This window comes from Pedobacter psychrotolerans (assembly GCF_004340665.1).
GTDB classification, from domain to species: Bacteria; Bacteroidota; Bacteroidia; order Sphingobacteriales; family Sphingobacteriaceae; genus Pedobacter; species Pedobacter psychrotolerans.
In genome coordinates, this window is record NZ_SLWO01000002.1 from 1 (window position 1) to 57,489 (window position 57,489).

At 35.9% G+C, this 57,489-nt stretch carries 47 protein-coding genes; 21 read left to right on the forward strand and 26 right to left on the reverse strand.

From position 1 onward, the window contains the following. The first annotated feature begins 732 nt into the window (after positions 1-732). The 10 genes from EV200_RS03925 (at position 733) to EV200_RS03970 (ending at position 11,884) form a co-directional block, all read left to right on the forward strand. Positions 733-1,677 (forward strand): outer membrane protein assembly factor BamD, encoded by a 945-nt coding sequence (locus tag EV200_RS03925; protein ID WP_132529520.1) that lies wholly within the window; start codon positions 733-735, stop codon positions 1,675-1,677. Positions 1,678-1,684: 7 nt separating this feature from the next. Beyond that, a complete protein-coding gene (locus EV200_RS03930; RefSeq protein WP_132529521.1) occupies positions 1,685-2,011 on the forward strand; it encodes a DNA-directed RNA polymerase subunit omega in 327 nt (108 codons plus the stop codon). A gap of 64 nt (positions 2,012-2,075) precedes the next feature. Next, a complete protein-coding gene (coaBC, locus tag EV200_RS03935; RefSeq protein WP_132529522.1) occupies positions 2,076-3,272 on the forward strand; it encodes a bifunctional phosphopantothenoylcysteine decarboxylase/phosphopantothenate--cysteine ligase CoaBC in 1,197 nt (398 codons plus the stop codon). Continuing rightward, positions 3,272-4,159, forward strand: coding sequence for a type IX secretion system protein PorD (gene porD, locus EV200_RS03940; RefSeq protein WP_229676760.1), 888 nt, complete (start codon positions 3,272-3,274; stop codon positions 4,157-4,159). The genes coaBC and porD overlap by 1 nt, the downstream gene beginning before the upstream one ends. A 293-nt stretch (positions 4,160-4,452) precedes the next feature. Continuing rightward, the gene (locus EV200_RS03945) at positions 4,453-4,824 is read left to right on the forward strand and encodes a BlaI/MecI/CopY family transcriptional regulator (RefSeq protein ID WP_132529523.1); all 372 of its coding nucleotides are present in this window, start codon (positions 4,453-4,455) and stop codon (positions 4,822-4,824) included. Positions 4,825-4,914: 90 nt separating this feature from the next. After that, positions 4,915-6,774 (forward strand): M56 family metallopeptidase, encoded by a 1,860-nt coding sequence (locus EV200_RS03950; RefSeq protein ID WP_132529524.1) that lies wholly within the window; start codon positions 4,915-4,917, stop codon positions 6,772-6,774. Between the two features lie 96 nt (positions 6,775-6,870). Continuing rightward, a complete protein-coding gene (gene recN / locus EV200_RS03955; RefSeq protein ID WP_132529525.1) occupies positions 6,871-8,523 on the forward strand; it encodes a DNA repair protein RecN in 1,653 nt (550 codons plus the stop codon). Between the two features lie 81 nt (positions 8,524-8,604). After that, positions 8,605-9,837 carry a carboxypeptidase-like regulatory domain-containing protein gene (locus tag EV200_RS03960; RefSeq protein WP_132529526.1) on the forward strand — a complete coding sequence of 411 codons (1,233 nt, stop codon included), beginning with the start codon at positions 8,605-8,607 and terminating at the stop codon, positions 9,835-9,837. A gap of 68 nt (positions 9,838-9,905) precedes the next feature. Continuing rightward, a complete protein-coding gene (locus EV200_RS03965) occupies positions 9,906-10,973 on the forward strand; it encodes a PA0069 family radical SAM protein (RefSeq protein WP_132529527.1) in 1,068 nt (355 codons plus the stop codon). Positions 10,974-11,011: 38 nt separating this feature from the next. Beyond that, the gene (locus EV200_RS03970; protein ID WP_132529528.1) at positions 11,012-11,884 is read left to right on the forward strand and encodes an ATP-grasp domain-containing protein; all 873 of its coding nucleotides are present in this window, start codon (positions 11,012-11,014) and stop codon (positions 11,882-11,884) included. 74 nt (positions 11,885-11,958) lie between these two features. Here EV200_RS03970 and EV200_RS03975 read toward each other — a convergent pair whose 3' ends face one another. Further along, positions 11,959-12,564, reverse strand: a complete 606-nt coding sequence (locus EV200_RS03975; RefSeq protein WP_132529529.1) for a hypothetical protein — start codon at positions 12,562-12,564, stop codon at positions 11,959-11,961. A 368-nt stretch (positions 12,565-12,932) separates the two neighbouring features. Then, positions 12,933-15,485, reverse strand: a complete 2,553-nt coding sequence (locus tag EV200_RS03980; RefSeq protein WP_132529530.1) for an ATP-dependent Clp protease ATP-binding subunit — start codon at positions 15,483-15,485, stop codon at positions 12,933-12,935. A 633-nt stretch (positions 15,486-16,118) separates the two neighbouring features. Here EV200_RS03980 and EV200_RS03985 point away from each other — a divergent pair. From EV200_RS03985 to ettA, 3 genes are all read left to right on the forward strand, one after another. Beyond that, complete coding sequence (locus tag EV200_RS03985; RefSeq protein WP_132529531.1) at positions 16,119-16,439, forward strand: hypothetical protein; 321 nt, start codon at positions 16,119-16,121, stop codon at positions 16,437-16,439. A gap of 54 nt (positions 16,440-16,493) precedes the next feature. Continuing rightward, a complete protein-coding gene (locus EV200_RS03990; protein WP_132529532.1) occupies positions 16,494-18,017 on the forward strand; it encodes a DUF4394 domain-containing protein in 1,524 nt (507 codons plus the stop codon). Positions 18,018-18,134: 117 nt separating this feature from the next. Continuing rightward, on the forward strand, positions 18,135-19,814 hold the full coding sequence (gene ettA / locus EV200_RS03995) for an energy-dependent translational throttle protein EttA (protein WP_132529533.1): 1,680 nt from the start codon (positions 18,135-18,137) through the stop codon (positions 19,812-19,814). 98 nt (positions 19,815-19,912) lie between these two features. Here the strand turns inward: ettA and EV200_RS04000 are convergent, their stop codons facing one another. The 6 genes from EV200_RS04000 to EV200_RS04025 all read right to left on the reverse strand — a co-directional run bounded on the left by EV200_RS04000 (position 19,913) and on the right by EV200_RS04025 (position 25,964). Beyond that, positions 19,913-20,308, reverse strand: a complete 396-nt coding sequence (locus EV200_RS04000) for a hypothetical protein (protein WP_132529534.1) — start codon at positions 20,306-20,308, stop codon at positions 19,913-19,915. Positions 20,309-20,326: 18 nt separating this feature from the next. Continuing rightward, a complete protein-coding gene (locus tag EV200_RS04005; protein ID WP_132529535.1) occupies positions 20,327-20,674 on the reverse strand; it encodes a hypothetical protein in 348 nt (115 codons plus the stop codon). A gap of 203 nt (positions 20,675-20,877) precedes the next feature. Next, a complete protein-coding gene (locus EV200_RS04010) occupies positions 20,878-21,612 on the reverse strand; it encodes a GDSL-type esterase/lipase family protein (protein ID WP_132529536.1) in 735 nt (244 codons plus the stop codon). A gap of 50 nt (positions 21,613-21,662) precedes the next feature. Further along, the gene (locus EV200_RS04015) at positions 21,663-24,365 is read right to left on the reverse strand and encodes a TonB-dependent receptor (protein WP_132529537.1); all 2,703 of its coding nucleotides are present in this window, start codon (positions 24,363-24,365) and stop codon (positions 21,663-21,665) included. Then, on the reverse strand, positions 24,349-24,582 hold the full coding sequence (locus EV200_RS04020) for a DUF1456 family protein (protein WP_029287857.1): 234 nt from the start codon (positions 24,580-24,582) through the stop codon (positions 24,349-24,351). The genes EV200_RS04015 and EV200_RS04020 overlap by 17 nt, the downstream gene beginning before the upstream one ends. 77 nt (positions 24,583-24,659) lie before the next feature. Continuing rightward, positions 24,660-25,964 (reverse strand): DEAD/DEAH box helicase, encoded by a 1,305-nt coding sequence (locus EV200_RS04025; protein ID WP_132529538.1) that lies wholly within the window; start codon positions 25,962-25,964, stop codon positions 24,660-24,662. 479 nt (positions 25,965-26,443) lie between these two features. Between EV200_RS04025 and EV200_RS04030 the strand changes: the two genes are divergently transcribed. Beyond that, positions 26,444-26,917, forward strand: a complete 474-nt coding sequence (locus tag EV200_RS04030; protein ID WP_132529539.1) for a ribonuclease H-like YkuK family protein — start codon at positions 26,444-26,446, stop codon at positions 26,915-26,917. Between the two features lie 588 nt (positions 26,918-27,505). Next, the gene (locus EV200_RS04035; protein ID WP_132529540.1) at positions 27,506-27,973 is read left to right on the forward strand and encodes an SRPBCC family protein; all 468 of its coding nucleotides are present in this window, start codon (positions 27,506-27,508) and stop codon (positions 27,971-27,973) included. 12 nt (positions 27,974-27,985) lie between these two features. Here the strand turns inward: EV200_RS04035 and EV200_RS04040 are convergent, their stop codons facing one another. From EV200_RS04040 to EV200_RS04095, 12 genes are all read right to left on the reverse strand, one after another. Then, positions 27,986-28,564, reverse strand: a complete 579-nt coding sequence (locus EV200_RS04040; protein ID WP_132529541.1) for a DUF4468 domain-containing protein — start codon at positions 28,562-28,564, stop codon at positions 27,986-27,988. A gap of 86 nt (positions 28,565-28,650) precedes the next feature. Next, a complete protein-coding gene (locus EV200_RS04045) occupies positions 28,651-29,667 on the reverse strand; it encodes a porin (protein ID WP_132529542.1) in 1,017 nt (338 codons plus the stop codon). A gap of 38 nt (positions 29,668-29,705) precedes the next feature. Then, positions 29,706-31,112 (reverse strand): ammonium transporter, encoded by a 1,407-nt coding sequence (locus EV200_RS04050; protein WP_132529543.1) that lies wholly within the window; start codon positions 31,110-31,112, stop codon positions 29,706-29,708. 342 nt (positions 31,113-31,454) lie between these two features. Beyond that, positions 31,455-32,405, reverse strand: a complete 951-nt coding sequence (locus tag EV200_RS04055) for a TIGR01212 family radical SAM protein (RefSeq protein ID WP_132529544.1) — start codon at positions 32,403-32,405, stop codon at positions 31,455-31,457. Positions 32,406-32,676: 271 nt separating this feature from the next. Beyond that, positions 32,677-33,255: a hypothetical protein gene (locus EV200_RS04060; RefSeq protein ID WP_132529545.1), complete on the reverse strand. Its 579-nt coding sequence runs from the start codon at positions 33,253-33,255 to the stop codon at positions 32,677-32,679. A 17-nt stretch (positions 33,256-33,272) separates the two neighbouring features. Next, a complete protein-coding gene (locus tag EV200_RS04065) occupies positions 33,273-33,593 on the reverse strand; it encodes a hypothetical protein (protein ID WP_132529546.1) in 321 nt (106 codons plus the stop codon). Between the two features lie 349 nt (positions 33,594-33,942). Then, a complete protein-coding gene (locus tag EV200_RS04070) occupies positions 33,943-34,389 on the reverse strand; it encodes a tetratricopeptide repeat protein (RefSeq protein WP_132529547.1) in 447 nt (148 codons plus the stop codon). A 538-nt stretch (positions 34,390-34,927) separates the two neighbouring features. Further along, the gene (locus tag EV200_RS04075) at positions 34,928-36,268 is read right to left on the reverse strand and encodes a PAAR-like protein (protein WP_132529548.1); all 1,341 of its coding nucleotides are present in this window, start codon (positions 36,266-36,268) and stop codon (positions 34,928-34,930) included. 7 nt (positions 36,269-36,275) lie between these two features. Beyond that, complete coding sequence (locus EV200_RS04080) at positions 36,276-37,163, reverse strand: hypothetical protein (RefSeq protein ID WP_132529549.1); 888 nt, start codon at positions 37,161-37,163, stop codon at positions 36,276-36,278. A 2-nt stretch (positions 37,164-37,165) separates the two neighbouring features. Further along, a complete protein-coding gene (locus EV200_RS04085; RefSeq protein ID WP_132529550.1) occupies positions 37,166-38,971 on the reverse strand; it encodes a type VI secretion system Vgr family protein in 1,806 nt (601 codons plus the stop codon). A 32-nt stretch (positions 38,972-39,003) separates the two neighbouring features. Beyond that, on the reverse strand, positions 39,004-39,720 hold the full coding sequence (locus EV200_RS04090) for a L,D-transpeptidase family protein (RefSeq protein WP_132529551.1): 717 nt from the start codon (positions 39,718-39,720) through the stop codon (positions 39,004-39,006). A 6-nt stretch (positions 39,721-39,726) separates the two neighbouring features. Continuing rightward, positions 39,727-40,308 carry a hypothetical protein gene (locus EV200_RS04095; protein WP_132529552.1) on the reverse strand — a complete coding sequence of 194 codons (582 nt, stop codon included), beginning with the start codon at positions 40,306-40,308 and terminating at the stop codon, positions 39,727-39,729. A gap of 470 nt (positions 40,309-40,778) precedes the next feature. On the opposite strand from EV200_RS04095, the gene EV200_RS21710 reads away from it, so the two are divergent. After that, positions 40,779-40,925, forward strand: coding sequence for a hypothetical protein (locus EV200_RS21710; RefSeq protein ID WP_165877852.1), 147 nt, complete (start codon positions 40,779-40,781; stop codon positions 40,923-40,925). Positions 40,926-41,041: 116 nt separating this feature from the next. Here the strand turns inward: EV200_RS21710 and EV200_RS04100 are convergent, their stop codons facing one another. Then, positions 41,042-42,484, reverse strand: a complete 1,443-nt coding sequence (locus EV200_RS04100; RefSeq protein ID WP_132529553.1) for an APC family permease — start codon at positions 42,482-42,484, stop codon at positions 41,042-41,044. A gap of 903 nt (positions 42,485-43,387) precedes the next feature. Here EV200_RS04100 and EV200_RS04105 point away from each other — a divergent pair. The 4 genes from EV200_RS04105 (at position 43,388) to EV200_RS04120 (ending at position 49,300) form a co-directional block, all read left to right on the forward strand. Further along, a complete protein-coding gene (locus tag EV200_RS04105; RefSeq protein ID WP_132529554.1) occupies positions 43,388-45,634 on the forward strand; it encodes a sodium-translocating pyrophosphatase in 2,247 nt (748 codons plus the stop codon). A 130-nt stretch (positions 45,635-45,764) separates the two neighbouring features. Further along, the gene (locus EV200_RS04110) at positions 45,765-47,222 is read left to right on the forward strand and encodes an amino acid permease (protein ID WP_132529555.1); all 1,458 of its coding nucleotides are present in this window, start codon (positions 45,765-45,767) and stop codon (positions 47,220-47,222) included. A 199-nt stretch (positions 47,223-47,421) separates the two neighbouring features. Beyond that, positions 47,422-48,654 carry a porin gene (locus EV200_RS04115; RefSeq protein WP_229676761.1) on the forward strand — a complete coding sequence of 411 codons (1,233 nt, stop codon included), beginning with the start codon at positions 47,422-47,424 and terminating at the stop codon, positions 48,652-48,654. 79 nt (positions 48,655-48,733) lie between these two features. Further along, positions 48,734-49,300 carry a MarC family protein gene (locus EV200_RS04120; protein ID WP_029287908.1) on the forward strand — a complete coding sequence of 189 codons (567 nt, stop codon included), beginning with the start codon at positions 48,734-48,736 and terminating at the stop codon, positions 49,298-49,300. Between the two features lie 344 nt (positions 49,301-49,644). Here EV200_RS04120 and EV200_RS04125 read toward each other — a convergent pair whose 3' ends face one another. From EV200_RS04125 to EV200_RS04145, 5 genes are all read right to left on the reverse strand, one after another. Beyond that, the gene (locus tag EV200_RS04125) at positions 49,645-50,805 is read right to left on the reverse strand and encodes an RsmB/NOP family class I SAM-dependent RNA methyltransferase (protein WP_132529557.1); all 1,161 of its coding nucleotides are present in this window, start codon (positions 50,803-50,805) and stop codon (positions 49,645-49,647) included. Positions 50,806-50,819: 14 nt separating this feature from the next. Further along, complete coding sequence (locus tag EV200_RS04130) at positions 50,820-52,031, reverse strand: ABC transporter substrate-binding protein (protein ID WP_132529558.1); 1,212 nt, start codon at positions 52,029-52,031, stop codon at positions 50,820-50,822. Positions 52,032-52,136: 105 nt separating this feature from the next. Next, a complete protein-coding gene (gene guaA, locus EV200_RS04135; protein WP_132529559.1) occupies positions 52,137-53,666 on the reverse strand; it encodes a glutamine-hydrolyzing GMP synthase in 1,530 nt (509 codons plus the stop codon). A 397-nt stretch (positions 53,667-54,063) separates the two neighbouring features. After that, on the reverse strand, positions 54,064-54,528 hold the full coding sequence (locus EV200_RS04140; RefSeq protein ID WP_132529560.1) for a deoxycytidylate deaminase: 465 nt from the start codon (positions 54,526-54,528) through the stop codon (positions 54,064-54,066). A gap of 64 nt (positions 54,529-54,592) precedes the next feature. Beyond that, positions 54,593-56,200 (reverse strand): MFS transporter, encoded by a 1,608-nt coding sequence (locus tag EV200_RS04145; RefSeq protein WP_132529561.1) that lies wholly within the window; start codon positions 56,198-56,200, stop codon positions 54,593-54,595. Positions 56,201-56,351: 151 nt separating this feature from the next. Here EV200_RS04145 and EV200_RS04150 point away from each other — a divergent pair, with 151 nt between their 5' ends. After that, on the forward strand, positions 56,352-56,978 hold the full coding sequence (locus EV200_RS04150; RefSeq protein ID WP_132529562.1) for a LysE family translocator: 627 nt from the start codon (positions 56,352-56,354) through the stop codon (positions 56,976-56,978). Positions 56,979-57,489: the final 511 nt, after the last annotated feature.

Here is a 57,489-nt window from a genome sequence, read left to right on the forward strand (position 1 = left end):
CCAGCCTTTAAAACCAGCTCCCCGTTCTTTCCTAACCGGGATGCAAAGGTAATGATCTTTTTCATTTGAGCAAATTTTATTTGAAATAAATTTCAACCCTTTTATCCCCTCTCACCATCATTAACCCAGCTTTTCAATACATCCGTTTCCTCCGAAGCGGGATGCAAAGGTAGCAAAAATTAATACCTCTGCAAACCTATCAATACTCTTTTATCACCCAAAAGCATAAACCCCTGTCAATCATCACGAAAAAATCAAAATAAATAAAACATTTCAAAGCAAAAGGTGTTTGCGGGAGTTGTTAAGGGTATTGGGTAAATTGGTTTTCGACCATATAGGCATAGAGAACATATAGGCTATAGAGATAATATTAACCTTATTGGTGTAAAGAGGGATTATCAAAAATTTACAAAATATTCTGTCAAGTGATTTTAACCTTTACTTAAATAAATACTATACTATATATATATAAAGGTAGTCATTTAAACAAGGTTGAGTAGCATCCAGACATAATGACTTAATTGAGCATTTTTAAAATAGCAGGGCAATAATGCTGATTTAGGCTATAGAAGAAAATACTATTCTAATGTTACCTATTCCTATATATGTATAACTAATAACTTTATGTAATGTTAAAATTTGTTAACTATATATATGTACTGATTTGCTTTGCATAGCTTAGCGGCGAATTGTTTTTATTGATCTTATCGTATTATTAATTATCTTTGCAGAATGTTTAAAGTTAAACACTTAATTATTTTAGTATTTGTTGCCGCACTAGGCTTTGCTGGCTGTAAAAGTCGTTTCGAGAAATTGAGGGCAAGTAACGATGTAGCCAAAAAGTACCAGGAGGCACTTCGTTTATATAATAAAAGGGATTACAGTAAGGCATTGGTGCTTTTTGAAGATCTTTCTCAAAAATATCGCGGTCGTGCAGAAGCTGAAGATCTGAACTATTATTATGCTTATACTTTATATAGATTAAGTGATTACACCACTGCTAGATATCAATTTAAGAGTTTTGCAGATACCTATCCGGCAAGTAAAAACGCAGAGGAGGCCCGATATATGGGTGCCTATTGCTACTACCTGGAATCGCCAAGTTTTTCTTTAGACCAGGAAAACACTTATAAGGCAATTGATGCGCTTCAATTATTTATCAATTTATACCCTTCCAGCGACAGAGCTGCAGCCGCAGGAAAATACATTACAGATCTAAGAGGAAAACTTGAAGACAAAGCTTTTGAAAATGCTAAAATGTATTTAACTACAGGACCAAGTAATGTTGACAATTATAGGGCAGCAGTTATTGCTTTGAGAAATGCTCAACGCGATTATCCAGATATTAAATATGCTGAAGAAATGGATTACCTAATGATCAAGGCACAATACCTTTATGCTAAAAACAGTTATGTTATTCGTCAGCAAGATCGTTACAATGAAGCTTTAGCTTTATATACTGAATTTACAGAGAATCATCCTGATAGTAAATTTACAAAAGATGCTAAACTTGTAAAATCAGATGTTGAAGCAGGAATTGTAGCAACAAAACAGGAACTTGCATTATATGCAGCCGATCAGGAAAAATACAAGCAGATGCTGATCAGAACCGGTAAAGTTAAAGATACCGTTTCTACTAAACCAACTAACGCAGACATTACAGATATTAAAAATTAAGTAACACATGAATACTAACAAACCTGCTGTACCAAATACTACAGTTACCAGAAACGTACACGATTTAGATAAAACCACAGATAACTTATACGAATCTTTAGTGGTGATTGCTAAAAGAGCGAATCAAATCTCGAATAACGTGAAAGAAGAGTTACACGGTAAATTAGCAGAATTTGCATCAAGCAATGATAACCTGGAAGAGATTTTTGAAAATCGTGAGCAAATAGAGATCAGCAAGCATTATGAACGCATGCCTAAACCTGTTTTAGTTGCGATTGATGAATTTTTAAACCATAAAATTTATCACAGAAATCCTGCTAAAGAACAAAAGTAATATTAGCATAGTGCATGGAGTTTGTGCATATTGTACTTTGACTATGCTTTAAACGATTTGCTCGATGCTTAAAAATAAAAATATAATCCTTGGCGTTTGTGGGAGCATTGCTGCTTATAAATCGGCTTTTTTAGTCCGGTTATTAGTTAAAGCTGGTGCAAACGTTAAGGTTATTCTTACTCCTGATGGCGCAAATTTTATTACGCCCCTTACCCTTGCTACGCTTTCTAAAAATCCAGTTTATACGCAGTATTTCGAAAAAGAAACCGGCGTTTGGAGCAATCATGTAGAATTAGGCCTCTGGGCAGATTTAATCATCATTGCCCCTATCAGTGCAAATACCCTAGCCAAACTGGCGAACGGAAATTGCGATAACCTCCTCACTGCAGTATATCTTTCCGCAAAATGCCCTGTTTATGTAGCTCCCGCAATGGATTTAGATATGTGGAAACATGAAACTACACAAAACAATATTCAAAAAATTAAAACCATTGGCAATGCAGTAATTGAGCCAGGTAATGGAGAATTGGCTAGTGGGCTTTATGGTGCAGGCAGGATGGCTGAACCTGAAGAAATTGTTTCCTTCCTAAATAATGCCATTAAATATACCCTGCCTTTATTTGGTAAAAAAGTTATGGTTACCGCCGGTCCTACTTATGAGGCTATTGATCCAGTACGTTTTATAGGCAATCATTCTTCTGGCAAAATGGGCTTCGCAATGGCGGATGAACTCGCTAAATTAGGCGCAGACGTAACGCTAATTACAGGGCCTACAGCTCAAAAAGAAAACCAGACCTTATTGAGAATTGATGTTGTAAGTGCACAACAAATGCTGGAGGCCTGCACTTCGGTATTTTTCGAAGCAGATATTACAATCATGTGTGCAGCAGTTGCAGACTACCGTCCCAAAGAGATCGCCAATCAGAAAATCAAAAAACAAGCAGATAGCCTGGTTCTGGAATTAGAAAAAACCGTTGATATTTTAGCAACATTGGGAAGAAATAAAAAAGAGAATCAAATTTTGGTTGGTTTTGCTTTGGAAACCCATGATGAAGAAAATTATGCCAAAGGAAAGTTAGAGAAAAAAAACCTTGATTTAGTAGTGTTAAATTCGCTTAATGATAATGGTGCTGGTTTTAAATCAGATACCAATAAAATTACTATTTTTAACAAGGCATTAGAACGGACCGTTTTTGAAATGAAATCTAAAACGGAAGTGGCTAAAGATATTTGTATGGCTATTTTAAAAATCTCAAAATAATGAAAAGAATTCTGTGGATATTGTTATTGGCTGGCTTTGGTAAATTACAAGCCCAGGAATTAAATGCCAGAGTGACTATTTTAGCTCCACAGGTTTCTAACATCAGCAAGCCAACTATAGATGCACTCCAAAGAACCATCCGTGATTTTCTAAATAATAATAAATTCAGCACGGAGAGTTATAAGCCAACTGAAAGGATTGACTGCAGTTTCATCATCACCATAAATTCATGGGATGGCGGATCAGGGTATACTGCTGAGGCACAAATTCAAAGTAGCCGACCAGTTTTTAATAGCTCATACAATAGCACTTTATTAAATATGAGCGATAAAAACTTCGACTTTAGTTATAATGATGGTGCTACGATTGATTTTTCAGACCAGAACTATATCTCCAATATTAGTGCCCTCCTATCCTATTATGCGTACACGATTATTGGTTTGGATAAAGATAGTTTTGCCCGAACGGGTGGAACCACCTATTTTAAGAAAGCTCAAAACATTATTAACCTGGCACAAGCTTCGGGCAATGCCGGATGGAAAGCAGCAGATGGTTTAAGAAACAGGTTTTGGTTTAACGAAAACGTACTCAATCCAGTTTTCAGTGAACTTCGTGCTTTTATCTACAGTTATCACCTGAATGGTTTGGACCAATTAACCGATAATGACAGAGGCCTAACTGCGATTGTTGCGGCCTTGCCTGCCTTGCAGCAAATGGATAAACAGAAGTTAGGTTCAATTTTCCCCAATGTATACTTTGCTTCCAAAGCAGAGGAAGTTACAAATGTACTGGCCAAATTAAACATGCAAGAGCGCTTGAAGGCCTATAATATGCTAGCTGAGATAGATCCGGCAAACATTGGAAAATACGAAGGCTTAAAACAATAAGATAAGATGGCCATCTTGGATTGAACCAAAATACAACCATTCTTTAGAACGGGTGATAAAACTGTAACAATTCGTAAAACATCTTTCACTTTCATAACTCGTTTAATCATAATTAAGATCTACAAACGAATTTATTCTTTAGCTCTATACGTTTGGCTTTTATATTAAATAGTATTCTCCATTCATTAATGCACGTTTTTAAGATAAATTTCATCAATAATTAAAAAAACATTTTGTTAATACGAATATATTCGTAGATTTGAATACGAAATAGTTCGTACATCTTGTAACATATGATTAATAATAATATCAAACCAACTGAAGGCGAAATGGAAATTCTTCAAGTGCTGTGGCAAAATGGCCGGGCAACAGTAAGAGAGGTACATGAAGCGCTAAATAAAAAAGATTCTGGCTATACAACTACTTTGAAGTTGATGCAGATCATGCATGAAAAAGGATTAGTAGAAAGAGATACGAACCAGAAGACACACATTTATAAAGCTTTGGTTAATCAAGATAAAACAGAAAAGCATTTAGTAAATAAAATGATTAATAATGTTTTTAATGGATCAGCTGCACGCCTCGTTATGCAGGCATTGGGCAATCATAAAGCAAGCGCTGATGAAATTGAGGAGATTAAGAAATATTTAGATAGCCTTAAGTAAGCATTAGTCATTAGTCATTAGTCATTAGTCATTAGTGACAACAACTAGGTTATAAATTAAGATCATAATTTGTTTAAATAAACCATTGATATGGAACCTTTAGTACAACAATTTATCAAAGCATTTGGCTGGAGCATTTTAAACTCACTTTGGCAAAGTGCCATCATCTATGGTATTCTATTCGTAGTGATGTTAACTTTACCAAAATTGGCTTCGAAACACAAGCATAATATTGCTTTTTTTTCTGTGGTTTTAATGTTTATTTCGTTTAGCTATAATTTGGGCGAACAACTCATGCTCAATAAACCAAATCATCATGCTGTTGGTCAGATTCAACAAATGCAATTCAATCAATATTTAAATGATTTGCCACAATCCTTCAGTAGTAAAGCAGAACACTACTTTCCGATAATCGTTGTCCTTTACATTATCGGCATCTTATTTCAGTTATTCATAATCGCAAAAGGATACTATAGGCTTTCTATACTTAAAAAGGAAAGTTTAAGCGTTATTCCTGAAGATTGGAAGTTAATATTTCAACATATCAAATCTTCATTAGGAATTCAAAAAGAGATCCGATTTGATTTATCCTCGATAGTAAATGTTCCTCTAGTGATTGGCTATTTAAAACCAGTAGTATTATTCCCAATCGCATTGGTTAATCAATTGGATCATGATCAGGTAGAGGCGATTTTAATTCATGAACTGTCTCATATCAGAAGAAATGATTTTTTGCTGAATCTAATCAAAACGGCAATTGAAACGCTCCTCTTTTACAATCCTTTTGTTTGGATGGCAGGAAAGTTTATTCATATTGAACGTGAACATGCCTGCGACGATTTAGTCGTAAAAATAACGGGCAAGCCTTTAAATTATGCTCATGCCTTACTCAAACTTGAATTACTTAAAGATAATAAAAGCCCGGCTTATGCTTTAGCAGCCACTGGTCAAAATCAAAATTTGTATCAACGCATAAAAAGAATCACCAACATGAAAACAAATTATTTAAATGCCAAACAACAAATGGCGGCTTTAACGCTGGGTGTAGCCTGCCTATTTTCCATTGCATGGATTAATCCAAGTGAAAAAAAGAAAGAAATTAATAAAGTGCTGAAGACGCAAATGGCTAGCCTAAGCCAGGCTATCGAAAACCTTACGATGCCTCAGGATACCACGAAAAAGCGTAAAATGAAAATTGTAACCGTTGATGCAAATGGGAAAAGAACTGAATATAATTCAATTAAAGAGATACCTGATAGTCTGAAAAAAAGCATCTATGCCGATGAATTTGCAGGTGTTAGAAATATACTCAGCTTAAATAGAGATAGTGCATTTACTTATGGAGATTCTACTTTTAGAGTTAAACTATATAAAGAATTCCAATCACCTGAAGCACAAGCGAAGTGGAGAAAATTTGGAGATGATATAGCTCATGAATATAGCTCGCCACAGGCAAAAGCAAAATGGAAAAAGATGGGTGAAGAAATGCAAAAGAAAATGAATTCTCCGGAACAACAGGCAAAATGGAAAAAATTTGCTGAGGATACACAAAGAGAATATGGATCGCCTGAAGCCCAAGCGAAGTGGAAAAAAATGGGCGAAGATATAGCCCTTAAAATGAACTCTCCTGAAGAGCAAGCCAAATGGAAAAAATTTGGTGAAGATATAGCTAAAGAATATGGATCACCAGAAGCACAGGAAAAGTGGCGAAAAATGGGTGAAGAAATGGTTTCAAAAATGAATATCAATGTATTTAATGCCGATTCATTAACCAAAGGCAGAAGTATGGTTTTTACTAATGGTTCATTATTTTATTTAGACGATCAAACCAATGGTAAAGTAAAGCAAACTGAAGAATATAAAAAGCTGAAAGAAAAGTTCGATAAAGAGGTTAAAGATTTAAAGGATAAAATAGAAAAGGAAAAATCAGAAAAACCTAAAACAAACTAACCAAACAAACAATGGCAAAACAGCGAAGAATAATCTTCGCTGTTTTTGTTTTGAATGGCTTGCTTGAAATAACTTTTTAGTATTTTCGCTGTAGTTATGCTACAAAAAATTTCTATACGTAATTACGCATTAATTGATAGTCTTGACATTGAATTTGATAAAGGCTTAAACATTATCACAGGAGAAACAGGTGCCGGAAAATCAATTATATTAGGTGCTCTTTCACTCATTTTAGGGCAAAGGGCAGAAAGTAAGTACTTTTTCAGTCAAGATAAAAAGTGTGTGATAGAAGGTAATTTTGTACTGGCAGATCAAAAATTATTGGAAATCTTCGAAGAGAATGATCTTGATTTTTCAAATGAGACAATTCTTCGCCGTGAAATATCAATTGATGGGAAGACACGATCATTCATCAATGATACACCTGTCAATCTTTCCATATTAAAACAAATCGGTGAGAGGCTAATTGATATTCACTCTCAGCATGCTACACAAGAAATTAATGATGCCGATTTTCAACTCCTTACTGTAGATGCACTTGCCAACCATCAATCTCTACTATTCGACTATAGAAATGGCTTTAAGCGACTGAAACAGGAAAGTAATCGATTAAAAAACTTGATTAATAATGCCGCTGAAGCACGAAGCAAACAAGATTACGAACAATTCTTATTTAACGAACTGGAGCAGGCGAATTTAAAAGAAGGGGAACAGGAAGAACTGGAATTAGAGTTGGAGCGCCTAACGCATGCAGAAACGATTAAAAGAGCTTTACTTACCTCTGCCGGACTATTGAATGAAGGTGAGCCTTCAGGTTTGCAAATGCTGAAAGAAGCTTCTTTGCAATTACAGGGTATTGAGAAATTCGACCCCGCCATTAATATCCTATTCGAGCGTCTGCGATCTTCTATTATTGAAATTAAAGATATTGCAGATGAACTCTCTACCATGGAAGAGAATACTTTGCACAGTGCAGATCGTTTAGAAATCATTAATCAGCGGTTAGATTTATTTTATTCTTTACAGCAGAAACACCGGGTAGCCAGTAATACCGAATTATTGGAAATGCAAATGCAGCTGGAGAAAAACCTTAATCAGCTTCTATCATCTGATGAAAACATTGAAAGTTTACAAAAAGAAATTGACGGGCTAAAAAAAGAGCTGAACAAACAAGCTGATCAATTAAGTGCCAATCGCAAAAAAGCAATTAAAATAGTAGAACTGGAAACGGGCAATACTTTAAGAAAAGTGGGCATGCCTAATGCAAAATTAGTGCTTGATCAAAAGAAATTGACTGAATTAAATAAGGATGGCCTGGATGAAATCAATTTATTATTTAGTGCCAACGCCGGACAATCACCTGCACCTGTTAACAAAGTAGCTTCCGGAGGAGAACTTTCACGGCTTATGCTGGCTATAAAAGCCTTATTGGCTAAACATACCTCCTTGCCCACCATTATTTTTGATGAGATTGATACTGGGATTTCAGGTGAAACAGCTTTAAAAGTTGGTGAAGTAATATCAGCATTAGGTGAGAATATGCAAGTGATTTCTATTACCCACTTACCACAAATTGCAGCGAAAGGTCAATCCCATTATTTCGTTTATAAAAACGATGAAAAAGGAAAAACCACAACCGGAATCAGAAAACTGAAACAGGAAGAAAGAGTAGGCATTATTGCCGAAATGTTAAGTGGTAAAAATCCTGGATCTTCAGCAATAGAAAATGCAAAAGAATTGTTGGGATAGTTCCGGGTTGTAAATCGTTAAAAATGTTAAAATAGTGTTCTGATATAGGCAATATTATTGCTTTTGTTTACATTCGCTTCTATGATCAAAAGCTTGTTGGCAACGCTTATATTCTTATTTGCCTGTACTCACGTCATCGCTCAAAATACTTTTACGATTAGTGGTATTGTTAGAGATCATAAAGATGGTTTACCAGGTGCTAGTATTTATTTAAGTGGCTATAAAATTGCAACTGTTGCAGATAATAACGGGAGGTTTAAACTTTCTAATTTAAAACCAGGTAGTTATGATTTGTTGGTTCAGATTGTAGGCTACCTCCCCTACTCCAAAAGCGTGATTATCTCTGATCAATCTGTCCAGGTTGACCTGGTTTTAAAAGAAAATGTGGCTCAACTTGATGAAGTAACTGTTCGTGCTGATCCTAACCGTCAAAAATACATTAACCAGTTTAAAGAATTTTTCATCGGGAAAACGCCAAATGCTTTACAATGCAAAATACTGAATCCACAAGTTTTAAATGTTGATTTCGACATCACCAAGAGTACACTTACCGTATCTACAACCGAATTTCTGGTGGTAGAAAATAAGGCATTAGGCTATCGTTTAAAGTATATGCTGGATCATTTTGAATATAATTCTAGGACGCATATTATTTATTATTCAGGTCATCCTTTTTTTGAAGAACTGAAAGCTTCTGCAGCTAAAAAGAAAAAATACATCGCCGCCAGAGAAATTGCCTATTATGGATCATCGCAACATTTCTTTAGATCGCTCTATGCAAATAAAACTAAGGAAGAAGGTTTTATCATCAATAAAATGATTAAAATACCCAACCCGAATCGTTATCCTGAATACGTAATTAATACCAATCTTGAAAAGATAAAAATACTTGCCGAAAAAACGGGTATTAGAAAAAATGCCGGCAAAATAGATACCGCCTTATTATCCTTTTGGACTAAGCAGAGGGAAATGCCGAGAACTATCGATAAATTTTCGAGAGCCGAAGTGCTAACAGATACTTTGGTGCATCCTTTTAATGAAAACCTGAAATACATCAGCTATACTGATGCACTGCTCATTCAATACACCAAAGAAAAAGAATCATTAGCCTATTCCAAAACAGGCTTCTGGATTTTTAGACCGCTTGATGTTCCTGAAAATGAGATTTCTGTAGCTAACTTAATGGGCGAAGGCGTACGTTTTTATGAGAATGGCGGCATTTACGATTCAAGATCTTTGCTTTTTGAAGGTTACTGGGCCTATGAAAAGGTGGCAGACATGGTGCCGATGGACTATATTCCGCTGCAAAAGTAGCCTCTTTAATAACTAACATTTTCTCCACAACAGGATTAAATTACTAATATTTTTAGTAATTTTAGACTATGTCTGATGAGGAAGAAAAACAATATTTTAAAGGTAGAGGTGCTCAGCTTAATCCACATAACAAATTTTTAAAGGATGTTTATGTGAAAGAGCATGAGGAAGGAATTGACGATTGGGAAGAAACTGATCGTAAAACTTCATTCATTTTTGAAAATTCAAAAACCATCGTTAATAAGGTAGATAGTCCGGATGTTGGAATGGCCTATTCTCTAAATCCCTATCAAGGCTGTGAACATGGCTGTACTTATTGTTATGCCCGTAATTCTCATCAATATTGGGGCTACAGTGCGGGATTAGAATTTGAAAGGAAGATCATTGTAAAAAAGGATGCTCCTGCCCTATTTAAAAAATTTCTCGAAAAGAAAGGATGGGATGCGTCTACCATTTCATTATCTGGCAATACAGATTGTTATCAACCCGCAGAACGAAAGTTTAAACTGACCAGGCAGCTGCTTGAAATTGCTTTGGAATATAAGCAGCCCATTGGCATGATTACTAAAAATTCATTAATTTTAAGAGATCAGGATCTCTTGCAGGAAATGGCCAGACATAATCTATGTATGGTGTATGTGTCTATTAACAGTTTGAATGAGGATTTGCGCCAGGTGATGGAACCGAGAACCACTACAGCAAAACAGCGTTTTAAAGTAGTAGAACAATTAAGCAAAGTGGGAATACCTGTTGGTGTAATGGTGGCCCCACTTATTCCCGGATTAAGTGATCATGAAATTCCGAAAATATTAAAATCTGTAGCAGATGCTGGCGCAATCAAAGCCGGTTATACTATTGTAAGACTAAATGGATCTATTGCGCAGATATTTGAAGATTGGCTACATAAAAATTTTCCTGATCGTTTTGAGAAAGTCTGGCACATGATCCAGAGTTGCCACGGCGGTAACGTAAACGATAGCAGATTTGGTGATCGGATGCGTGGAGATGGGAATATTGCAAAAATGATAAAAGACAATTTTAAGCTACATTGCAGACTAAACGGCCTCAATACAAACGAAATTATTCTTGATCATTCGTTATTTAAAGTACCTAGTGATCAAATGTCTTTGTTTTAATTTTTCTGCTATTTAATGATATAAATTTAATTTTGAAAATGAATATTTCATTAGTAACTTATCATGATCAAGGCGCTTATGATAGCCAAACCGTTGAGACAGAAGACGAGCGTCTTTTAGTTTTTCTTCAAGCTAAAGGTTTAAATATTGAGCTGGTGATTTGGAATGATCCCCTGATAAATTGGGAAAATTACCAATTGGCTATACTCAAATCTCCTTGGGATTATTTTGATTTAATTGATGATTTTCATACCTGGCTTGATCAACTGGAAAAAAAAGGGGTAAAACTGCTTAATCCAATTGATATTGTTAGATGGAATACAGACAAACAATACTTAAAAGAAATAGAAAATGCGGGGCTACCCATTACACCATGTGTATTTGTAAATAAAGAAGTAAAAATAAATCTAGAAGATTTCTTCGGCATTTTAAACACAGATAGACTAATTGTAAAACCTTGCGTAAGTGGCGGAGCTAAAAATACATTTAGTGTTACAGTAGACAATGTAAAGGAGATAAATAAGGAACTCCATCATTTAATTCAAAAGGAGAACTTTATTATTCAGCCTTTTTTAAAAGAAATTATTGAAAACGGGGAGTGGTCATTCATTTTTTTTAATGGCGTTTATAGCCATAGCCTGATAAAAAAAGCGAAAGCAGGTGACTTTAGGGTACAGCCTGCGCACGGAGGCTCGGTTCATCCTCAGAATCCCAATCAAGAAATGATTGATACTGCATCTAAATACGTTAAACTTTTTGCTAAAAATTGTCTTTATGCTCGAGTAGACGGAACTTTTGTAAACGATAAGTTTTTGTTGATGGAACTGGAATTGATTGAACCATTCCTATTTTTAAATACAGATCTTCAAAACTATGATAGATATTATAATGCTTTGAAAGAACTAATTTAATTAAGTTGCTATAAGAATACAGTTAACACAGCCAGAAGATTCCATGGCTATACCTAACTTCATTAATTATCGTGTTATTTACTTAACTGAGTTTTAGTATCCTTTTCTAAAATCTCGCAATAGAAATCCCAGTCGATTTTTGGTTGTTTCCATTTTGCCAAGCTTAATTCAATTGATGCCGTATTTTGATCATCTTTTGAAAATTTATTGATATTGTTAATGGTATTTTTTATATTTTTCAATACGGAGAAAAACTGACGATCGTTATTAAACGCTAAAGAGGTATTCTTTTCACCACTTAAATACTCTTGATTAGAACGCTCACAGTAAGCAAATTGCATCTTATCTAATATCATCAAACGCTCATTAATCGTATTTAGCGCTGCTTTTGATAAAACTATCTCTTGTATGGCTACGATGGTTTTATCTTTAACAATAAAATTTAAACCTTCTACATTGATCGTATGTGAACCTGTTTGATTGAAGATATATCTTGATTGAGGTAAAATCGCAGTTTTAATTGTGCGAGATTTAATCAGCGATTTATTAAAATTTGTCCGTGCATCGGCAAGTTTCTGAATAGAAACATAGCTGTTGGCAGCTAAAAGATTACTTTGTGCTCTTAAATTTATTGATTTAGTTAATAAAAATATGAACAAAAGAGCATATGTGGTTCTCATGCCGCAAATATAAAATTAAAAACAAATAAAACGCTTTATTTTGTATGGCAACTCATACACATTGTTTATGTTTTTAATTAATTCATGTTGATATAGATCAATAAATGCCTTACATCACCATTTATTATTTTTAATATGAAATCGAATATAAAAATTGAATGACACTATAAACCTACAGCATTATCCTTTCTATTTAAACAAATTATTGGTTGTGATAAGAGATTAATGAAATCAAATAGAAATTATTCTTGTGCATTGGGGTTGAATATTCAACTAAATATTTAATGGGGATCGTTTTCTCACCAAAGCCTTAGTTATACTGCTATATGAAACAAAAAAACTCCTGATTTTCATCAGGAGTTTTAAAATTATTTACTTGAAGAATCTTCTTCTTTTTTAGGCTCTTCTTTTTTCTTTTCGCCTTTTTTATGATTAATCGAAATTAATTCTGTGGTTTTATCATAATCAATTTCTAATATATCACCTTCAGTTAATTCACCTTTAAGAATTTCTTCTGCAATTGGATCTTCAAGGTATTTCTGAATCGCACGTTTTAGAGGACGGGCACCAAAATTACTATCAAAACCTTTCTCTGCGATATAATCCTTTGCATTTTCTGTTAATGCAATTTCATAACCTAAGGTATGAACTCTGCCGAATAAAGCTTTTAGTTCAATATCGATAATTCTGAAGATTTCGTCTTTACCTAAACTGTTAAACACTACTACATCATCAACACGGTTTAAAAATTCTGGAGCGAAAGCACGTTTTAGGGCACTTTCAATTACACCACGACTGTGAGATTCTGCCTGATTTGTTTTAGCTGATGTTGAGAAACCAACACCTTGGCCAAAGTCTTTTAACTGACGGGCACCAATATTTGAGGTCATGATGATGATTGTATTTCTAAAATCAACTTTACGACCTAAACTATCTGTTAACTGACCTTCATCTAAAACTTGTAATAAGATGTTAAATACATCCGGATGCGCTTTTTCAATCTCATCTAACAAGATTACTGCATATGGCTTTCTTCTAACTTTCTCCGTTAATTGTCCACCCTCTTCATAACCTACATATCCCGGAGGCGCTCCAACTAAACGTGAAACAGCAAATTTCTCCATGTATTCACTCATGTCAATTTGAATTAGTGAATCATCACTATCAAACATAAAACGAGCCAGTTCTTTTGCTAATTCTGTTTTACCAACTCCAGTTGGGCCTAAGAAAATAAAGGAACCGATTGGTTTTTTAGGATCTTTCAATCCAGCTCTTGTACGTTGAATGGCTTTAGTCAGTTTCTTAATGGCATCATCCTGACCAATAATTTTCTCTGCAACCTTATCGTACATATTCAATAGCTTAACACTATCTGTTTGTCCGACACGCTGAACAGGGATCCCAGTCATCATTGCCACTACTTCCGCCACATTATCTTCTGAAACTTCATAACGTTTGGTTTTAGTTTCAGCTTCCCATTCTGCTTTGGCCTTATCTAATTCTTCAATTAAATTTTTCTCTGTATCTCGAAGTTTTGCAGCTTCTTCATACTTCTGGCTTCGAACAACTTTGTTTTTCTCTAACTTGATATCTTCAATTTTGGCTTCAATATCAATAATGTTCTGAGGTACATGAATATTGGTTAAATGCACTCTTGAACCCGCTTCATCTAAAGCATCGATTGCTTTATCCGGAAGGAAACGATCTGAAATATACCTTGAAGTTAAAGTAACACAAGCTAAAATTGCTTCGTCTGTATAAGTAACACCGTGGTGTTCTTCATATTTGTCTTTAATTCTGGTTAAAATTTCAACAGTTTCATCAGGAGTAGCTGGCTCAACCATTACTTTCTGGAAACGACGATCTAAAGCACCATCTTTCTCAATGTACTGACGATATTCATCTAAGGTGGTAGCACCAATACATTGAATTTCGCCTCTTGCTAAGGCCGGTTTAAACATATTTGAAGCATCAAGTGAACCTGATGCACCGCCAGCGCCTACAATCGTGTGGATCTCATCAATAAAAAGGATGACATCTGTAGATTTCTCCAGCTCATTCATTACCGCTTTCATTCGCTCTTCAAACTGTCCACGATATTTTGTGCCAGCCACTAAAGATGCCAGATCAAGTGTAACTACCCGTTTGCCAAAAAGCACACGCGAAACTTTGCGTTGAACAATCCGTAAAGCTAAACCTTCTGCAATAGCTGATTTACCTACACCTGGCTCTCCAATTAAAATTGGATTGTTCTTTTTTCTACGGGATAAAATTTGAGATACCCTTTCGATTTCCTTTTCACGTCCTACGATTGGATCTAAACGACCTTCTTCTGCAGCTTTGGTCAAATCACGACCGAAGTTATCCAGAACGGGTGTTTTAGATTTAATGTCGGAAACTTTTTTAGGTGTACTAAAGCTTTCTTCTTCACGATAATCATCATCTCCTCCAGTGGATGCACTGTTTGAGATATCATCTCTAAAACCATTTTTATTCACTTCAACCTCCTGTTTAAAAACATCATAGGTAACACCATATTGTAATAAGATTTGTGAGGCAATATTATCATCATCTCTTAAAACCGACAATAACAAATGCTCGGTACCAATTAAATCGCTTTTAAATATTTTAGCTTCTAAGTAAGTAATTTTTAAAACTTTTTCTGCCTGTTTTGTTAAAGGAATGTTACCTAAATTTACGGTAACACTCGAAGTACCGCGAACAGCATCTTCAATTGAGCGGCGCAATTTACCTGTATCAACTCCTAATGACCTTAAAATTTTAATAGCCATACCATCGCCTTCGCGGATGAGGCCTAATAATAAATGCTCGGTTCCAATGTAATCGTGCCCTAAACGGAGCGCTTCCTCCCTACTAAAAGAGATTACATCTTTAACCTGTGGTGAAAATTTTGCTTCCATAATACCTTTCTTAACAGCTACGTCCCTAAACTATAAAATAAATTATAAAAAGAGATAGTGCCGTTTTCTTTATTTTATCAACAATTGCGCCATGTGGGTAGATAAACAGCGTTTTAAACTATTGCGAACCCTAAAATTTATGTAAGAATATTGTTGCCTCCAGGAGGCGTATCCTGATATGTATCTACGTAATATATGTTTAAATGGTTTTAAAGTACTTTTAAATTAAGCACTTCTTAAACATTAAATCTTTGTCGGTTTAGTGTAAGGATTTTTCCGATAGGCGAAACTGACAAATTGTTTCTTTTAACTCATGCAATTTACAAGTTTTGACAGAAAAACAAAGCGTTGTGACATCCTTTTATAAATAATCGTCAAAATTATTTTTGAATTTAAAAATCAGCTTAAATCTACATGACTCTACGCAATAACCCGATTTAAAATGAATTTGTTTTAAAAAAGCAATTTCATCCCTATAAATAACATTTTCAAGCATTTACAGCATCATATGGACTTTTTCACCCTATTCATTTCTGTGCTTTCGAGCTAATTTCAATAGACCTGCCAAAATAATTTAAAACTGATTCCACGGCATTTACGTAAGTGGCTTTAAATCAGAAAAATTAGCTTTATATGTCTCCGTTTTACCAAAGGTTTTTCATTGTATTGATTCTGCTAACTGTTTTTACAGGCAGAATTTTTATAGGAGCTATGCCTTTAGCGAAAATCTCCAAAGAGATTTATAAAAATGAATCGGATGATCGTTCTGAAAAATCTGAGTCCACTGATAAACAAAATCAACTGAAAGAGCAAGATAAACCTGCCGACCTATTGTTTACAGGCATCAATAATTTTGACTTTGGATACTTTCTTGATTCAAAAAAATGCCAATTCTCTGGTAGATTTAATCTGGCTCATTGCCATCTTCAAATTCCTGAACAACCGCCTAAGTAGCATACTTCTAGTCTTATTTCAAAAAACTTATTCATTTATTAAACATTAAAAAACATGATTAAAATTAAACATTTAATCCTTGTAGCCCTTTGCGCTATAATGACGCCTATTGTCTTTTCTGCATGCAAAAAAGACAGAAACGTTAACCAGGAAGTACTTACTCCCGGGCCAGATGTAAACTTCTATGCATTATCTGCTGATAGTAAATTGCATTTGATTAATGCTAAAAACCCTTCTACTCTGATTTCTACAGTAAATATTTCTTGGTTACAAAACGGTGAGACGATTATGGGAATCGATTTCCGCCCGGCAACCGGACAACTTTATGGTTTAGGAAGTACCAGTCGTTTATACGTAATTGATCAAAAAACAGGAGCGGCCAGATCAATTTCTGCTGCACCATTCTCACCTGCATTGAGCGGGACAACTGCTGGTTTTGATTTTAACCCCACTGTTGATCGCATTCGCGTAGTCACCAATTCTGGACAAAATCTGCGTTTAAACCCAGAAACTGGTACAGTTGCCGCAACCGACGGGGCAATTAATGGCGTTACCAATGCTAAAGTTTCTTCAGTAGCTTACACACAAAATAAAGCTGGTGCTACTACAACAGTGCTTTTTGATATTGATGCTGCAACAGATAAATTATATAAACAAGATCCACCAAACGATGGAAAATTAGTGGAAGTGGGCAGCCTAGGTTTTGATATTGATGAAATGGGTGGTTTTGATATCAATCCTGATGGCACTGCGGCTCTAGCAGCATTAAGTGTGGGTGGTGTTTCAGGCTTGTATACTATTGATACCAATTCCGGTAAGGCAGCGAAAGTTGGCATTTTACCACTTAACATCACCGGTTTAGCCATTCCAACTGAAGCAGTAGCTTATGCAGTATCAAACAACAATGAATTATTAATTTTCAATCCATTAGCTACAACTCCTACCATCAGCGTTAAAAACATGAGTGGAATCCAGGCTGGTGAAAGTATTTTAGGTATTGATTTTCGTCCGCTGAACGGCCAGCTTTATGCATTAGGAAGCACGAGCCGGATTTATACAGTTAACACATCCAATGGCACAGCAGCTATGGTAGGCACGGCTCCTTTATCTACCTTATTAAGTGGAACACAATTTGGATTTGATTTCAATCCTACTGTAGATAGAATCAGGATTGTAAGTAATACGGGGCAGAATTTAAGGTTTAACCCAATTGATGGAAGTGTTATCGCCGACGGAAATCTTAATCCTTTATCTACTGGAATCACAGGTGCTGCTTATACCAATAATTTCTTTGGCGCAACTACTACTGTGTTGTTCGACGTTGATTCAAATAGTGATAAACTGGTTAGACAAGACAATCCTAATTTGGGCACTTTAGTAGAAATAGGTGCTTTAGGCATTAATGTAGAATCTAATAATGGTTTCGATATTGGTGGAACCAGTGGACTTGCTTATGGTTTATTTACGGTTGGTGGCGCACAGAGAATATATAGCATTAACCTCAATACAGGTGTTGCTACTGCTGGTGCAACAATTGCCAATTCAGCAAGAGGTTTTGCATTGGGTTTAGGGTTTTAATCTATACTAATTTTAGAAATGGCTACGGTGTAATGACTGTAGCCATTCTATACTATTTCTGATATAGACTTAAATTTTTGTTTCAAATTCAGCATCTTTGCAGAAATAAATCTCAATATGTCTGACGAAAAAATAATCTTTTCTATGGCGGGAGTAAATAAAATTTACCCCCCACAAAAACAGGTTTTAAAAAATATTTACCTCTCTTTCTTCTACGGTGCAAAAATCGGAGTAATCGGTTTAAACGGCTCCGGTAAATCATCCTTATTAAAAATTATTGCTGGTTTAGACAAAACTTACCAGGGTGAAGTCGTTTTTTCTCCAGGTTATTCCGTGGGCTATTTGGCTCAGGAGCCGATTCTTGATCCAGAAAAAACCGTTCGTGAAATAGTTGAAGAAGGTGTTGCGAACGTAATCGCAACCTTAAAAGAATACGAAGAAGTGAATGAGGCATTCGGATTAGAAGAAAATTATTCTGACCCGGATGCAATGGATAAACTCATGGCCAGGCAAGGCGAGCTGCAAGATAAAATTGATGCCATGGGTGCCTGGGAGCTTGATTCAAAATTGGAAAGAGCAATGGATGCCCTTCGTTGTCCTGATCCTGAAACTAAAATTGGTGTACTTTCTGGTGGAGAGCGCCGTAGAGTGGCCATGTGCCGTTTGTTACTACAAAAACCAGATGTACTTTTACTGGATGAGCCTACCAACCACTTGGATGCAGAAAGTATTGATTGGTTAGAACAGTTCTTGCAAAACTACGAAGGAACTGTTATTGCTGTAACACACGATAGGTATTTCTTAGATAATGTAGCCGGATGGATTTTAGAATTAGATCGTGGTGAAGGTATTCCATGGAAAGGAAATTACAGTAGCTGGTTAGAGCAGAAAGCCAAACGTTTATCACAAGAAGAAAAAACAGAAAGCAAACGTCAGAAGACACTAGAGCGTGAGTTGGAATGGGTACGTATGGCACCAAAAGCACGTCATGCAAAATCTAAGGCCCGTTTAGCAAACTATGATAAATTAGCTTCTGAGGATGGAAGAGAAAGAGAAGACAAACTGGAACTCTTTATACCGGCTGGCCCACGTTTAGGTAATGTAGTAATTGAAGCCACTAACGTAACCAAGGCTTATGGCGATAAAATCTTGTTTGATAACCTTAATTTCTCCCTACCTCCAGCAGGAATTGTTGGTATTATTGGTCCAAATGGTGCCGGTAAAACCACTTTATTTCGTTTGATTACTGGTCAGGAAGAAGCCGATGCAGGAACTTTCCGTGTAGGAGAAACCGTAGAACTGGGCTATGTAGATCAAATGCATAATGATTTAGATGCAGATAAGACGGTTTATGAAAACATTACCGATGGATTGGATAACATTCAACTGGGTACAAAAGCTGTAAATGGCCGTGCCTATGTTTCCAAATTCAACTTTAATGGCGGTGATCAACAGAAAAAAGTGGGTGTACTATCAGGTGGAGAACGGAATCGTGTTCACTTGGCTATTACTTTGAAGAAAGGTGCAAACGTACTTTTACTGGATGAGCCGACCAATGATATTGACGTGAATACACTACGTGCTTTGGAAGAAGCTTTAGAAAACTTCGGTGGTTGTGCAGTAGTGATTAGTCACGATAGATGGTTCTTAGATAGGATTTGTACACACATTCTGGCCTTTGAAGGTAACTCTGAAGTATATTTCTTTGAAGGAAATTATTCTGATTATGAAGAAAACCGCAAAAAACGTTTGGGTGATGTAACACCTAAACGAATCCGATATAAAAAATTAGACTAATAAAAAATCCCGATGAAAATCGGGATTTTTTATTTTAACAAGATTTAGCTTTGACAACCTTCCTTACATCCTACCGAAAGCTGTCAAAGCTTTTTTATTTACTGACCAACATAGGTTGGAGGGAACGGTGCAGGTTTTGGAGGTTGATTGGCTTTTCTTTTCCCTCTGAAAAATAAATATAAATTGATAAATAACATCAGTCCGAGGTAAATAGAAAACCCACCTATTTTGGTTCCTAAAGCCTCAACCAGGTGCTGGTAACTGCTTAAAGTAGTCGTAATTTTCATTATTAAAAGTGCAAAACCTATATTCAACAAATAAAATCCTGTTTCGAATAACTTATTGGTTGCATTTGCGATTTCTTCTCTTCCTTTAAAAATATCAAGCATGTAAATCTTACTATTTTTAAAGAGTGTTTTTGAAACATAAAATGTTAAGAAAAGCGCAACAGGTAAATAAATTGCATAGCCGATTAAAATTTTTGTAGTTTCCATGATCAAATTTTTAAGTTATTATTTAATTAATTTATGAATGGTATTGGTAAGCAAAAAAATATTTATATAGTGTAAAACTGAAAGGATACAGATAATTATGGCCAATTTCAACGCCAAAACTTCTAGTAACTGCAAGGGAGAAGTAATGGTTTCCCACCCAATTAACGTCATGGCGCAATAGCCGATATTCACCAGATAATAAGAAACTAAAAGCGATTGATTAATCTGCTGACATAACTCCAAATGATCGGGAATTAGCGCTGCAACAAAAATATTTCCATTACGGTAACATATTTTCCCTACTACCACTATTATAAATACGATAATGGAAATAAAAATGCTGTATCCAAGGATATTGTAATTCATAACGCCATCATTTAATTACATAGAATTATTAAACTTTCAGGAAAAATTGAAAAATATAAATAAAAAATTTTAGACTTTTAGATCTTCTTTCAACTGTTTCGCTTTGCTGATGTAAAAATAACTAAATGTTATTGAATTTTCAAATATTATTGAAAGTTTTATTAAAAAAATACCCACAAGTTAAATTGTAGGTATTTAGGTTATCATTTTCTTTTTAAAGCCTCATTAATGGCTTTATCTGTTACTGTTTCCATGATCTTATATCCTGCTAAATTTGGATGGACTCCATCAACCGTTAATTCTTCTCGTTGCCCTTTTTTATCATCGACTAATGGTGTCCAATAATCAAGAATCGTAAACTTATTTTCTCGTGCATAACCCTCGATCAGCTGATTCAGTGCTACAATTTTCTCTGCTGGATGAATGTCTTTGTTCCAGGGATAGGCATAAATAGGCAGGTATTTACAAAGGATTACTTTAATATCATGAAGTTTTGCCAGCTCCGACATTGATTTAATATTATCCATGATTTTATCGTTGGTAACGTGGCCAGTATTTCCTGCTATATCATTACTGCCAGCTAAAATAATCACGGCTCCGGGTTTCAAATTAATGACGTCCTGCCTGAAACGCACAAGCAACTGCGGAGAAATCTGTCCACTTATTCCTCTGCAGATATATGGATTCTTGCTAAAATATTCCGGCCTTTTTTGTTTCCAAAATTCAAATGTAGAACTGCCTAAAAAAACGACACTATTTTCTTTTATGCCTTGAGACCGCAAAAGATCATTTTCTTTTTGATACTTACTTAGTGCAGCCCAGTCATCGGCAAAGTTTTCCTTTTTAGATTGATCTTTTACAACATCAATCTTTGAACCTGGGTTAAAAAATTGGCTGGTAGAAATGAATAGACTGAGGAATAGTATGGTACTTTTCATAATTATTTAGATTGAAGCATTAACTAAATGCTAAAATAACAATTATATGGCTAATACGATTCTTCTCTGTCATCATTATCGAACGCTACTGATTTGCCTCTTTTATTTCCAAACTGGCTGAGGTTATAAATCAAGGTAGCCTGTACAAAGCGGCTGATGAAACGTGTTCTATTTTCTGATATGGAATTATTGGTGATACTCGTGCTAAAAAGTGCGCCCTGGTTAAATAAATCATTAGCCTGAACAGAAAAGACAAGTTTATTACCTTTTAGGAATGACGTGTTTACACCCATATTCACGAGCAAAGGATTTCCAGCGTATAAACTATAGCCAAAATTTAAACTTTTAGAGGCTGATGCATTTACCCTAAAACGCTTAGTTGGAATCCAGCTGGCGCTGCCATTTAAAGCCAGTACCTGAATATTTTTAATATTCTGATTCATAACAGAATAGGTATTGGAGCTAAAACTATAGGACACACTGGTATTTAAAGCATATTTCTTCTCATTGAGGTTAAACCTGAATGCGTTTGAAATATTGATTCCACTGCTGCGGTTTAATACATTATCTGTATAAAAAACATTGCGGTTGTAAGCCACATTCCCATTAACAGATAAAGAAAGTTTATTGGTCAGCAATCTTTTATTAAACGAGTAATTTCCACCCAGGTTATAAACACCGTTAACATTTTCATAGGTAGTTTGCTGTTTTAAACTGCTTAATGTATCCCTCAGAAAAACTGTATTACTCACCACACTATTAATGGCAAAGGTTCCGGTTAAACCAACCATAATGCTTAAGCCAGATTTAACTCCAAATTTATTGTAGCTTAAATCGGCAGTGTGGTTGGAAGTGGCCTTTAAATCTGGATTACCAATGATGAGGTTTTGAACATCGTTATTATTTCTGATCGGCTGCAGCTTATTAAAATCAGGCGCATTGGTCGCGCCACTATATCCAAAACTCAGGTTACCTTCATTCTTCAACTGGTAACTGAGATTCGCTGATGGCGAGTAATTAAATTGATATTTTCTTAACTCGAGCCCTGTATTGCGATACCTGCCAAGAATGATACTAGGTGTAAAATTAAGCCCAAAATTATAACTGATCAGCTTATTATTCATATTATAGCTGACACCAAAGTTTTGATTGATAAAGCTCGACACATAATCCTGTCCGAGCGAATCTACCACAAAACTGTTTCCAAGCAGATTGGTGACAGTGGTGGCTTGCGCATGTTGACTTCTATTAACGGAAAAACGATAAGTCAGATTCAAATAACCAGCACCCGTACTATCAGTTGCCTTTTTAAGTACATCCGAAAACTGGATGTTACCGCCTAAATCAGCACTTGAAGTATTGTTATTTACCAACCTGTTTAGTAGTGAATCTTTAACCAAAATATTAGTGGTTTCATTATAATAACGGATGATATCTTTAATTGTACTATTTGAATTTCCTTTACCCGTTCCAAAATTAAAACCGATAGATAGCGATTGCTTAGGGTTGGCCAAACGCCTGGACCAATTCACATTACCGCTTAAGTTTGCATTGTTATTTTTTGAAGCAGCATCCGAGATCAGATCTTGCCTGATGTATCCAGTTTTATTGGAGTTAATAATGGCCTCATTCCTGGTATCAGTTATTGTACCGATGAGTGAAGCATTAAAATAATTCTTCTTTGTAGAGCCATTTAAGCCCAAATTGATATTATTATTGAGAGAATTAGAATTATTATCACTTTGTCTTAAATCATAGATGGTACCTTGTGGATTATAAGTTTCCAGGTAAGTATTTTGAACAGATTTATTGGCGCCCCTACTCAGGCTATATCCACCATTGTAACTAAGAGCTTTTGAAACTTTTTCCCTGATATTGCCGTTCAGGGAGCCATTATCAGTTTTAGTAAATTCATTATTCGTGATGCCATAGCGAGTGCCCAAACCAATCTGTTTTGTTTTATTCCAAATGTTCCCATTTACACTAACATTATTGGCATTATTAGTGGCAGAACTTGCATTTGCATTCCCAAACAAACCTTTATCCTTCCCAGGCTTAGTCACCAGGTTTAACATTTTGATAGGTGTTCCAATTTTAATTCCGGTAAAATTAGCCTGATCGCCATAATCATCAATAACCTGAAGCTTGGCTATAATATCAGCTGGCAACTGCCTGATATAATCCTCCACATTATTGGTAAAAAAATCTTCGCCATTAACCCGGAGTTTAGTCATTTTCTTGCCCATAGCCGTTACGCTACCTTTATCATCAACCTCAATCCCCTGCAGCTGCTTCAGCAAATCTTCCACCTTATCATTTTCTCTTATGGTATAAGCACCGGCATTATATTCAATGGTATCCTTTTTGATTTTGATGGGATTTACTTTTACTTTAACCTCCACATCTGCCAAATGGATGGCTTCTGTTTTAAGCAAGATGGATTCCAGAATTAAGCTCTTTTTTGATTGTTCAGCTTCATAAATTGATGCAAAGGGTTTGTAGCCCAATGCCGTAATGGAGAGATAAAATTTAGATGACTTAACTTTTGAAAAGGTAAAGTTACCTTTGGCATCAGAGGTTGTGCGAAGTGTATCCTCAGCCATAATTAAGCGAATACCAGCACCCTCAATGGGAATTTTTAGAGAATCAATTATTTGTCCGCTGATTTTTATCGGCGACTGAGCGAGAGCGTTAAGAGAGAAAGTAAGAAATAAAAAAAATATTAAAAAGCATAAATTATTGCTTTTTCTCATCCCTCGGACCTCTTTTGTAAATCACCAGACCATTTAAAAAATTACGCAGAATCTGGTCGCCGCAAGGTTTAAAATTCTCGTGATCTTCATTTCTGAAAATATCACCCAACTCTGCTTTGGTTACTTTAAAACCAACCAGATCACAAATGGTAATGATATCATCTGTTTTTAATGATAATGCTACTCTAAGTTTTTTTAATATATCGTTGTTACTCATGTTATTTTAATTATTGAATTGGAAAGGGATTAAGTGAAGCGAAAGGTGCTAAATGAACCTATGACTAATAAACTACCTCAACTCGCTACTTCTAATTTAAGCTTCTTTCCTTTAATTTTCTCGTTACTCAAAACCTTCAGCAAGTTTTCAACTTTGTTACGCTTTACGGCAACATAACTGGCAGAATCTTTTACTTCAATTAATCCAAGATCATCTTTCTCCAGTTCACCTTTTTTAAGGAAAACACCTACAATGTCGATCTTATTAATTTTATCTTTTTTCCCGTTTGGTATATATAACGTAACCCAATCACTGGCTTCAGGCAATTTATAATGCTGTGATAAGTCCTCTTCCTCAATATCTTCAGGCAAGTATTTATAATTTTCTTCAGGTGTAATCACTAAGTATGCTGTACCTTTTGCATTCATTCGTGCCGTCCTTCCATTTCTATGGATGTAAGAATCTTCCGTGTATGGCAATTGATAATGTACAATATATTCCACCTCAGGGATATCTAATCCCCTGGCCGCCAAATCAGTGGTGATTAAAATCTTATGACTGCCATTTCTGAATTTAAGCAATGCCTTCTCCCGATCAAATTGTTCCATCCCCCCATGAAAAACATCATGTCCTAAACCATTTTCAAAAAGCAAATCACTAATCCGGTCAACAGTTTCCCGGTGATTGCAAAAAACCAGTGTATTCTTGCTGCCTATTTTACTTAAGAGCTTAAATAAAGCGTCCAGTTTATCAGGTGCAGGTACTGTTATTTTTTTCAGTTTTAAATCTGGCTTAATTTGAATATTCTTTGAAAAATCAATTTCAACAGGTTTGTTCAGCTTAACAAAAGCTGGAATTTCTTCCATTTTAGTCGCAGAAGTCAGTATTCGTTGTTTTAATGAATATAGAGATCCAATAATATATGACATATCTTTTTCGAAACCAAATTCTAAAGACTTATCAAATTCATCTAAAATTAGGGTTTCAATAAATGATTCGTCAAAATTATGATGTTCAAGATGGTAAGCAATTCGCCCAGGCGTTCCAATTAAAACAGCAGGTGGATGAGCCAGGTTATTTTTTTCAACCCGTACAGCATGTCCACCATAACAGCAGTTTACCTTAAAGGGCGTACCCATCTGCTTAAAAACCTGCTCAATTTGCAATGCAAGCTCTCTTGAAGGCACCAGAATCAGCGATTGTACGCCCTTTACATCGGCTTTTAAACTGGCAATTAATGGTAGTAGAAAGGCCAAAGTTTTGCCAGAACCAGTTGGTGCGATTAATAAAATATCGCTACCCAGTTTTCCTTGCTTAAGGGCTATTTCCTGCATTTCGTTAAGTGCAGTAATGTTTAATCTTTTTAAGGCATTTTCTATCATTAAGCCAAAGATAAACATTTCTCTGCCTCCCGGAAGTTACAAGGCCTTAGAACTTGAAAAACTTATTCTTAAATCTTTTCAAAAGAGAGAAATTCAATCTCTTTTCCAACAACAGTAACATATTCCCCCTCATGGAAATAGATGAATTTACTTTTTCTGTAACCAGATCTACGGATGACATAAATCTATCGCTTAATTCATCTGCAAATTTGTTAGCTCTACTATTTTGCAACATTTGAAATTCTTGAATCAATTCGGCTTTCATAACATTAAAATATTTAGTGAGATAATATAATATTAACGACGCATTGAAATATTTGTTTCAAAATCAGTTCATGATTCTAAATAAAACCAACTAACCTGTTGATAACTAACATTTTGTTAGCAAATAAACAACTTAACTTTAACACGCATTTAATTTAAAGCACTTAAATTTATAAAAAGCTGATTACCATTTATTAAACTCAATAAAACTGTGTATGACCTGGAAAAAATTTAATGGTGAAATTATTCAATCTTCTATCCATGAAGAAATTGAAAAATCTATTATCAGAGAAACAGAAAAAGGCTTTAAGCTTAAAGTTTGTATCGGAACCGACTCACAGGTTAAAGGTGCCATCACCGATTTTGCAACGGTAATTGTATTGCTTCGAGAGCATCACGGAGGTTTCATGTACATCCATCAGGAAAAGAGCACGCAACAGGTGAGCATTAAGGAAAGAATGCTGGTAGAAGTTCAAAAATCTATTGAAATAGCCTACTCAATTTGCGATTTACTTGATGTTTATGATGTGGCACTGGAAGTACATGCAGACATCAACACCAATCCCTTATTCAAATCGAACAAAGCACTTAATGATGCCATGGGATATATTATGAGCATGGGCTTTATTTTTAAGGCTAAACCTGAAGCTTTTGCCAGCTCTACCTGTGCCGATAAAATGGTGCATTAGAGATCTAGTTATAATAGCTTTGACTACTTTAATGATCTAATTGCATTTGCAACTTTACTTAAGCAAACTTTGCGGTTAGAGAAATAATACAAATATCAGCGTATTGAGATTGCTTCGTGCCTAGCAATGACGATCCCCCTAGTATGGATTTTTATAATGATACATTTGCTTATACAACCAGCTTTGCGTTCTTTGCGACTTTACTTAGCGAACTTTGCGGTTAGAGAAATAATATAAATATCAGCGTATTAAGATTGCTTTGTGCCTTACAACAATGACGATCCCCTTAGTATGGATTTTTATAATGATACATTTGCTTATACAACCAGCTTTGCGTTCTTTGCGACTTTACTTAGCGAACTTTGCGGTTAGAGAAATAATATAAATATCAGCGTATTAAGATTGCTTTGTGCCTTACAACAATGACGATCCCCTTAGTATGGATTTTTATAATGATACATTTGCTTATACAACCAACTTTGCGTTCTTTGCGACTTTACTTAGCGAACTTTGCGGTTAAAGCCCATAAATAATCTAAGTTATCATCAACAAAATAGCATCTCTGCTGTTATGATTTAAAATAAAAACTTGAAAACATACCGATTAGAATTTGAACAAAAACTGCCAGTCGATTTAGACACGGCCTGGGATTTCTTTTCGTCTCCCTTAAATCTTGCTGAGATTACGCCAAAAGATATGACTTTTGATGTAACTTCCCCAAATATGGAACAAACGAAGATGTATCCCGGAATGATCATCACCTATAAAGTTTCGCCACTGTTCGGCATTAAGCTAGACTGGATGACTGAGATTACACATGTAGTTGACAAGAAATACTTTATTGATGAGCAACGCTTTGGCCCTTTTGCTTTCTGGCATCACCAGCATCATTTTAGCGAGATTGAAAATGGAATTTTAATGCAAGATATTTTACACTATGCTATAGGCTATGGGCCAATTGGTAAAATTGCCAATGCCGTTACCGTACATAAAAAGATTCATTCTATTTTTGATTTCAGGTTTAAAAAGGTAGAGGAAGTTTTTGGTAAGCTTTAATAAGTGAATGGCTTACCACTTTTTAGTGGAAATGACTTCTGCAGGTTTTGATGTTTTTTTAACTGTTGCATCAGTTGCTAAAAATTTCTTTAAACTTTCTCCAAGCTTTTCCACTTTAAGGTAAGCTGCAGCTTGAATATCCTTCCATTCGCCTGCAGTAAGTTTATCCACTTTTTTTTCTAAAGGTGAGCCAATATTTGTAATGGGAACAAAATTCCCGTACCGATCTCTTTGATATGGAATAAATTTAAAGTCAGTGAACCAAAACCTGTATTTATTATCCTTGGCTTCAAAAGTTAGGTTATACATGATTTCTCCACTAGGATGCCCTACTACTAAAACTGTTTTATCAATCACTAATTTTCCTTTTGCAGTTAAGGAAGAATCCGTTTGACTTTCAGTCTGAACCGTTTTTTTCTGTGTGGCAATGAAATTTTTAGCACGTTGTAACAGTACATCTTTACTTATCTTTTGAGAATCAACAACTTTATAATAGATAAATTTACCATCATCAGCCGTGTCAAACTGTTTTTGTTGTGCACATAAGGTAATCGAAAATAAAGTGATCACCAGAAGTAAGCCGTATTTCATTGAATTAAATTAATGGGGTAATATTTAAAGGTAACAAAAAGCCGCCAGTTTGTTACTGGCGGCCTAATATTAAAAACAACTAAATTTTAAAAAGCATATACTGCTGCTAAAGAAAACTGGCCAGCATTTGGCGCCGCCATTCCATTTTCTTTTACAAAAGGCTTATTGCCACTGTGGTCTAATCTTACCTCTGGAATAAAGGTTAATCCGCCTGATTTGATATTTGCAGTGAAAGTTACAGCCGTGTATTTATCTCCTGCTACTCCGGCCACTTCTTTATATTTAAAATATTCACCTCTTAATCCAAGCGTTACAGCATCTGCAACAGCAAATTGTGGATAAAGTGCAGCACCAGCATAACCACCTCCATCGTTATCGATATCATAATTAGCAGCATTTAAACCCAATTTAAATTTACTGGTAATTTGATATGATGTGGTCAGGTCTTCAATAGTTCCATATCCACCGCCACCCGCACCAGACAATACATTCAGGTAAGCCGTCCAGCCTTCAACAGGAGCAATCATCAACTGACCGCCAACGCTCGAAACACCACGTGTAGCCGTATAAACATTCCAATCGTTAAATAAACCCGCCATTAAACTTACTTTATCAGAGAATTTATAAGTTGCCTTGATTCCTGCGTTCTGGAATGGACCATTGGTGAATAAATAAGAAGTAGAATAGTTAAAGTTACCTACCGGCGAAATTACTTCATAACCGATAAATGTACCCATATAACCTGCTGTCATTGAAAATTTATCCGTAAAATCATAATTCACATAAAGGTTTTGAATATGGAAGGAAGAAACATCTTCAGAAGCATTAGGAATAGACTGCGCTTGCCCACGTGGACCAAATGAAAGCTCTCCAACAAATGAAGCTTTACCTGTTTTCTTTTTAAGTACCAAATCAATCATTCCTAATGAGACCGAATTATGATCTGAAGCAAATGAGGTTTTAATATTTGGTTTTTTAGCAAAATCGTATTTAAAATAGGTATCAACCGACCCTGAAATTTCAAGAGGTGATGTTGGTGTCTCTTGAGCAAAGGCACACGTAGTGCTGGCCATAGTAAATACAGCAGTTAAAAATTTCTTCATGTTTGAGCTATTGGGGTTTAGATATAAAGTTTTTTGGTTTAAGAAATGGATTCCGTTAAGGGGCTGTTTCTTTCGATATAAATCGCTCTTTCTTCAACCAATAAGGTTCCCTGAGAGTATTTCTCATTGTGTTGTGATTCATCAAGACCCATTTCTTCTTCTTCTTCAGATACACGGATCGGCTGAATCAGGTTGATAAATTTGAAAATCACGAATGATACCACAAAACTAAACACAATAACAATGGCCGCACCCTTCAACTGTGTAAAGAAGAATTCTGGATTGCCGTAAAACAAACCATCGTTACCCAAGCTATTCACCGTTTTTGTAGCGAAAACACCTGTTAAAATCATGCCTACGATACCGCCTACACCATGACAAGGAAATACATCTAAAGTATCATCTAAACTTGTTTTTTGTTTCCATGAAACAACCAGGTTAGAAATAACCGCAGCAATTACACCGATAAATATACTGGATGGAATACTTACAAAACCTGCACCTGGCGTAATGGCTACTAAACCAACTACTGCACCAATACAGAAACCTAAAACTGAAGGTTTTTTACCTCTTGCTACATCAAAAAACATCCATGATAAACCAGCAGCACCAGCAGCAGTATTGGTGGTTAAGAAAGCAGAAACGGCTAAACTACTAGCTCCCAATGCAGAACCCGCATTAAAACCAAACCAACCAAACCATAATAAACCTGTACCAATTAATACATATGGAATATTTGCAGGCGGAACTTCTTTATGCTCCATGTGCGATTTTCTACGTTTCAAAACCAATGCTCCGGCCAAAGCTGCCATACCCGCAGAGATATGCACTACAGTACCACCAGCAAAGTCTAACACACCCATTTTTAATAAGAAACCTTCTGGATGCCATGTCCAATGTGCCAATGGCGAATAAACGAACACTGCAAATAATACAATAAATAAAATATAAGAAGTAAAACGAATACGCTCGGCAACAGCACCTACAACCAAACCTGGTGTAATAATGGCGAACATCAATTGAAATACTGCAAATAAGGAAAGTGGAATAGTTAAGTCTGAGCCACCTTGTAAATGTGGCGCACCTGAATTTACATTTTTAAAGAATAAAAAGGTTGATGGATTTCCGATAAAACCGCCAATAGTATCACCAAAGGCTAAACTGAAACCGACAACAATCCACAGTACCGTAATTACACCTGCAGCAACTACGCTTTTAATCATGGTAGAGAGTACATTTTTTCTATGTACCATACCGCCGTAGAAAAATGCCAGACCCGGGGTCATTAAAAAAACCAATGCGGAAGCAATTAAAATAAATGCCATATCCGGACCACTGTATTTTCCTTCATCGAAATTTGGTAGAAGCGGAATAAATAAGGCGAGAATCGCGACAATCATCAAGATCAAGAATGGCGCATACTGTTTTAGTGAAAGTTTAGTCATCTTTTTTAGTTTGTTTTGCTTGTTGATATAAATAGTTTAATTATTTCCGAATTATTTTCATAAAAATACAACATATTGAATTTTTTACACCATAAAATGATAATTTTCTAACAAAAACATTAAATTTTTATAAAACAATAAGAATTAAACCGTTTTAAATATTAATTCAGGAAAAAACATCTCTAATTAATAGCAGTTTTTAATAAAATTAAAATGAACATATTTAAGTAATCCATACAGATCTAGGCATATATTGTATAATTTCCAGAGATAAAACACCTTATAACCAAAAAAACCTATGAAAAAATCATAAGTTTTGATAAAATTTATGAAAAATTTAAGTTATTGAGGTAAATACGAGGATCCTTGCACAATCCCCCTTTTTTCCAACTCTTTATCCATATGCGTTTGAATGGCCGATTTATTTAGTCCCCAATTCGGTGCAATTAATAAATCCCAGTCGGAAATACCAAAAAGTCTTTGAATTACAATATCCGGACGTAGCATTGGGATTAATTCACAAAGTAAATCGGTATACTCTTCCAAAGTGAAAAGTTTAAATGGTTCTTTTTTATATTTCGCCCCCATTATTGAACCTTCCACTACATGCAGATGGTGAAATTTAACAAACTTAATTTGCGGAAAACGGTTGATTTCATGAATATAACCATACATCTGTTCTTTGGTTTCCCATGGGAAACCAAAAATGGTATGCACACATAGATCTAATTTGCTGTCTTTCAGTAATTCTACCGCAGCTACAAATTCACCATGGCTGCAACCTCTATTAATCTGATTGAGCGTTTCATCGTAAATGGATTCCATTCCCATTTCCAAATCAACATCAAAGCGATCGGCATAACTTTCCAGTAATGCCACCTTTTCTGCATCAATACAATCTGGTCGGGTACCCACAGAAAAACCAACAATATCTTCGGTATTTACGGATAAAGCCTCATCATACATCATCTTTAAATAATGTACTGGCGCATAGGTATTGGTATTGGGTTGAAAGTACACAATATACTTATCTGCACGGTAAGATGCTTTGGCCCTGGTCATGCCCTCAATCAGCTGATCTTTGATATTAGGATTTTGCCTGGAAGGCTCTGGTGTAAAAGAATCAACATTACAATAGGTACAACCGCCAAAACCTTTGCTTCCATCTCGGTTAGGGCAAGTGAAACCACCATCTACAATTACTTTAAATACGCGCTGCCCTTTATATTTCTCACGTAAATATGTACCGTAATTCCTATATCCCTTTATGCCTAAATCTACCAGTGTTCCCATTGGCTGCAAAAATACGCTTTTTGAACGAAACCTGGAATTAGACTGAGAGGTGAGAAATAAGATGTGAGATTAGGCATACATTTAGCGTGCAGCAACGAATAACTCTTTAAAAGTTTTAAGATGGTTTTGAATTATGTTTTTCATTTATCAGCCTTCTTACCGAAAATCTTTTCGAAATCAGATTTGCTTTTTACGTAGGATAAGTAATTTATGATGTTGTAATACACCTATCGCTTGTGATATTTGCTTATTCACTTACAGACTGTAACTATTATTTCTTTTCAAACCTCTCTTGAAATTCTTCTTTTGGCATAATGTAGGTTAAGTACTGTTCAACATTATATTTAAATTGATTTTCAGTAACATCAACATTCCAACCATCTTCTGAACCCCGATTTTTGCTTATCGAACCTGGTAGATCCTCAACCACCCTGAAAACAGGAATTGGATTGTTTGGGGAACCATAATTATTACTATTTAGTTCATCTTTATTGACTGTTATTATTATTTTCTTTCCCCGTAAAGAAGTTGGAAAAGCAAGTCCTTTATCATCAGGGTAATTAAAAAAAGTAATCTCTAGATACTTGTTTATCGATTTTTCCCTAAAAAAAATTTTGTAAATACTTTCTTCTGGAGATAATAAAGATGTTTTATATTGAGTATCTCTAAAATCTAGCTGATTAGGAAATAAAATCCTTAGTTCTACACAATTATCAATATATATAGGAATCGCACTTTTTGAATTATTATCTTTTTTTTTGAAAAAATAGTTAATCCCATAAATTATTAAAGGAAATATTATTAATACTCCTATTGCCCAACCAATGGCTTGTGATATTTGCTTATTCATTTACAGAATCGTAAATATTATTTCTTTTCAAACCTCTCATGAAATTCTTCTTTCGGCATAATGTAAGTTAAGTACTGTTCAACATTATATTTAAATTGATTTTCAGTAATATCAACATTCCAACCATTTTCTGAACCCCGATTTTTACTTATCGAATCTGGTAGATCTTCAACCACCCTGAAAACCGGAATTGGATTGGCCTTTGTTCCAAATTTTAAATTTTTTAAATCATCTTTATTGATAGAAATAATTATTTTTTTGTTATCCAATGCGTCACTAAAAGACATTGATTTTATTAATGGGTAGTTAAAAAAAGTTATTTCTAAGTACTTATTCAAAGACGGTTCTTTAAATAAAATTTTGTATATACTTTCTTTTGGACTTAATAAGGATGTAGAATAATGCTTAAATGAAGTTGTATATTCAGGTTAGATAGGAAAATGTAATTTTATATTTTCACAATTTAACATGTAGGAATTAATCGCATGAGATGCGTTATTTTTATTTGGTTTAAAAATATAGCTAATCCCATAAATTATTAAAGGAAATACAACCAATACACCGATAGCTCAGCCAATTGCTTGTGATATTTACTTATTCATTTGTTTTTTCAAACCGCTTTTTAAATTCGTCTTTTGACATAATGTAAAGAAAATACCATTTGTTTTACACCCCAGAGTTTACCATTTACTTAAGATTAGCTTTTGCATCCTTACTTCCCAATATGGCTGCTTTTTGCCAGAATATTTTAGCACCATTTATATTATTTCGTTTTGCCAGAACAATACCAAGTTCATTATAAATTATCCTTTGATTTTTTTGATTATATAAATGAATTGAATCTACTGCCTTTTGTAGGTATTTCTCTGCGTTGTTTAGCTCTCCTTTCTTTAGATAATAACTACCAAGTGGTGCCGCCGCCTTGTAAAAACCTAAACCATAAGAAGTTTCTAATTCTCTTTTAGCGCTTTCTAAGTCAGAGTCAAGTAACTTAATACCTCTATCATATTGTATCTTCCCATTTACAATTTGATATTCTTCCATATTTGTACTAAGACTTTTTCTGGATATAACCATTATGATAAATACTGCTAAAACAATACATAAAGAGCCAATAATTACTTTGATTTTCATAGATTTCATATGATTAGAACTTCAATTGTTAGTCTGAGGATTAGAAAAAAATAAAATTCTTTAGGGAGATAAATCGCATAAGGGGTAAATTTCAAAACGATAAATAAACATAAAAATAGTAATGTAAAAAATATGATCGTTCTTGTTGAGGTATGATATGCAAATAAATCCCAGCGTAGTCTTCCTACATTTGGTTTATGATTTGTTACGTTAAATGCCACAATATTCTTATCGTCATTATCCTTTGTGTAAGGCTTTTCCATTATGTGGAAGTAAATAATATCTCCTGGTTTAGGTATGTTCTGCATCCACCACCGCAGATTTGGCTTAAAGGAAGAAGTTGTTTCAATAACTTTATTTTCTGAACATTGAACCTTTAAATGAAGTGTGGATTTATGATATCCAGTATTTTTTTTTATACATATTATTCTACCAAATAATAATTGAGTTTTTAAACTTTTGGTTACTGTAAAAAGTGAGAACAAATCTATTAATACCCAAAGCAAAATTATCAATATAATAAGTATCTTTATCATAATCAAATATCAGTTTCGATAACGTTTATTGAATTTCTTGCAGCTGCCTCACCTTCTAAAGAAGCTTCAAAATCCTTAATAGGTATTGTAAGTAACATATTAGTTAATATATTGTATGCTTCTATACCAAGTTCTAAAGGTGACGGTAAGGCGTTTTTCAATGATGTTAATCCTTTACTTCTGGCTTGAGATAAATTGGTTCTATCCAACTGGCTACCTTCTTCTAAATCATATCTTTCTGTGTTATAATAACTACCCGAAGCATCACCTTGATGCTGTACATTGGAGGTTGAAGTGCGAGTTGGATTTCTTTCTTGTATTGAATTAGGATTACGATTTGTTGATCTATCCAATTCTGTTTCTTCTATAACACTACCATCTGGGTTTGTATGTATTCCAGTTCTTCTTTCATATTCCAAATCATAATAATTTGAAATATTTGGATCATGATCTTTTATAAGAATATCCGAAGCATCTGCAACGTAATCCGTCTCTCCTGCTGCATTTGGAACATCAAAAAAAGGCTCGTCAGATTGAGTAAGCTTATCGGCATTTTCTAACGTTTTACCATCGGCATAATCTGCCATAGGATATGAACTATTATCCTGTACGCCTTGATAAACTTCCCCTTTTACCCAATCAAATCCCTGACTGGCTCCATAGCCTGATAATAGCCAAGCTGCGCCCTCGCCAGCATAGATAAACGCTCCCTTCATACCGAATGTTCCATTTATCATTTTTATATTAGCAAAGAACGACGAACCGGCAGTAAATACTGTTGCTACACCTGCACTTAATAATGCTGAGCCAAGTATTATGCCACCAACATGGGTTAAAGTTGAAGCCACCTTTAAGTCCGTAAATTCATCAGCTGCTGCTTCGGAATAAAAAATCATAACATTACCGCCTAATAAACATGGGATTTTCGATTGCTCAATTAAAGCCTTTTGATTTTCTAATTTAACTTTCGGGTGAACCGGCATCCAATCACTTCCACTAGTTAACAAGGAACAAATACTAGGTGTCAACGCTGCTCCGGCACCTGCAACAGCTCCGCCAGCAGCAGCACCCGCACCAATAGCCATAGCTAATCCGACTCCAACTGCCCCACCACTTAAAATTGTAGCAGCAATAACAACTGCTGCTATTATTGCTCCAATAATTGCACCAGCAATAACCATTTTAGCACAAAAGAAATTACCGCTAAAACGATCATTAATTGTTGCTGCAAGTTTCCCATTGGCTATTTTTATCGTACTCTGACTTTTTACGAGCATCTGAGATTTTTTCATCCCATCCGTACATACTAAAAAAACTTCATTTGGAACATATCTTTGAGCCATAATAGTCCTATTTAATTAATTCAATTTGATATTGTAAAATATGAAACAAAGCATTATTAGCTTTTTCCTCCATTCTTGCGGTAGTCTTTTCTAAATACCCCTCTTTAGCTTCATAAATAGATGTTGCATTACAACTATAACTATAAGAAAAATTGTCGCCAGTAATTACCTTATAGTCTTTTTCATATAGTTTTTTAAGATTTGAAAAGTCAGTCATTTTTTGCAGAAAACTATCATTTACATTTATTTTATCATCATTCTTATTTATTGATTGAGAATGATTAAAATCTATAAAATTACCTTGAAAAAGTTTTGAGTTAGTTTTAAATGTATGTTTATTAGAAATATTATTTTCTATTTCTTTGTTATAAACATCATTAAAGAAGAGTGTATAAAGAATATTTTGCTGTAATACCTTTAATGAGGAGGAAAATTCTAAATCTCCTGCTGTAAATATCCCTTTCATACTCATATCATCGCGATATTTTAATAGCTCATTCTTTTTTAACTGTCCCCATTTATCGAATATTTCATTTTGGTTCATAATTTCCTCTATACCACCATATTTATTCAATTTGAGACGTATATACTCTAAAGGAATATTGAAAATCAAACTGAAATTTAGAAGATCGGTACTATCGGGAGTTGTGTTCAAAACTTTATTTTGCTCTGTTTTTATAGCTACGATTATATTCTCAGAAGTTATATCTTCGACTATCAAAGACCATATGATATTAGTTCTACTATTCACAAAATTTCTGCCATTAACATTAAGATTCTGAGATACAAGAATGTTATAACGTAATTTACCTAGTGGATATGTCAAAGTAAATTTAGAACTTTGAACACTGTCCTTAGTATTTTCTTCATCAAAAAATTTAAATCTGCTGCTCATAATTAATTTATATCTACTTGACTACCTGTTATTGTTTGAGTACCTTTTGAAGTTTGTGAAATAGTGGTTTTAGAATCAACAGCAATGCCATTGCTTGCTTTGGTATCGATATTTTTAGTATCTATTGTTAAGGTGGTAGTGGCGTTTTTACCAATATTCACCGCTGTGCCTGGCATTTTACCCGCATTAGCATTAATCGCATCCGTACCCTGAATATTAATAATTTTTCCGACAATATCAATCGTTCCGTCTTTTTTTAAGGTGATGCTGCTATCGCCCGTCCGGATTACGATTGTTTCTGCAGATTCTGCCGTAATTTGTCCCGGACCGTTTTCAACCTTAACATAGTTGGCTGCGTTTGTACCTAAATTCAATGCGTGGTTTAAATCATCAAATGTTAAAGCGCTTCCCTTTCTGGAGGTTAACCCTTTGGTGTTACTATTCTTGAAACCTGCGCTATCCCCACTCTTACCATGATAAACACTACCAATCACCACTGGCCGTGCTACATTCCCTTCCTCAAAGGCAATCACTACCTGATCTCCTTTTTCCGGAATCACATGAAATCCCCTGTTTTTACCCGTATCGCCACTTCCGGCATTCGGACTCACCACCCTTAACCACTCCGTAGGGTCATTGGTTTGGCATTCCCACTTAAACCGCACCTTAATCCGTCCCTGTCCCTGCGGATCATCATTATCCAGCACATCTGCCAGTTGCATATCCGGACTCGGTTTATCATAATTCTTAACCAGTAAACGTTCTGTGGTAGAAACCAGACCTTCAAAAGTATTGCTGTATTTTCCGGTCCCGTCAAGCGTATGGTTAATACTCGTGATTAAAAAACGACCCAGGCTTTCCGTTGCAAAAGTAATTTCCTGCCTGATACTCATCGTAATTTCTGCAATAGTACCAATACCCAGTTGCGTATTATCGCCACTGCCATTTACTTTTAACAGTTCACTGATGTGTGCCTTTTCCTCATTTTCCACATGACTCTTAATGTCGCTACCATTATCTACCCTGATCAGCGAGGGCTGATTAAAGGTTTTGCTAAACATGTTGTTCGATGCTTTGATCGCGTGAGCCAGATCTGGATGACCATCGGCCTTGCCACTGCTTTCGCTGTGCAACATTTCATCCTGTTTAGGATTATAGGCAAAACGCTTGTTTTTAATGGGTGCCACCTCCATAGCATATTGCAGGTTATGCACATCACGACCATAAAATAAGGATACATCTTTTTGTTCATCCGGCTTTCCGAAATTCAGTTGCATGCCATCATAATACAACCATTCATGGTATTCGCCAGATAAGCGATTCATAAATTCCCAGTCGCTTTCTTTATATTGAATCAGGTAATCTATACTCGACTGGCGGCTGGCATTGGCAACAATCTTTAAATCATTTGCCGGCGTATCCTTTGTAGCCAGTTTTACAATATCGTTTAAATCCTTATCCAGGTAAGATCCCAAATCCTGACCACGATCTATTAAAATTGTCGGGCTGTAACCACTTACAATCAACACCCCATGGTAACCATGGCTTTGCGAAAGTTCTACCTTGGTAACCAGGCCAGAAAAATGTTGCATTTGTTCTGGCGAATGGCCAAAAGATGCGGTTAAGGTTTTTCCAACAAAATCCCGGCTATCATCTAAATTGATTAAGCCCGGAGTTCCTAATTGGTCGTGATTAAAGTGCAGCTCAAAGTAATGGTGCTGATTAAAGGCCTGCGTCAGATTAAATGATGAAAAATGGGCTATTGGTGTATCTTCTATGTTGATTTCTACTATAAGTTTGTTTTCCATAATATTGATTTATTGTGGGTAAGCAGATTAATTTATATTGATTTATAGATGGCAATTTTATACAGGCCAGGATAAAAATGTACTTCAAAGGGTAAGCCTGCCGCATTTCGCTTGAGCGAAGAATCTATTGCTTTTTTTGTGTAAGGATGAACCTCTACGGTATTCCCTTTCTTCAGGTAACCATTGCCGATCATGGTATCTATATCATTCGGTTTAACATGAATACAGCCATGTGATTCTCCCAACTGAAATATTTTTCTCCTTGCTGTTGCGGCTTCATCAGTAGGAGTTGTATGAATGAAATCGCCCATTACATATTCCTTACCATTCATTTTACGATCAAGGTTAACATCCTTGAAATACTTAACAGATACATGACCAAAATCATTAAACAGCCATTTCGTAGGGATGGGAGAATTTGGATAGAGCTCACGTTGATATTTAAGTACCGCATTGGCAACGCCTTTCTGGTCATTTTTATATTGCCCCCATTGTGCGTTCACATCGGTTAATTTTTTCCACACTCCGTTGTACTTAACCATTACAATATCTCCAGTGATTTTAACTTCAGTTCCCCAGGCTATACCAGACCATGCAGCATATTTACCATAGCTAACATGTTTCTCGATACTTTTAATCACAAACCTACCAACAGTTGTAGATGTTTGTGAATGTCCATCGCCACCCATCTTTAAGTTTACAGGGCCACCATGTGCATCAAATTCCTTTATCTTTAAAAGCGTATTCATCTATAGTTAATTATATTTTAAAACCTCCACCATAATCACATGAGCCTGGTCTAATTTCTCATGGCTATTAAAAGTCAGTTTAATGGTTGTACTTTCCGAGATTTTAATCTTTACGGGGAGGGGTTGCGCCGTTATGCCAATCAAGGGCTTTTCTTCTTCTATATCTCCAAAATAGCTCACAAAATCAGCAACGCGTAAAGAATCGGAGATCGACTCAGGTATAAGGCATATTGTACCTGCCTTTATCTTATTTGCTTTCTCCTCATTCTTGTAGTATTGTACCACAATGCTTTTTTCCGCATCATGTTTTTCATCATTATAAATTTCAACCATAAGCTTCGAAGAGAATGTTTTATTTAATGATTGAATATGCGCTTCATTAAACTGAGCTAATGGAAGTTTTGCCAGCGAATCAATGTAAGTGAGGAATAAATGTGTAGTGCTGACTTTATGATCACTTACAGGCTGAAGTCTACCCTCTTTTTTTTTATCTTGAGCTTGATTTCCATTACAGCCCAAAAAACAATTGATGAGGAAAGTGAAAATAACGGCATACCCTATTTTAGAACTAAAAGATAAGATTTTCATTTAAGGTGAGTTATGGTTAGATGAATTATACGGCTGGCCGATTAATTAGAAAATCATGGCTAATAAGATATTGAAACCATAATCTTTTAAATGGTACAGTTGATTTAAAAAACTTAATCCTTAAATCTATACTCCAAAATTTATAAATACCTAATCGCTGGAAGAGACTTCTTCTTAGCCTGTAAAGGAAGTAAAGTAAATGTATGAGTACGAAATTGTATGTTATACAACTCGTCAGAAAAATTCAATTTAGCTTTGAAAGCCATATCATTTGGATTTAGTGTTTATAAATTTGGTTAAAGCAGCCGAGAGCTACTAAGTTCGACGTAAATCCAAATATCAGGCCAACTTAATACTTGATCAGTTGTTAATAAGCAACATAGCGATACAAAAACACTAAAAAGGAGTAAAAAAAGGCCTTTGCAACTATTAAAAATGAATTATCAGCGGCAATAATATGTTTAAAAATTATGCCATTTGAATTTAAACACTTACAATATTGTAGAGAAAATGTTCAAAAAACAGACACCAACACGGCATCTGTATACCTTAAATGGCATACAAATTTGCATGATTGGGCTGAAGTAAATCTGAATGGAGGAACGTCATCAGCATGAATTTAAAAAGAAATAGGTAGCATTTGCTTATGCTACCTATTATAAAAGTGATATAAATTTCCGAATTAATTCACAGATGATCATATCACCTAAAATACTTTTCTAAATTTTCGCAGTTAAAGCTTAGCATCCTTCCGGTTGATTAAAAAGTAAACAGGAACACCCAGTAAAACAATGATAAGACCAGGCCAGGTGTATTGCTGTTTATAAATAAGAAGCAAGATGCAAAATGCTGCACCGATCAACAAGTAAATGATTGGCGTAACCGGATAAAGCCAGGTTTTGTAAGGCCTTTCCAAATCAGGCTTTTTAAACCTTAAATAAATCACACCAAATACCGTAATCATATAAAATAATACAATTACAAAAGAAATCATATCTAAAAGATTGCCATATTGACCGCTTAAACATAATAAAGATGCCCAAATTCCCTGCATCCAAAGTGATCTTTCAGGAACACCATTTTTATTATTTTTAATAGCCGCTTTAAAGAACATCCCATCCTGTGCCATGGTTTGAAAAACCCTGGCACCCGCCATTACGAGTCCGTTTACGCAGCCAAAAGTAGAAATCATCACCAAAACAGCCATTATTATGGTACCTGCTCCGTTGCCAAATATTTGCGCAGAAGCCACTACAGCAACTCTATCATTCGGTGCAAAAGCAATGCTATCTCTATCTAAAGTATTGAGGTAAACAAAATTGACCAATAAATACAATATCATCACTGCTGAAGTGCCTAAAACCATCGATCGAACCACATTTTTTTTAGGGTTTTCAATCTCTCCCGAAACAAAAGTTACATTTTCCCAGGCTACACTAGAAAATACTGAACCCACCATTGCTGCAGCAATTCCACCCATGATGGTCATTCCGGAAATAGATTCCCATCCGGTTTTCATGAAATTTCCACTTGAATCAGTCTTGAGATTATTGAAAGCATCCCAGCCAAATTTCATATTATCAGCCCAAAAACTATTTTTCACTAAGAAAAACCCTAATATAATTAAGCCAATTAAAGCGACAATTTTAGATCCCGTAAAAATATTCTGTAGTACTTTACCACCCTCTACACCTTTTGTATTGATATAAGTAAGCAGAAGAATAACGCCAATGGCCAGAATCTGTATCCATGTTATTTTATAACCTCCACTTTGAAAAATCGGTGCCGCATCATTTAAAGCTGGAATTAAATAGGCAGTAAATTTACCAAAAGCCACTGCAACTGCCGCAATGGTACCTGTTTGAATTACAGTAAATAGTCCCCAGCCATATAGGAATCCCATCATTTCACCAAAAATCTCTTTTAGATAAGTGTATTGCCCACCTGCTCTTGGAAACATGGCAGAAAGTTCACCATAAGAAATCGCAGCCGCAATAGTCATTACAGCAGTGATCACCCACACCACAATTAACCAATAACCAGAGCCTAAATTTCTCATAATATCGGCACTCACTATAAAGATACCGCTACCGATCATCGAACCCATTACCAGCATTGCAGCATCAAAAAGACCTAGTTTTCTTTTAGAAGCCCCTGTTTCATGTAGTTTTTCCATTTTAGTTGTTTGGTGTTTAGCTTTAGTTTGTGGCTAATTTATTTATAATAATAGAAAAATGAACCTGTTGCTTTGTATTATTTTAATAGAAACGTGAATTCGATTGATAATACGTATTAAAATACCATTTGAACAGTTTATTTCGTTTTAACTATCTGCCCTTTGATACCCCTCAAAAGGACTATCATATGGACATATTTTTACGGGTGATGCTCTATGCATTTTGCTAACTAACTTTAATAAAGCACAGACCTCACCGAAGAACGCCGTCAATCCCAAGGGCCAGAGAAATCAAAAAAACAGTTGTATAATAGTACATAACAGCACTAACAAACCTCAAACGCAGTGGTTTTGTGTTCATCAATGCAGATTCGAAGCTTAAAATAACATGAACACAAAACAAAGTGCCCGCTGTTTTTTTGATGTGTGTGGAGTGGTGTGAAAGGCCCATAGCTGGATTGACAAAGCGCTTTGGGTACTTTGGCGCTCCAAAGTGCCATGCCTCCGCGGCAAAGAGTGGGCAAAAATCTATATAGATTATCTATGTTCACACGATAAGTCCAAAGGAAATGGCGATTGTAATTCCCATCTTTCAAAAGGTACTCGCAGACAGCGTGTAAAAGCTGTAAATAATGATTGAACTCTTGCTATAAGAAAAATCAAGTCGAGATTGATTTAATTATAATTGAACAATTTCTTTCTAAACAAATCGGTAATTAAGCTCAACTGCGCTATAATTCATCGCTGCTATTATTAAAATTGACGCATTCAATAATTTCATCATAAGGAAATAAAATTATTATATTGCTTATCAATAACCAAATTTTCAAAATCAGTGTTCTGCTAAGGATGAGCATAGCTTAAAGAAGCTGACAGATATGAACCACTAACCAAATATTAACTATGATTTTTTTACAAGAAAATTTAATTTACTGCATTCCGGCATTGGGCCTTGTTGGAATAATTGTGATGATGATTAAAAGTGCCTGGGTAAATAAACAGGATGCAGGTGATAAAAACATGCAGGAACTTGCCGGCTACATTGCCGATGGTGCAATGGCATTTCTTAAAGCAGAGTGGCGGGTATTAAGCATCTTCGCTGTTTTTACAGCAGCACTTCTAGCTTATTCCGGAACCATCACAGAAATTAACGGTGTTCCAATGCATTCCAGCTGGATCATCTCCATCTCCTTTATTATAGGTGCTGTATTTTCGGCAACGGCCGGATATATTGGAATGAAATCGGCAACTAAAGCCAACGTAAGAACGACTCAGGCGGCCAGAACGAGTTTAAAACAGGCACTTAAAGTTTCATTTACAGGCGGAACAGTAATGGGCTTGGGCGTTGCAGGATTAGCTGTGTTAGGCCTTGGTGGCTTATTTATTGTATTTCTTCAATTGTTCCATGTAACAAGCGCGAATAGTATGGAGATGAGAACAGCCATTGAAGTTTTAACTGGGTTTTCGTTAGGTGCAGAATCCATCGCTTTGTTTGCACGTGTTGGTGGTGGAATTTATACCAAAGCAGCAGATGTTGGAGCAGATTTAGTTGGAAAGGTTGAAGCTGGAATACCAGAAGATGATGTTCGCAATCCAGCTACCATTGCCGATAACGTAGGTGATAATGTGGGTGATGTGGCGGGCATGGGTGCAGATTTATTCGGATCTTACGTAGCCACCATTCTGGCAACAATGGTTTTGGGCCAAGAAATCATTGTCACCGATAAATTTGGTGGCATGTCTCCCATCCTGCTTCCGATGGTAATTTGTGGATTAGGTATTATATTCTCCATTATAGGAACCTGGTTTGTGACCATTAAAGATGAAAAATCTAATGTACAAACCGCATTAAACCTCGGAAACTGGTCATCCATTATCATTACAGCCGTAGCATCTTTCTTTATTGTGAAATGGATGTTACCAGAAACGTTAAGCCTTCGTGGATATGCGTTTACCAGCATTAATGTTTTCTATGCCATTATTGTTGGCTTGGTGGTAGGCACCATTATGAGTATAGTAACTGAATATTTTACCGCGATGGGAAAAGGCCCGGTAAATTCAATTATACAGCAATCTTCTACAGGTCACGCTACGAATATTATCGCTGGTTTATCTGTAGGTATGAAATCAACAGTCATTCCGATTTTAGTTTTGGCAGGTGGCATTATGGCTTCTTACCATTTCGCCGGATTATATGGCGTTGCCATTGCCGCCGCAGGTATGATGGCTACAACAGCGATGCAATTGGCCATCGATGCATTTGGTCCGATTGCGGATAATGCAGGTGGCATAGCCGAGATGAGTCAACTTCCACCAGAAGTGAGAGAACGTACCGATAATCTTGATGCGGTAGGTAATACCACAGCTGCAACAGGTAAGGGCTTTGCCATTGCATCTGCAGCATTAACATCATTGGCTTTATTTGCCGCCTTTGTTGGCATCGCCGGAATTACAGCGATCGATATTTATAAAGCCCCAGTACTGGCTGGATTATTTGTTGGCGGAATGATTCCCTTTATTTTTTCAGCACTTTGTATTCAGGCGGTGGGTAAGGCAGCAATGGATATGGTTCAGGAAGTGCGTCGTCAGTTTCGAGAAATTCCAGGAATTATGGAATATAAGGCAAAACCAGAATACGATAAATGTGTAGCCATTTCTACCAAAGCTTCCATTCGGGAAATGATGATGCCGGGTGCAATTGCCTTAATCACCCCTATCCTCGTTGGATTTACCTTTGGCCCCGAAGTTTTAGGCGGATTATTGGCTGGTGTTACGGTAACCGGTGTTTTAATGGGCATTTTTCAAAGTAACGCTGGTGGTGCATGGGATAATGCTAAAAAATCTTTCGAACAAGGTGTAATGATCAATGGAGAAATGTTCTATAAAAAATCTGAGCCACATAAAGCTTCTGTAACAGGCGATACCGTTGGCGATCCTTTTAAAGACACTTCAGGACCATCAATGAATATTTTAATCAAATTAATGTCTATTGTATCCCTTGTTATTGCACCTTATATCGCAGTCAAGGCCATTAATACAGAACATCAGCTAGAAGTTCGCAAAGAAATTAAGATTCAGCAAAAAACAGATCGAAACGGCAATACAATTACCGATACTTTAACAAATGTTACAGACACTTTAAGTCGTTAGTTGTAAAAACATAGATATAAAATAGCAAGGAAGGGGATTTTAACACAATCCCTTTTACTTTTTGGTAATTTTTATTTAGGTTTACCGCTTATTATCATAAAATCAACAAACATAAAAGACTAAACAACTTATGAATCTAAAAAAGCCTATTGATGTGCTTATAGCAGAGTCTGCTGAAAGTGGCGAGGGCACACTCAAACGTACGCTAAGCAGTACGAGTCTTGTCGCTCTGGGTATTGGAGCAATTATTGGGGCAGGTTTATTTTCTTTAACTGGTATCGCAGCAGCCGATCATGCTGGCCCAGCTGTAACCTTATCATTTGTACTAGCAGCCGTAGGTTGTGCATTTGCAGGTTTATGTTATGCAGAATTTGCATCAATGATTCCGGTAGCTGGTAGTGCATACACTTATTCATATGCTACTATGGGTGAGTTTATGGCTTGGGTAATTGGATGGGATTTAGTATTAGAATATGCTTTAGGTGCCGCAACGGTAGGTGTTTCATGGTCTGGATACTTCAATAAGTTACTTCATGAATTTGGCCTTGAAATGCCGCTCTATTTAACCAAGTCATTTGCAGAAGTTGATGGCGGAGGAATAAACTTTCCAGCAGTCGTAATCGTTTCTTTACTCTCGTTAATGTTAATACGAGGCACTAAAGAATCGGCAAGCCTTAATAATATTTTGGTAATTGTAAAAGTAACCGTGGTAATTGTTTTCATTGCGCTTGGATGGAAATTCATCAACCCAGCTAACCATACACCTTATATTCCAGAAAACACTGGTGTTAAAGGAGAATTTGGTATCTCTGGAATTGCAGCAGGTGCAGCATTGGTATTCTTCGCTTTTATTGGTTTTGATGCGGTTTCCACCGCAGCTCAGGAAGCTAAAAATCCACAGAAAGGAATGCCAATTGGTATTTTAGGTTCACTAGTGGTATGTACAATACTTTACGTTTTATTTGCACACGTGATGACGGGCTTAGTACCTTATAGCGTATTTAAAGGTGATGCTTCTCCAGCAGCAACAGCATTTAAAGTTACTGGATATGGCTGGTTACAAATGGGCTTAATCATTGCCATTCTAGCAGGTTATACCTCTGTAATATTGGTGATGTTAATGGGCCAATCCCGGGTGTTTTATACCATGTCTAAAGATGGATTGTTACCTAAGTTTTTCAGCAACATCCACTCAAAATTCAGAACCCCTTTTAAAACGAACTTATTTTTCATGGTGTTCGTGAGCATCTTTGCTGGATTCGTTCCGGTAACAGACTTAGGTCACATGGTATCAATAGGTACATTATTTGCATTTTCGTTGGTTTGTATCGGTGTTTTATTATTACGTAAAACTGATCCTGACAGACCTAGACCTTTCAGAACACCATTGGTTCCATTCGTGCCGATTATGGGTGTAATTGTTTGTGTTTATTTAATGTCGTCATTACCGATTGAGGCCTGGATCAGGTTAGCCATCTGGATGGCTTTAGGTACAGCCATTTATTTCTTTTACGGTAAGAAAAATTCCGTTTTAAGAAACAAAGGAAAAGTGGTTCAACCTGTTGATCCTCCAAAACCTGGCTTATAAATTAAAAACAAAATATGAATTCAAATCCCCGATTAAAAGTCGGGGATTTTTTTGTGTTAAATAATTGTTAATAAACTAACTTTGCAAAAAAATCAGATACATTAAAATGGTGCCATTTCAAAAAAAGCATTATGCAATACTTGCGTTTTTGCTGTTACTTTCCTTTCAGACTTATGCCCAACGTACCATTAACGATATAATGGATTCCACTGTGGTAAACCATTTATTAATCATTTCAAAAAAGTATGGGTCGCTATCATTTAGTGGTTACCTGCAGCCACAGTTTCAGGTTGCGCAATCAAATGGCACAATGGCTGAATATCAGGGCGGGAATTTTGGAGAATATACCAACAACCGTTTTAGATTAAGACGTGGACGATTACGTGCTGATTATATGTTATTGGATGATAATAATAATCCTTCCACATATTTCGTGCTACAGTTTGACGGAACTGAACAAGGTGTAAACGTAAGAGATTTCTGGGGGCGCTATTATGAAAATAAATGGAAATTAATTAATGTAACATTAGGATTATCCGGTCGCCCTTTTGGAAATGAATTACAACTCTCTTCAGCAAGTAGAGAAGCACCAGAACGCGGACGGATGTCGCAAATTTTAATGAAGACTGAACGGGATTTAGGCGCAACATTTACCTTTAATCCACGATGGAAAAATGCCAGGCTTAAAAATTTGGTGTTAGATCTAGGGGTATATAATGGTCAGGGATTAGCCGGACCGGCAGAATTTGATAACAGCAAGGACGTTATCGCTCGCTTAAGTCATAAAAACTATACCTTTAAAAATTTAGGGTTTTCAGTTGCAGGTGGAATAAGCACTTTGCAAGGAGGACTCAACCATCGCTTGCCGGTGAGCTATAAAATGGAACGCACTAATAATTTGTGGCAAATGGTAAAAGATTCTTCTGCCAGTACCATAAACGCTGTTGCGCCCCGCAGATATTATGGTGCAGATATTCAACTGGCTACTACAACTGAAAGCTGGAAATCAGAATTGCGGGCAGAGGTCATATCCGGACTTCAAACCGGAACATCAACCACATCAACCACTCCGGGTTCATATCCGATAGATGATAATTCTGAACCACTGCCCTACTACACTCGAACTTTTAATGGTGCCTATTTCACCTTTGTTCAAACGTTAAACAGTACAGATAACCAAATCATTTTTAAGTATGATTGGTACGATCCCAATTCAAAAGTAAAGGGTATGGATATTTCAGCCGCCAGAGGGCTATCAGCCGCTGATGTTCGTTTTGATACTTTCGGCTTTGGTTTTTTACATCATTTTAATCCGCATTTTAAAGCAGTCATTTATTATGACATCATTAAAAATGAATCAACAGAAATATCTGGTTATACAGATGATAGAAAAGATAACGTATTTACCTTCAGAACTCAATTCTATTTCTAAGAAAAATTGCCGTAAATGAAGTTTTAGCACAAATTGCACTACCTTTGATCAAACTTGCGCCCAGATGAACCTTGATTTTATGAAATTCGATTTAAATCAGATCCTCACGACAACGATGGTTATCTTTGCCATCATTGATATTTTAGGTTCCATTCCGGTTGTTATTCAGTTGAGAAAGAAAGCTGGTCATATTGAGTCTGAAAAGGCTTCAATTGTAGCCACCGGGTTAATGATTTTATTTCTTTTTTTGGGTGAATCACTGCTTAAAGTTATTGGTCTGGATGTTGAATCTTTCGCTATAGCAGGTTCTATCGTGATTTTTTGTATAGCTATGGAAATGGTTCTTGGGCTTACTATTTTTAAAGAAGAAGCACCTGAAACGGTTTCAATTGTGCCACTGGCATTTCCTTTAATTGCAGGTGCTGGTACCATGACAACACTCCTTTCACTTAAAACTGAATATCAAACACAAAATATCCTGGTTGGAATAATCCTGAATATGCTCTTCGTTTATTTCGTACTAAAAAATACCGAGCGATTGGAGCGATTATTTGGCAAAACAGGCTTGAATATCCTGCGTAAGGCATTTGGTGTGATTTTATTAGCCATTGCAATTAAATTATTTCGAAATAATACTGGCTTATAAGAATGAATTTGCCTAAAAGCACAATTCATCATTGAATCCTTTATAAATTGAGTAAGCTTATAGCGATCTGTTCAATCAGCTTTTTTATCCTAACAAATCTGTAACAATAATTGATTATATTTATCTATAATATAAGCTAACCGAATATGAACAGCTTTGAAGAATACACGTTAATTATTGGCGCAGTTGCCATCTTAATTGAGGCAGTGAAATACTGTAAACGAAATTTTAATTCATGGTTAGGGAACATCTAGCTACCTGAAAAAGGAACAACACCATCCGTCATTGCAAGGAGAAACGACAGCCTGCCCCGACCTTTCGGGGAAGCAATCTTCTCTCTGAGATTACTTCTTAATTAACCTGGCCACAAACATAGTATCGGCTCGATGCTCATATCCCTTAATCAGTTCCATTTTTTCCAGTTCCAGCGGTAAGTGATCCACCATATGCTTAACCACATTTTCATTCTCTTCCATAAATGCAGAGCAGGTGATATAAATGAGTGGTTTTCCTGGTTTTAAATACTTTACAATATTTTGCACAATCCCTTTCTGGATCGTGGAAAACTGATTAATTTTTCTTTCTTCAAAAAATGTCAACATTTCAGGTGTCCTGCCCCAGGTTCCAGAACCTGTACAAGGCGCATCTAAAATAACCCCATCGAATTGGTAATGATGAAGAATCTGATCATTGTTTTTCAACAGATCCAGTTCCTTTTTATGATATTTTTTAATTCCCGCAAGACGAAATCTTTCATCCAGATTTTGGAGAATGCTTTCACGCAAATCAGTAACCAATAACTCTAATACAGGCTCAAGACTATGTAAAAGCAAAGTTTTCCCACCAGATGCAGCACAACAATCCCACCATTTATCCCATTTATTTGGCTTGAAGTAATGGCCAGTATGTTGCGAAGAAAGGTCCTGAACCTGATAACTTCCTTCTGCTAAAACGGTTTCGAGTTTCGTTCCATTTGGCAAAGATAATGCTGTTTCATTAATTACTTTTGCGGGTATTTCTGCCTTTTGCAACCGGTCTATTATTTCCTGCTGATCTGTGGCACGAACACGAATAAAAAGATCTGGCTGATTAAAAAATGAAGTGAGGAACTCAGTTTTATTAACATCTTCAGACAAATGCAGGTGGAGTGGATAAACATCCTCCAGGTTAAAATCCGGATATAGTGTTTTTATAAAATTTATCTTTTCTGGTACAGGAAGCAAAATGTGATCACTCCAATCCGGAAATTTTTGCGCAACAACCGGACTGAGCGTTTCCTGACATAGAAAATCTGCAATACATAAACGTTCCTCGTTATTCAGGATTCTTAAAGCGTTACCTAATCTAAAAAAACTATAAAGGTGTCGGGTTGCCCATCTCCTATCGGATGAACCCATTTGTTTATTTTGCTTAAAATAGGTGGGTAAGAAACGATGCAATGGCAATGTTCCATCATAACTATTTAGAATTTGCTCAAAGGCTCTAAGCTGGTGAATGGCTTTCATAAACGAATGGTCAACTAGTCTACAATTTCTAATGCAAAGTTTTTATATTTCAAAAGCATTAAACTCGTGTTAATGTAACCTAATTTTTCATCATAAATGAAAGAAAATGTGTTATGAAGCCCTTTGTATTTATCTTTTGTCAGGTATTCCTGGTAGTCTTCACCGTGATTGCTTAATAGTTTCCCGAAATAGTAACCTACATCAAAACCTTTAAAGGCATACTCGCCAGGCTCGAAGCCATATCTGTAGCGGTATTTTTTAATAAAACTGACTACTGCAGTGTTTTTATAATCTATTTTATAAGATGAACTGATGATGGTATTTAAAGCCTGAATTTTTTCAGTAGGGTAATTTTGTTTTACCCAATTTGGGTGACCAAATAGGTTAATCACATAGCCTCCTGAAGCTAGATTTTTAAGCTTATAGAGTTTATCAATTGTAGGCAAAACGAATGCTCGATCGGCAGAAGTAATGACCACGGCATAATGTTTACCTTTTTGCATTTTAGTTTCAAATGTATACGCTGATGCATATTCCTGAACTAAAAATTTACCACTAGCTTTTAAATATTCCCTAACCGGAGCAGCAAAAGCTTCATCATCTGTTTTCTTAGGATTGATGATCACTACAATCGTAGTGGCTGGATTAAAGTTTTTTGAAATATAAGTTGCAATCCGTTGACCATGTAACGCTATATTGTTTACAATGGATACCAGATTGGGATTGTTAAATTCTGCCGGGTTGGTTGCAGCAAGTGGTGATACAATTGTAGCGTTATTTTCCTTTGAGTAATTGGATATATATTTTAATCCGGCAGGAAAAACAGGCCCAATAATTAGGTTACTCTGCTTAAAACGTTCGTTTTTGTAAAGAAGAGAAATGTGGGCATTATCGTCCTGCGTATCGAAAACATTTAGTTTAAAGTTTAATCCTGATGCCGCCGCAGAATCTAACCCAAGTTTAAAGCCCTGATAAAAATCAATAGGCATTGCAAACTTCTCAATATCAGCCTTCGTGGCAGTTTTTAAATTCAGTTCATCTAATTTAAATGGAACTAATAGAGAAACATTTGCCTGTGAAAACTTTTTAGCTGGCTTTTTCTCTTCAGGCTTTTCCTTCTCTTTTTGTTTAGTAATGTCTTTTTTCGGTGTTCTTATTTTTGGAGAGCAGGCCGCCAAAAGCAAGGCAAATAAGATAAAAAACCAATAATTCCCTTTTAAATTCATATGTGTATTTTAACAAAATATGCTGACAAATGTTTAATCTGTCAGCATAATCCTATTATTCTTTAAATTGACTCCTGACTTAGGACTCAATACTCTGAACTAATATTATTCCCACTCGATCGTTGCAGGTGGTTTTGAACTAATGTCATAAACCACTCTGTTAATTCCTTTAACTTTATTAATAATTTCATTCGAAATCTTAGCCAGCACAGGATATGGTAAATGACACCAGTCTGCAGTCATTCCATCAAGAGATTCTACCGCTCTTAAGGCAATTACATTTTCATAAGTCCGCTCATCACCCATCACACCTACAGATCTAACCGGTAGAAAAATTGCCCCAGCTTGCCAAACTTTATCATAAAGGCCAGCTTCTTTCAAGTTATCAATATAAATCTTATCCGCATCCTGTAAGATCGCTACTTTCTCTGGCGTAACTTCTCCAATGATACGGATACCTAAACCAGGTCCGGGAAATGGGTGACGACCTAAAATAAATGCTTCTAAACCTAAAGCTTTACCCACTCTTCTTACTTCATCTTTAAACAAAGTTTTAAGCGGCTCTACTACCTTAAGTTTCATAAAATCAGGCAATCCACCTACATTATGGTGCGATTTGATGGTAGCTGAAGGACCATTTACCGACACAGACTCTATAATATCAGGATAAATCGTTCCTTGTGCCAACCATTTTACATCTTGAATCAAATGCGATTCTTCGTCGAAAACTTCGATGAACACCCGACCGATAATTTTACGTTTTTGCTCGGGATCTTCTACTCCAGCCAATTGACCCAAAAATTTATCCTTTGCATCTACCCCTTTAATGTTGAGGCCGAAATCTTTATATTGTTCTAAAACACTTTCGTATTCATTTTTACGCAATAAACCATTGTCTACAAATATACAGTGCAGGTTTGTTCCGATAGCCTTATGCAATAAAACCGCAGCAACACTGCTATCTACCCCGCCAGAAAGTGCTAAAACAACTTTATCATTACCTACAGTAGCCTTGATATCAGCAATGGTGGTATCAACAAAGGCTGTTGAAGTCCAATCCTGACTACATCCACAAATATCGACAAGAAAGTTTTCTAACAGCACCTTTCCATCAATACTATGAGTTACCTCAGGGTGAAACTGAATGGCATAAGTATTTGAATCTTTAATATGATAAGCTGCAACTTTAACACTATCTGTACTGGCGATCAATTCGAAATGATCTGGAATACTGGTGATGGTATCGCCATGGCTCATCCAAACCTGAGAATCGATATTGATTCCTTTAAACAATTTATTTTCCTGATTAACAAAACTTAGGTTTGCACGGCCATATTCACGAGAGGAAGAAGGCTGTACATCGCCACCGGAATGTTGAGCAATATATTGAGCACCATAACAAACCGCCAGTAAAGGGTATTTGGTATGGTATTTTGATAAGTCTATTTGAGGTGCATCATCCTGACGAACAGAGTATGGGCTACCCGAAAAGATAACACCTTTTACATCATCGGTAATCTCAGGAAGATTGTTGAATGGATATATTTCACAGTAAATATTTAGTTCGCGAACTCTACGGGCGATGAGTTGTGTAAACTGCGAACCAAAATCGACAATAATGATTTTTTCTTGCATCCGCAAAGCTACCAATTAGATGTGAGATTTAAGCGCCGAGATTTAAGATTTTAGACATAATTAGCAAATGATTTTTAAGTGATCGGATGGTTTAGAATTGTTCAGCAGTTTATTCCACATCTCAGACTAACCGATTTAAAGGTTAATATTGTTTAGATGTTTAGTATAACCTACCTAACCCATCTAACCTTCTAACCAATTTAACGTTTAATATTGTTTAGATGTTTAGTATAACCTACCTAACCCATCTAACCTTCTAACCAATTTAACGTTTAGTATTGTTAGATGTTTAGTATAACCTACCTAACCCATCTAACCTTCTAACCAACTTAACGTTTAGTACTGTTTAGAGTTTCAGTATTCCATCTCGCCGACTAATCAACTTTCCAACTCCCCTCTACTCCACTACACTAAACAACTTCACCTCAACGCCGAACTTTCTCAAAAAATCAACACCTTCATCACTAGGTAAACCTTTATAGGCTGCATAGGATTTAGAATAATAAACCAACTTAATACCCGAAGATAAGATGAGCCTTGCACAGGCAATACACGGAGATAAGGTGGTATACAAGGTACATCCTTCTATTTTAGAACCATTTTTTGATGCATAAAGAATTGCGTTTTCTTCTGCATGCAAAGCTAGAGAACAACTTCCCTTACTATCTCTGGCACATCCATGTTCCGGCCATTCTTCATCGCAGTTATGCGTTCCGGCAGGCGGACCATTATAACCTATTGAGATAATTCGGGTATCTTTAGTTAAAACCGCACCTACATGAGCACGAACACAATGCGAACGGGCTGATAGATCGGTAGCCAGATTCATGAATATGGTATCGAAACTTAGTTTATCAGTCATTGAAAATCATTAAAAAAGCCACAGTGAGATGATCACTGTGGCTGTAAAATTACTTTATTAAATATTAATGTCCACCTTCCGCAGTAATATTTTCTACATCAATACCTTGCTTCTTCAACTCACCACTAACTTTCCAAGCAAAGAAAATCAGGTATGCGAATCCAAGAACCGGAATAATGTAAGAATGGTGAATGCCAGCGCTATCGGCTAATTCTCCCTGAATTGGAGGAATAATGGATCCGCCTAAAATCATCATGATCAAAAATGAAGAACCTTGTGAAGTATATTTACCAAGGCCGGTAATCGACAATGAAAATATAGATGGCCACATAATGGAGCAACATAAACCACCACTAACAAAGGCAAAAATAGCAACATGGCCTGTAGTGAATAATCCAACAATCATCGCAATAGCACCCAAAGTACCAAAAATGGCAAGTGTTTTGGCTGGCTTTTCCTGACCAATAAACACTGCAGCAACCATTACCGCTACGCAAACCGCATAAACATATAAGTTGCCAACATCAGTACCTGTTGCGTGGTTAACACCTAAAATAATACCGAAGGCCACAAAGGGAACTATCACCGTTAGAATATTTTTTACTGTTTTAGTTAGGTTAAAAGCACTCACTGCGCCAGCCCACCTTCCAATCATCATACTTCCCCAATATAAAGAGATATAAGGTTTGATACCAGCGTCATTTAAGCCTCCAAAATCAGGAAGTTTCAGTAATGCGCCCAGGTTACTTTGAATAGTTACCTCGGTACCCACATACATAAAGATGGCAAGCATCCCCAAAACCAATTGTGGATATTGCATTGCACCCCAGCTTGCAGCATTATCTTTCTTTGTGAAATAGCCAAATAATAAAGCGCCTAAAATAATTACAAAGGAAGAATACACAAAAATAGAAGCGCTAATACCCGTTAAGTTAGCAAGAGGACTTGCCGCGGCCACCATAAGAAAACCAATTATCATCACAACTAATGGACCAGTAGGTTTGCTACTGGCTTCAATCTTCTCTGTACTGGTTACATCAGGTAGCTTTGAAACGGCAAAGAATATGGCTACTGCTAAAAATAATCCAGCGAGAATATAATAAAGGTTATTGATAGATGAAATTTCTACTGCCTTCGCTACAGCATCATTTGCTGTACCAAAAAGGACAACACTCACAATAACTGGCCCCATTAAACCACCAAAATTATTAACACCACCCGCGAGATTTAACCGGTGGGCACCACTTTCTGGTGCGCCCAATGCCACAACAAATGGATTTGCAGCGGTTTGTTGCAGTGAAAACCCAAGAGCGATTACAAAAAAGGCAAATAAAATAAACAGAAATGAGCCTGAATGAACAGCGGGAACCATCAATAATGCGCCTCCGGCAGAAATAATTAAACCAGCGATAATACCTTTTTTATATCCAATTTTATTGAGGATATCAACTTTACTGGCTTGTGATGCTAAATAAAGAATGAGTGAGCCAATAAAATAACCACCGTAAAAAGTAAAATCTATAAGTTGAGATTCAAATTGCGTTAATTTAAAATGAGTTTTACAAAAGGGAATAAATATACCGTTTGACGCGGCAACAAAGCCCCAAAAAAAGAATACAGTGATAATTGTATACAGCGCTGTACCATAATTTTTTGTAGTTTCTTTTGACATCTGAATTTTAATTGTTTTAGTTTTAGTGCGGATAAACATAAATAAAAAAAAATTAAAAACCCGCAATTTTTACATGTCGCTCCTAACAAAAATAAATGTTACATGTTTAGGTATAAAATTGCATATTCGCATATTATAAACAATACAATACATGTTTGAAGCCATATTATTAGGTATTGGAGCAGGGATTATTTCATCGTTTTTAACAGGTCCGGTATTCTTTGCAATGATAAAAACCAGTATAGAAAGAGGCTTTATGGCAGGGTTTTCTTTAGCTATTGGAGTTATAATTAGTGATATAATATTAATTGTACTTGTACTTTTTGGCAGCCAGTTCTTTGACTATAAAGCAAATTTTGATAAATATGTTGGAACCATAGGCGGGGTATTTTTGCTTGCCGTTGGGATTTACTACCTGGTTTCTAAAATTAAAGTTCATTATGATAGTTCCACACTTCAAAAAGTAAGTAAAAGGAGTTATGTGTTAAAGGGATTTTTGATGTGCATACTTACCCCATCTACCTTAATGTTTTGGATTATTGTAAGTGGCATTATTTCCGTTAAGCTGAACAACATGCTGAATGAGAAGCTGGTATGCTTTTTTATTGCCATGGCAACTCAATTAAGTATAGACGCTACAAAAAGCTTTTATTCCAGCAAATTGCGCTATAAAATTAAAGAGGATGCGCTTAAAACGCTGAATAAAATTGCAGGTGTAATTATCATTTTCTTCGCTTTCTGGCTGATTTATAAAACTTATATTCAGTTCTACGCTTAGTATTTTAATTCTGAAGTAATAACATTATTTAAGGATTCTTTTTGTAACCAGATGAATCGTCATTGCGAGGCACGAAGCAATCTATTTTGCAGGTAAGACTTGCTTTTTCAGTTTCGCCTTTAGTTTTTATGCTTTTCTAAAAGCAATTTGTATCGTAGCTGTGAAAGATCTGCTTCGCAAAGGCGGTTTTTTCTTGGAGATGAACCAAACAAATCGTCATGCTGACCTGTAGCGCAGCGAAAAGCTACGCAGTAATTTAGTTCAGCACCTATTTAGATAAGATCCTGAATCAAGTTCAGGAAGACGATTCCTTAAGCAAAATCGTCATTGCGAAGCCAATTTTTCATTGGATGAAGCAATCTATCTAGTAGGGCTTTATGGTGTGAAAGATTTTAGATTCTTCGATTGAGATTGCTTCAGCAGATAAAAGATCTGCTTCGCAATGACGGTTTTTTCATGGGGATGTACTAAACAAATCGTCATGCTGACCTGTAGCGCAGCGGAAAGCTAC

Excerpts from the sequence above, each read along its gene's own strand:
- recN (WP_132529525.1), top strand. The coding sequence starts at position 6,871 with ATGCTACAAAAAATTTCTATACGTAATTACGCATTAATTGATAGTCTT.
- EV200_RS03975 (WP_132529529.1), bottom strand. The coding sequence starts at position 12,564 with ATGAGAACCACATATGCTCTTTTGTTCATATTTTTATTAACTAAATCA.
- EV200_RS04030 (WP_132529539.1), top strand. The coding sequence starts at position 26,444 with ATGACCTGGAAAAAATTTAATGGTGAAATTATTCAATCTTCTATCCAT.
- EV200_RS04115 (WP_229676761.1), top strand. The coding sequence starts at position 47,422 with ATGGATTCCACTGTGGTAAACCATTTATTAATCATTTCAAAAAAGTAT.
- EV200_RS04050 (WP_132529543.1), bottom strand. The coding sequence starts at position 31,112 with ATGACTAAACTTTCACTAAAACAGTATGCGCCATTCTTGATCTTGATG.
- EV200_RS21710 (WP_165877852.1), top strand. The coding sequence starts at position 40,779 with ATGCCATTTGAATTTAAACACTTACAATATTGTAGAGAAAATGTTCAA.
- EV200_RS04090 (WP_132529551.1), bottom strand. The coding sequence starts at position 39,720 with ATGAATACGCTTTTAAAGATAAAGGAATTTGATGCACATGGTGGCCCT.
- EV200_RS04080 (WP_132529549.1), bottom strand. The coding sequence starts at position 37,163 with ATGAGCAGCAGATTTAAATTTTTTGATGAAGAAAATACTAAGGACAGT.
- EV200_RS03930 (WP_132529521.1), top strand. The coding sequence starts at position 1,685 with ATGAATACTAACAAACCTGCTGTACCAAATACTACAGTTACCAGAAAC.
- EV200_RS03945 (WP_132529523.1), top strand. The coding sequence starts at position 4,453 with ATGATTAATAATAATATCAAACCAACTGAAGGCGAAATGGAAATTCTT.
- EV200_RS04100 (WP_132529553.1), bottom strand. The coding sequence starts at position 42,484 with ATGGAAAAACTACATGAAACAGGGGCTTCTAAAAGAAAACTAGGTCTT.
- EV200_RS03950 (WP_132529524.1), top strand. The coding sequence starts at position 4,915 with ATGGAACCTTTAGTACAACAATTTATCAAAGCATTTGGCTGGAGCATT.
- EV200_RS04150 (WP_132529562.1), top strand. The coding sequence starts at position 56,352 with ATGTTTGAAGCCATATTATTAGGTATTGGAGCAGGGATTATTTCATCG.
- EV200_RS04110 (WP_132529555.1), top strand. The coding sequence starts at position 45,765 with ATGAATCTAAAAAAGCCTATTGATGTGCTTATAGCAGAGTCTGCTGAA.
- EV200_RS04095 (WP_132529552.1), bottom strand. The coding sequence starts at position 40,308 with ATGAAAATCTTATCTTTTAGTTCTAAAATAGGGTATGCCGTTATTTTC.
- EV200_RS04055 (WP_132529544.1), bottom strand. The coding sequence starts at position 32,405 with ATGGGAACACTGGTAGATTTAGGCATAAAGGGATATAGGAATTACGGT.
- EV200_RS04060 (WP_132529545.1), bottom strand. The coding sequence starts at position 33,255 with ATGAATAAGCAAATATCACAAGCCATTGGTTGGGCAATAGGAGTATTA.
- EV200_RS03985 (WP_132529531.1), top strand. The coding sequence starts at position 16,119 with ATGTCTCCGTTTTACCAAAGGTTTTTCATTGTATTGATTCTGCTAACT.
- EV200_RS04070 (WP_132529547.1), bottom strand. The coding sequence starts at position 34,389 with ATGAAAATCAAAGTAATTATTGGCTCTTTATGTATTGTTTTAGCAGTA.
- EV200_RS04020 (WP_029287857.1), bottom strand. The coding sequence starts at position 24,582 with ATGAGTAACAACGATATATTAAAAAAACTTAGAGTAGCATTATCATTA.
- EV200_RS03960 (WP_132529526.1), top strand. The coding sequence starts at position 8,605 with ATGATCAAAAGCTTGTTGGCAACGCTTATATTCTTATTTGCCTGTACT.
- EV200_RS04130 (WP_132529558.1), bottom strand. The coding sequence starts at position 52,031 with ATGAATTTAAAAGGGAATTATTGGTTTTTTATCTTATTTGCCTTGCTT.
- EV200_RS04025 (WP_132529538.1), bottom strand. The coding sequence starts at position 25,964 with ATGATAGAAAATGCCTTAAAAAGATTAAACATTACTGCACTTAACGAA.
- EV200_RS04010 (WP_132529536.1), bottom strand. The coding sequence starts at position 21,612 with ATGAAAAGTACCATACTATTCCTCAGTCTATTCATTTCTACCAGCCAA.
- EV200_RS04045 (WP_132529542.1), bottom strand. The coding sequence starts at position 29,667 with ATGAAGAAATTTTTAACTGCTGTATTTACTATGGCCAGCACTACGTGT.
- EV200_RS04005 (WP_132529535.1), bottom strand. The coding sequence starts at position 20,674 with ATGAATTACAATATCCTTGGATACAGCATTTTTATTTCCATTATCGTA.
- guaA (WP_132529559.1), bottom strand. The coding sequence starts at position 53,666 with ATGCAAGAAAAAATCATTATTGTCGATTTTGGTTCGCAGTTTACACAA.
- EV200_RS03970 (WP_132529528.1), top strand. The coding sequence starts at position 11,012 with ATGAATATTTCATTAGTAACTTATCATGATCAAGGCGCTTATGATAGC.
- EV200_RS04105 (WP_132529554.1), top strand. The coding sequence starts at position 43,388 with ATGATTTTTTTACAAGAAAATTTAATTTACTGCATTCCGGCATTGGGC.
- porD (WP_229676760.1), top strand. The coding sequence starts at position 3,272 with ATGAAAAGAATTCTGTGGATATTGTTATTGGCTGGCTTTGGTAAATTA.
- EV200_RS04000 (WP_132529534.1), bottom strand. The coding sequence starts at position 20,308 with ATGGAAACTACAAAAATTTTAATCGGCTATGCAATTTATTTACCTGTT.
- EV200_RS04145 (WP_132529561.1), bottom strand. The coding sequence starts at position 56,200 with ATGTCAAAAGAAACTACAAAAAATTATGGTACAGCGCTGTATACAATT.
- coaBC (WP_132529522.1), top strand. The coding sequence starts at position 2,076 with ATGCTTAAAAATAAAAATATAATCCTTGGCGTTTGTGGGAGCATTGCT.
- EV200_RS04085 (WP_132529550.1), bottom strand. The coding sequence starts at position 38,971 with ATGGAAAACAAACTTATAGTAGAAATCAACATAGAAGATACACCAATA.
- ettA (WP_132529533.1), top strand. The coding sequence starts at position 18,135 with ATGTCTGACGAAAAAATAATCTTTTCTATGGCGGGAGTAAATAAAATT.
- EV200_RS04075 (WP_132529548.1), bottom strand. The coding sequence starts at position 36,268 with ATGGCTCAAAGATATGTTCCAAATGAAGTTTTTTTAGTATGTACGGAT.
- EV200_RS03980 (WP_132529530.1), bottom strand. The coding sequence starts at position 15,485 with ATGGAAGCAAAATTTTCACCACAGGTTAAAGATGTAATCTCTTTTAGT.
- EV200_RS04015 (WP_132529537.1), bottom strand. The coding sequence starts at position 24,365 with ATGAGAAAAAGCAATAATTTATGCTTTTTAATATTTTTTTTATTTCTT.
- EV200_RS04120 (WP_029287908.1), top strand. The coding sequence starts at position 48,734 with ATGAAATTCGATTTAAATCAGATCCTCACGACAACGATGGTTATCTTT.
- EV200_RS04040 (WP_132529541.1), bottom strand. The coding sequence starts at position 28,564 with ATGAAATACGGCTTACTTCTGGTGATCACTTTATTTTCGATTACCTTA.
- EV200_RS04125 (WP_132529557.1), bottom strand. The coding sequence starts at position 50,805 with ATGAAAGCCATTCACCAGCTTAGAGCCTTTGAGCAAATTCTAAATAGT.
- EV200_RS03925 (WP_132529520.1), top strand. The coding sequence starts at position 733 with ATGTTTAAAGTTAAACACTTAATTATTTTAGTATTTGTTGCCGCACTA.
- EV200_RS04140 (WP_132529560.1), bottom strand. The coding sequence starts at position 54,528 with ATGACTGATAAACTAAGTTTCGATACCATATTCATGAATCTGGCTACC.
- EV200_RS03990 (WP_132529532.1), top strand. The coding sequence starts at position 16,494 with ATGATTAAAATTAAACATTTAATCCTTGTAGCCCTTTGCGCTATAATG.
- EV200_RS03965 (WP_132529527.1), top strand. The coding sequence starts at position 9,906 with ATGTCTGATGAGGAAGAAAAACAATATTTTAAAGGTAGAGGTGCTCAG.